Origin of the sequence: Amycolatopsis sacchari, assembly GCF_900114035.1 — a bacterium.
In the GTDB taxonomy this organism is placed as follows: Bacteria; Actinomycetota; Actinomycetes; order Mycobacteriales; family Pseudonocardiaceae; genus Amycolatopsis_E; species Amycolatopsis_E sacchari.
Map to the genome: position 1 here is coordinate 280,711 of NZ_FORP01000004.1, position 53,800 is coordinate 334,510.

Genomic DNA, 53,800 nt, shown 5'->3' on the forward strand with positions numbered 1-53,800 from the left:
GACCACGTGACGGTGGCACCCGGCCAGTCCACCGAGGTGCCGTTCACCGTCGCCGTACCGGAAAGCGCTTCCAGCGGGGACCACGCCGGCGGCATCGTGACGTCGCTGACGCAGGGCGGGGTGGAGCGGCGCGTCGGTATCCGCGTGCAACTGCGCGTCGGCGGCGGGCTGGCACCCGCGCTGGCGGTCGAGGACCTCGCCGTGCACTACTCCGGCAGCGCGTTCGGCGAGGGAGACGCGACCCTGACGTACACGATCCGCAACACCGGCAACGCGATCGTCGCCGCGCGGCAGACCGCGTCCGTTTCCGGCCCGTTCGGCGCGTGGCGCACCGACGCGGCCCCGATCGGGGATTCGCCGCAGCTGCTGCCGGGCGAGACGTGGCCGGTGTCGGTGCCGGTTTCCGGGGTGGTCCCCTCGGTGCTGGTCACCGGCTCGGTGACCCTCGTCCCGCTGCTCACCGACGCGGCGGGCTCGATCACGCCGCTGGAGTCCGTCGAGACGACGGCGGAGGGTTGGGCCGTACCGTGGCTGCTGCTCGTGCTCGTCGTCGTGATCGGAGCCGGGCTCATCCTCTGGCGGCTCGTCCCAGCAGCTGGAAAGCGGCGACAACGCGAGGCGCACGCGGCAGCATGACCGGGCATGGCGGGAATCGACCGCCACCTGCCCCGGCGCACCGCGCTGGGCCTCGCGGGGCTGGCCGCGTCCGCGCCGTTCTGGCCCCGCACGGCCCACGCGGCAGCACCGATCGTGAAACCGCGACCTGCGCGCCCTGCCGTCGGAAACGGTGACGGCGCGGATCGAGTGCGCGGGCAACGGCCGCAGCTTCTTCACCTCGCAGCAGGGGCAGTCGGTGACCGGCACGGCGTGGCGGCTCGGCGCGGTCGGCGTCGCGCGCTGGCGCGGGGTGCGGCTGGCGACCGTGCTGGCGCGGGCGGGCCTGACCGGTGCCGCCGTGGACCTGCTGCCCCAGGGCCTCGACCCGGACTACGTCACGGGCGGGGTGAACCTCGGCCCGGTCCGCCGTCCGCTGCCGGTGGCGAAGGCGCTCGAAGACGTCCTGCTCGCCTACGAGATGAACGGCGAGCCGCTGCCGCCCGACCACGGTTTCCCGGTCCGCCTGGTCGTTCCCGGCTGGATCGGGGTGGCGTCGATCAAGTGGCTCGGCCGGATCGAGGTCTCCGCGACCCCGCTCTCCTCACCGTGGAGCACGCAGTACTACCGGTTGTGGGGCCCCACGTACCCGCCGGAGGGCGAGCTGCTCACGCGGCAGAACACCAAGAGCGCCTTCGAACTCGCGTGGGGCGCGACGCTGCCCGGCGACCGCGAGCACGTCCTGACCGGCCGCTCGTGGTCGGGCCACGGCGGCGTCCGGCGCGTCGAGGTGAGCACCGACGGCGGGCACACCTGGCGCACCGCGACCCCGCACGGACCCGACCGCGGCTGGCGCCGCTGGTCCCTGCGCTGGCGTCCGCCGGCCCCGGGCACGTACACCCTGCGCGCCAGGGCCACCGACCGCACGGGCGCGCGGCAGCCGGACGTCGAGCCGTACAACACGCAGGGCTACCTGTTCGGCGCCGTCGTCGGCCACCCCGTCACCGTGGTCTGATCAGGCGCAGCGGTAGGACGAGGCGTTCGCCGGATCGCCGTGGCCGCTCCAGCGGGCCACCTGCGGGTAGCGGCACACCGGCCGCGTTTGCCCGGCACCGGCGGCGGGCAGCGTTTCCGGCGCCTTGCCCTGCTCCACCCACCGCACGAGGGCGGCGAACGGGTCGACCAGCTGCGGGCCCGCGCCGCCGGAGCAGTGCCCGACGCCGGGCGCGAGGAACAGGCGCGCGAACTGCTGCGTGCGGCCGGGGCCGAGCGTGCGCTGGACCCGTTCGTAGTAGTCGATCGTGCCCTGGAACGGCACGCCGAAGTCCGCTTCCCCGTGCCACAGCAGGAGTTTCCCGCCGGCCCGCCGGAACGCGGACAGGTCGGGGTCGGCCGCGCCGAGCACCCGGTCGTACTGCCGCACCGCCTGGTCGAAGTACGCCTCGAACCGCTCACGGGTCAGGCTCGTCCAGTCCCACGACCGGTCCTGCGCGAGGAACAGGCTGAACCACCACAGGTCGTAGGCGAACGGCTTGCCGACGAGCCGCCCGTCCACCTCCACGGTGTCGTTGAGCCCGGCGAAGGGGGCACCGGGAGCCAGGCCGTACCAGAGGAACCGGCCGTCCTGCCGCCGCGGGCCCTGCTGGATCTCCTTCATCACCGCGACGTCCGCGGCCGTGATGGTGCCGCACGGCGTGGGCGTGCCGACGAGCAGCGACAGGTCGAACCGGCACGCGAGCGGATCGCCGATGACGCCGTCCACCACCCCGTCGCCGAGGGTGTCGCACGCCCGCACGGTCGCCGTCACGGCGGCCTCGAACTTGCACGGCGCCACCGCGTTCCCGGATTCGAGCATGACCAGCTGGCCCCACAGCTGCCCGGTCTGCATCTGCGGGTAGTTGATCACCGGGGCACCGGCCAGGATCCCGTCGTACTCGCCGGGGTGGCGCTGCGCCTCCATCACGCCCTGGCGGCCACCCGTGGAGCAGCCGGTGAAGTACGAGTACGCGGGCCCGCGGCCGTAGTAGGCGCGGATCAGCGCCTTCGCGGTCGTGGTCATGTCCTGGACGCCCTCGTGCCCGAAGTCCTTGATGGCGGGCCAGTTCAGGCGGCCGTCAGCGTCGAGCGCGAAGTCGGCCGTGGCGCCGGGGTGGCCCGCGTCGGTGGCCGCGGTGGCGTACCCGTTCCGCAGCGGTTCGAGCAGGTTCGCGGGATCACCACCGGAGAACCCTCCGCCACCAGTGGCCTGGAAGCGCCCGTTCCACGTGTTTTCCGGCAGGTACACCCAGACCGTGACCACGCCACCGTCCACATCGGACACGCGGGCGGTGACGCGGCAGGACGGAGGCGTGGTGGCGTCACCGGCGTCTTGGACGGCGGAGACGACCGAGGGCAGCGCGGCCAGTCCCCCGCAGGACCGGTGTTGTCCGGCCTGCGCCACGGGAGCGGTCACGAGCGCGGTGGCCAGCCCGGCCACCAGGGCGAGTGAGCGTCGTCGCACGGCTCCGACCGTAGCGACCACGCCTGCGGGGCACATCGGACAATTGACTTAGGCGTCAGTTCAGCATGAGCTGGTGTAGGCAGATCATCGAGCAGGCGAGGCTGATGATGGCTTGGTGAATGTCGGCGCGGCGTTCGGTGCGGACGCGCAGGTGGCGGAAGCCCTTGAGCCAGGCGGAGGTGCGTTCGACCGGCCAGCGGATTGTGCCCAGACCTGAGCCGTGACCGGCACCGCGTCGGGCGATCGTCGGAATGATGCCGTGGTCGTGAACCAGGCGCCGGTCCTTGTCGTGGTCGTAACCGCGGTCGGCGTGGAGCCGCTGTAGTCGTCTCCTCGGTGTGCCGACTGTCCTGCACCACCAGCAAGGCCTACACACCAGCTCATTCTGAACTGATCACTTAGCCCAGTGCCGACAGCTTGCGCCGCAGCACCGTCCGCTCGCGTTCGTTCCCGCACAACCGCAGCGCGCGCTCCAGCTCCTCGCGGGCTTCGGCGGCACGGCCGAGGCGGGTGAGCAGCTCACCGCGCACGGTCGGCATGAGGTGCGAGCCCTTCAGCGCACCGCCCTCCAGTCCGTCCACGATGGACAGTGCCTCCCGCGGACCGCGGGCCATCGCCACCGCCACCGCGCGGTTGAGGGTCACCACCGGTGACGGCGCGAGCCTGCCGAGCGCCTCGTACAGCAGCACGATGCGCTCCCAGTCCGTCTCCTCGACCGAGGCGGCCACGTCGTGGCACTCGGCGATCGCCGCCTGCAGCCCGTACGCGCCCAGCCCCCGCCCCACCCCGGTGGCGTGGGCCAGCGCGGCGCGGCCACGGCGGATCGCCGCGCGGTCCCACCGGCGGCGGTCCTGGTCCTCCAGCAGCACCGGCTCGCCGTCCGGCCCGAGGCGGGCCGGGAACCGCGCCGCCGTCAGCTCCAGCAGCGCGAGCAACCCGTGTGCCTCCGGCTCGTCCGGCACGAGCCGCACCAGCACCCTGGCCAGCCGCAACGCCTCCTCGGCCAGCTCCACCCGGATCAGCTCGCTGCCCGAGGCCGCCGTGGATCCTTCGGTGAAGATCACGTACAGCACGTTGAGCACCGAACCGAGGCGCGCGGGACGCTCGGCGGCCGGCGGCACCTCGAAGGGCACCCGCGCGGCCGCGAGCGTCTTCTTCGCCCTGGTGATCCGCGCCTGCACGGTCGCGGTCGGCATCAGGAACGCGCGGGCGATCTCGTCGCTGGTGAGGCCGCCCACCACGCGCAGCGTCAGCGCGACCCTGGCCTCCCGCGACAGCGCCGGGTGGCAGGAGACGAACATCAGCGCGAGCACGTCGTCGTCGATGCGGTCCGGGTCCCACAGCACGTCGCCGGGCTCGACGGGCTCGCGGGCGAGCACGGAGTAGCGCTCCTCCAGTGCGGAGTTGCGCCGGAACACGTCGATCGCCCGGCGCTTGCCGACCGTCAGCAGCCACCCCGCCGGGTTTCGGGGCACGCCTTCCCGCGGCCACGTCACGAGCGCTTCCGCCAGCGCCTCCTGCGCGAGGTCCTCAGCCAGCGCGAAATCGCCGGTGTAGCGCGCGAGCGCCCCGACGATCCGCGCCGACTCGATCCGCCAGACGGCGGCGACCTCCTCCCGGCCCGTCATCTCAGAGCTGACCGGTCGCCTCGCGCCACGCCCGCTCCTTCTGGATCCACTCGTTGTCCTGCGGGAACTCGTCGATCGTGGTGACGCGGCGGATCTCGGTCTTGAAGCCGGGGCCGGTCATCGGGGACCGCTTGGCCCACTCGACGGCCTCCTCCTTCGAGGCGACGTTGAGGATGTAGAAGCCGCCGAACAGCTCCTTCGTCTCGCCGTACGGCCCGTCCGTCACCACGGGCGGCTCGGTGAAGTAGTCCACGACGACGCCTTCGGCCGCGTCGGCGAGCCCCTCGGCGGCCACCAGCACCCCGGCCCGGATCAGCTCGTCGTTGTAGCGGCCGACGGTCGCGAGCATCTCGTCGAAGTCGATGTCCCCCATCTTCGCGAAGGCCTCGTCGGTGGCGCGCATGATCAGCATGTACTTCACGGTCGTCTCTCCCTGTTCCGCGGGTTCCGTCGCGAACCCTCTCACCCCCCGGTCGAACGGGACAGCCGCCGATCGACAACCGCGCCGGAATTTTTCTCTCAGACCGCGTACGTGTGGTCCGGAACGTCGGTGACGAACATGTGCCCCGGTGCGTGCGTGATCGCGAACGGCGGGCGTGACGCGGTGATCGCCGCCTGCGGGGTGACGCCGCACGCCCAGAAGACCGGGACCTCGCCTGGCCGGATCTCGACCGGGTCGCCGAAGTCCGGGGTGGCCAGGTCTGCGATGCCGAGCGCGGCGGGCTCCCCCACGTGCACCGGCGCGCCGTGCACCGACGGGAACCGGCCGCTGATGCGCACCGCGTCGGCGACCCGGTCCGCGGGGACGGGCCGCATCGACACCACCATCGGCCCGCGCAAGCGCCCGGCGGGGCGGCACGGCCGGTTCGTGCGGTACATCGGGACGTTCGTGCCCGCGCTGATGTGCCGCACGTCGATGCCGGCGGCGAGCAGCGGGGCCTCGAACGTGAAGCTGCAGCCGATCAGGAACGCCACGAGGTCGTCCCGCCAGTACCCGGTGACCTCGTCCGGCTCGTCGGCGAGTTCGCCGTCCAGCCAGACCCGGTACGCGGGCAGGTCGGTGCGCAGGTCGGCGTCCCCGGCGAGGGCCGTGCGGGGGCTGCCGGGGTCGGTCACGTCGAGCACCGGGCACGGCTTCGGGTTGCGCTGCGCGAACAACAGCACGTCGTAGGCCCAGTCCCGGGGCACGGCGATCAGGTTGGCCTGCGCGTAGCCGGGTGCCCAGCCCGCGGTCGGCACGCGGTGGCCTGCGCGGAAGCGGGCACGCGCGTCCGCGGGATCGGCGGTCATGCCCGCTCCCTCCGGTCGTCGAGATCGTTCTCCCACGCTACGGGGCTATCGTGGCGCCGGTAAGCCACTTTCGGGAGGAAGATCTTGTCGCAGCCGAAGTCCACCGGGCGTCCCGCCCGGCAGAACGTCGAGTTCCCCAGCGCGGGCGGCACCGCCCACGGGTACCTGGCCCGCCCCGCCGGCGGCAGCGGCCCCGGGGTGCTGCTCATCCAGGAGTGGTGGGGCCTGGACGACCACATCGCCGACGTGGCCGACCGGCTCGCGGCCGAGGGGTTCGTCGTGCTCGCCCCCGACCTCTACGGCGGCAACGTCGCGCACGACGCCGACGAGGCGCTCCGGCTGATGCGGGAGCTGCCGGTCCCACGGGGCGTGGAGCTGCTCTCCGGGGCGGTGGACCACCTGCTGTCGCTGCCGGAGGTCACGTCGGACACCATCGGTGCCGTCGGGTTCTGCATGGGCGGCGGGTTCGTGCTGTACCTGGCCGCCGTCGAGCCGCGGGTCAGCGCCGCCGTGCCGTTCTACGGCGTGATCCGCGGCGAGCTGCCGGACTTCTCGCGGCTCGCGGCGACCGTGCAGGGCCACTACGGGAAGCACGACCAGTCGATCCCGCCCGAGCAGCTGGAAGCGCTTTCCGAGGCGCTCGAGAAGGCCACGGGCCGGGCGCCGGAGCTGCACCTCTACGACGCCGGCCACGCCTTCCTCAACGACCAGCGCCCGAGCCACCACCCTGAGTCGGCGCGGCTGGCGTGGCAGCGGACGGTGCGTTTCCTGCACGACCAGCTGGGCTGAACGGGCCGTCGCCGGCGAACGCGAAGCGGGCGAACCGCTCGCCCATCAGCCGGTGCGTCGCCGCGTCGGGGTGGAGCTCGTCCGGCAGCGGGTGCTCCGCGAAGTCGGCCTCGCCGTACAGCTCGCAGCCGTCGAGGTAGTGCAGGTTGGGGTCGGCGGCCGCACGCTGGGCCACGATCCTCGCCAGCTCGTCGCGGATCACCCGCAGCGTCAGCTTGCCCGCCGCGCGCTCCGCCGGGTCACCAGTCGCGCGGAAGCGGAGCTTCCCGGCCCTCATCGCCTCGAAGTCGAACGCGCCGGGCCCCGGGGTGTCCTCGTGGATCGGGCAGTGGATCGGCGAGACGACGAGCAGCGGCGTGTCCGGGTGGCCGTCGCGGATGGTGTCGAGGAACCCGTGCACGGCCGGGATGAACGCCCGCAGGCGCAGCGCGTCGCTGTTGACCAGGTTGATGCCGATCTTGACGCTGATCAGGTCGGCCGGCGTGTCCCGCATGGTGCGGGCGGTGAACGGGTCGAGCAGCGCGCTGCCGCCGAAGCCGAGGTTCACCAGCGACACGTCCCCGGCGGCGGCCGCGAGCGCGGGCCAGGTGGTGCTGGGGCTCGCGGCGTCGGAGCCGTGGCTGATCGAACTGCCGTGGTGCAGCCACACGCGCTGTCCCCGCGAGGGCACGGGTTCGACCGGTGCGTCCGTGCGCAGGGCGACGAGCTCGGTGGTTTCGTTGTGCGGCAGCCAGATCTCGACGTCCTTGACCCCCTCCGGCAGCTGTCCGAAGTGGAGCGTCCCGGCCGGGCCCTGCTCGCTCTCGACGGCGCCGGTGGCCAGGTCGACGCGCACGGTGTTCCCGCCGTGCACGCTGCCCTGCCGCGTGAGCCGGCCGTCGACGAGCAGGTCGTACACGCCTTCCGGGCGTGGTGGGGCCCCGAGGTAGACCCGCTTGGTGGGTACCGTGTCGAGTTCGACGGCGGTGGCCCGCGTGCGGAAGACCAGGCGGACACCCGAAGGCTGGGCCTCGGCCATCGCGAGCTGCCCGTCGGTGTACTGGGCCCGGGCCCAGGCGGGCAGCCGGTGCGGCAGCAGGCCGCGTTCGGTGCGCTCCAGTTCCAGCGCGCCGCGGACGAGGTCCCCGGTGATGGGCGTGGTGATCATCTTTCCCCCTGTGGCCAGTGGTCGAGCAGTGCGTCGAGGACTTCGAGGATGCGGTCCCACGACTTCTCCGGGTCCGGCTCGCTGTGGCTGAACCCGCCGCCGAGCTCGGTGCTGACGAAGCCGTGGAAAACGCTGCCGAGCAGGCGGACGGCGTGGGTCTCGTCCGCCTCCGGCACGTCGTAGCCGCGCAGGATCGCCCGCATCATGCGGGCGTGCCGGGGTCCGGCGCTCGCGGCGGCGGTCTCCGGGTCGAACCGCTGCCGTGCCGCCGCGTACCGCCCCGGGTGCTCGCGGGCGTAGTCGCGGTAGACGGCGGCGAAGGCGAAGAGGGCGTCCTTCCCGGCGCGTCCGGCCAGCGCCTCGGCGGCGCGGTCGGCGAGTTCGGCCAGCGCGAGCAGGGCGATGCCGGTCTTGAGGTCCCGCGAGCTCTTGACGTGGGAATACAGGCTCGCGACCTGCACGCCGAGCCGCTTCGCCAGCGCCGACGCGGTGACCTGCTCGAAGCCGACCTCGTCGGCCAGCTCCGCACCGGCCTGGATCACCCGGTCCCTGTTGAGGCCCGCCCTTGCCATGACTCCCCTGCCTTTTGCCTTCAGTGCTGTCGATATTACCTAATGACTTTAGGTAGGTGTCAGCCAGGTACGGCTTGTCCCTGGCTGAGCCCCTCCCCCGGAGCGACGCTGGCCCCATGGCGCAACGAGTTCTGGATGGCAAGACCGTCGTCGTGACGGGGGCTTCGCAGGGGATCGGCGAGGCGGTCGCACGGCGGTTCGCGGCGGAGGGGGCGCGGCTGGTGCTCAGCGAGCTGTCCGCCGGCGCACTGCAGGAGGTGGCCGACGACATCGCGGCGGCGTTCCCCGCCTCGCAGGCCGTCGCCACCGTGACCGACGTGACCGATCCGGCCGCCTGCGACGCGCTGATGACGCTCGCCGTGGAGCGGCACGGCGGTCTGGACGTCCTGGCGCACGCGACGGCCGTCGGGCAGCGGCCGGGGCCGACCGCCGACCTCGCGCCGGACGAGTGGGACCGGATCATGGCGGTCAACGCGAAGGGCGCGTTCCTGCTGGCGCGCAGCGCGATCCCCCACTTGCCGCGGCCTGGCGGCGCCATCGTCTTCACCGGTTCGTACACGGGGCTGGCAGGGAAGCCGGAAAGTGCGGCCTACAGCGCGTCGAAGGGGGCTTTGCGGCTGTTCACGCAGAGCCTCGCGCTCGAACTCGCGGGCGAGGGGGTCCGGGTCAACGCCGTCGCACCGTCCTTTGTGGAGTCGCGGTTGAACCGCGAGTACACGGAGGAAACCGCGCGGCGGGAAGGGATCTCGGTGGAAGAGGTCCTGGCCCAGCGCGACGCGGAAATCCCACTAGGCCGCCGCGCGACCGCGGCCGAGGTGGCGGAGGCGTTCCTCTACCTGGCGACCCCGGCGTCCTCGTTCGTCACCGGCACGTGGCTCGACGTCACCGGCGGTGTGGTGGTCCGCTAGCGCAGCCCGGCGAACAGGTCGTCCTCGGGGAGGGTGACCTCGACGCGGGACTGAGCCAGGTGGTAGTCCTCCGTGGGCCAGACCTGCCGTTCCACGTCGCGGTCGTGGAGCATGAAACCGGCGTTCGGGTCGATCTGCGTCGCGTGGGCCAGCAATGCCCGGTCGCGGACCTCGAAGTACTCCGCGCACGGCACACGCGTCGTGATCTCCAGCGCTGGGGTGTCCTCCGGGAACTCCGCCAGCACCGCCCCCATCGCGGAGTCGAGCCCGCGCTCCGTCATCGCGTCGTGCATCGTCTGGAACCACGCCCGCGACAGGGCGCCGTGGTAGTAGAGCTTGCGCGGCTCCTCCGTGGCGTCGAAGGCGGCGACCGTGATCTCGTGCGTCTTGATGTGGTCGGGGTGCGGGTAACCGCCGGTCGAGTCGTACGTGATCACCACGTGCGGGCGAAACTCGCGGATCAGCGCGGCGAGGCGGGCCGCCGCCTCCTCGACCGGCTGGAGCGCGAAACACCCCTCCGGCAGCGGCTCACCGGAAGCGGGCAGGCCCGAGTCGACGAAGCCCAGGAACCGTTGCCGCACACCGAGGATGTCCCGAGCGGCCGCCATCTCCTCGCGGCGGATCGCGGCGAGGTTCTCCCGCACGTCCGGCCGGTCCATCGCGGGGTTGAGCACGTCGCCCCGCTCCCCGCCGGTGCACGTGACGACGAGGACGTCCACCCCCTCGGCGGCGTACTTCGCGAGGGTCGCGGCCCCCTTGCTCGATTCGTCGTCGGGGTGGGCGTGCACGCTCATCAGGCGCAGGGTGTCGTCGTCCAGCACGCCCAGCACCCTACAAAGAAGCGGTCACACCCTGACCGCTTCCCCTGCCATCCTGGGACCGTGACCACCTTGGACGACCGCGCCCTCAACCGCGCCACCCTGGCCAGGCAACTGCTGCTCGACCGCGCCGGCCTGCCGGTGCTCGACGCCGTCAGGCACCTGTGCGGCCTCCAGGCGCAGGAGCCGCAGGAACCGTTCACCGGTCTCTGGTCACGGCTGCGGGCGTTCGCCCCCGCCGAGCTTTCGGACCTCCTGCTCGGCAAACGCGTCGTCCGCACGCACCTCATGCGCCGCACCGTGCACCTGCTCGCCGCGGAGGACGTCCTGGCGTGGCGCTCCCGGCACGACGCGATGCTGCGGCAGCGCGTGCTCGGCGTCTACCGCCGCGAACTGGACGGCGTGGACCTGGCGGAGCTGGCAGCCGCGGGCCGGGAGGTGATGGCCGACGGCGAACCCCGCACGATGCCCGAACTCACGCGGGCACTCGCGGATCGCTGGCCGGCGCACCGCGCCCTCGGCGAGGTGCTGGTCGCGGCCCTCGTCCCGATGGTGCAGGTGCCGCCCCGCGGGCTGTGGCGCACGAGCGGCGGCGCGCGGCACGCGCTGCTGTCGGCCTGGCTGGGCCGCGAGGTCGACCCGCCCGCGCCCAACGGGACGGACCCGGCGGGCGTCGCGATGGTCCGGCGATACCTCGCCGCGTTCGGTCCCGCGACCGTCGCCGATGTGCGGGCCTGGTCCGGTCTCGCGGGACTCCCCGCCGCGGTGGCCTCGATCCGCGACGAACTGGTGACCTTCAAGGACGAGCGCGGCCGCGAGCTGATCGACCTGCCCGACGCGCCACGGCCCGATCCCGGCACCCCGGCGCCCGTGCGGTTCCTGCCCGCGTTCGACAACGCCCTCCTCGGCTACCAGGACCGGACCCGCATCGTCGACGACGCCCACCGCGGGCTGTCGGTCGCGGGCGACCGCGCGGTGCTCGTGGACGGGCGGGTCGCCGCCACGTGGACCGTCGACGACGGGAAGGTCGTGGTCACGCCGCTGCGTGCGCTGACCCGGGCGCACCGCACGGCCGTCGGCGAGGAGGGCCGGGAGCTGTCGTCGTTCCTGTCGGACGGTCAGACCTGCGGTGTGCGGATCGACCGCTGAAGGTCACCGCACCGCGACTGTCCTTTCCGGACGGACGGGGGCGCGGTCGAGCAGGCCACGGCGGGCGAGCTCGGGCCGGACCCCCTCGCCGAACCAGTACGCCTCCTCCAGGTGCGGGTAGCCGGACAGCACGAACTCCTCGATGCCGAGCCCGTGGTACTCCTCGATGAGGTCCGCGACCTCGCGGTGGCTGCCGACGAGCGCCGTGCCCGCGCCACCGCGCACGAGGCCCACCCCGGCCCACAGACCGGGGTGGATTTCCAGTCCCCGCACACCTTTCGCGAGCGCACCACCGTGCAGCGCGACCATGCGCCGCTGCCCGACGGACTCGCTCGCCGCCAGCTGCCGCTGCGCACGCTCGACCTGCTCGGGGCTCAGCGCGTCGGCACGGCCGAGGGCAGCAGCACGTGCAGCAGCCGTTCGCGGCGCGTGTACCCGAGTGCCTTCGCCGCTTCGACGAGATCGGGGTCCACGTTTCTGAGTGCGGAGAAGATGTTGAGGTACAAGGGGAAGAGCACCCCGAGCGCGACGAGGAGGATCTTGGGTTCCTCGCCGATGCCGAACCACAGGATGAACAGCGGGATCAGCCCGAGGAACGGCAGCGTGCGCAGCATCTGCACGGGCGGGTCGATGAGCACACCGGCCCAGGTGGACAACCCGGCCGCGACACCCAGCACCAGCGCGACGCCCGCGCCGAGGGCGAACCCGGCGGCGACGCGGCCCAGCGACACGGCGAAGGCGTCGCCGAGCTCACCGGAGCGCGCGGTCTCGACCCCGGCCTGGAGCACGGTCCAGGGCGAGCTCAGCTTGTCCGGCGGCAGGACGCCGGTGCTGCTGGCGACCTGCCACACCACGAGCAACGCGAGCGGGCTCAGCCAGCGGCGCAGGTCGGGCAGCCGCCGTTTTCGCTGTGGCGGCGGGCTTTCGGCGGTTTCCTCCGGGCGCGTGAGCACACCGGTGGCGGACGTCGACACGGATTCTCTCCCCACTGGAGCCGGAACGCGTGCGAGTCATGGAACCGCCGCCCGAGCCGCAGCGTCAACGACTCCCGGGATGTGGAAGGGTGCCGGTCACCCCCGCGGATCGACCCGGCCCACGCCGCCCGCGAGGACGGCGCTCGCCTCGTCCTCGTCGTCGTGTTCGTGTGCCGGGTCCTCCGGGTGCCACTCCGTGGCGAGGACGAGCCCCGGCGGCACCAGGGTCGTGCCGGCGAACAGGCTTTCGATCTCCGCGAACGTGCGGGTGTAAGCGCTTTCGCTCACCTGGCGGTTGTACGTCTCGTTGGTCGCCGTCTGGTTGGCCAGTTCCCGCGCGCCCGCGGCGTACGTGCCGTGGCTGATCGCCAGATAGCTGCCGGGCGCGAGGTGGTCGACGTAGCGGCGCACGATGCGCGCGGCCTCGGCGGTGTCGGGCAGGAAGTGCAGGACGGCGATCATCAGCACGCCGACCGGTTCCGTGAAGTCGAGCAGCTCGCCGACCTCGGGGTGGTTCAGCACGCCCTCGGGATCACGCACATCTCCCAGAATGCTTGTCGCGTCAGGATTTCCGGCGAGGATCTCGCGGCCGACGTCCACTGTGCCCTGTTCGTGGTCGACGTACACCACCCGCGCGCCGGGCGCGAGCTCCTGCGCGATCTCGTGCACGTTGCCGGAACTCGGGTAGCCCGAACCGAGGTCGAGGAACTGCCGCCCCCCCTGCCCGACGAGGTACCGCACGACGCGCTGCAGGAACTGCCGGTTGTACAACACGGTGCGGGCCAGCACGGGGAACGCCCGCTGGCTGGCGATCGCCGCCTCGATGTCGGCCTCCCGCGCGTACCGGCCGCCGAGGAACCAGTCGTACACGCCGGCCGCCGTGGCCTTTTCACCGCTGGGGGACATCCGTTACCGCCTTCAGTCGAGCTCGTTCAGGACCGTGGTGAGGAACGCGCGGGTCTCGGCCGGGGTCAGCGCCGCCGCGGTCGCCTCGGTCCACAGCGTCTCGTAGTGCCGCACGTGATCGCTGAACGTGAGGTCCGCCCCGCTCTTCGTGAACGCGTAGTCGAGGTGCTCGGGCAGTTTGCCCGGCACCTCCGGCGTGGTCAGCCGCAGCAGCGCGAACCGTTCGAGCAGCCCCGTGCGGGCGATCGGCCGGACCGGGCCGCGCGGCCGGAACGGCACCAGCTGGATGGTGATGTGCGGGCGCCGCGACAGCGAGATCAGGTGCGCCACCTGTTCCCGCAGCACGGCGTCGTCGCCCTGGGTGCGGCGGACGCAGGATTCGCTGAGCACCGCGTAGAACTGGGCCGGGTCCGGCCGGAGCAGCACCGTCCGCTGCCGGGCCAGTTTCGCCTGCAGCTCGGGCGCGTCCGCGCGGGTGGCCGGGTGTTCGGCACGCAGGTACGAGGGGCTCTGCAGGATCTCCGGCACGACCTCCGCCGCCACCAGGCGGATGAGCGTGGCGTCCTCCTCCAGGTCGATGTAGCGGCGCGTGGCGTCGTCGTGCACCGCGCGGAACCCCGTCCAGCGGCCGCGCTGCGACAGCCCCGACTGCAGCTGCAGCGCGAGGTCGGTGACCGCCGCGTCCTGGACGCCGTACACCGCCAGCAGGCTGCGCAGGTCCTCCAGCTTGATCCCGGCGTCACCGCTCTCGAGCCGCGCGATCTTGTTCTGCACGCTGGCCGCGCTCGAAGACGGCCACACGGAGCGGCCCGCGTCGCCCTGCGTCAGCCGGGCCTGCTCCCGCAGGCGCCGCAGCAGCACGGCGAGCTGCATCCGGCGCCCGGTGGGGGTGCGTGCGGCCACCGTCATCACCACAGCACTCACCTCACCCTCTCACCCGCGCCGCCGCATCCTCCCCGATCCCGGGCAGGCAGGGCAAGGAAAGCCGGGATCAGCCCGGTGCCCGGGCGAGTACGGCCTGTGCCCGCAGCACCACGGGCCGGTCGATCATCTGCCCCTCGAACACCGCGACCGAACCGTCCTCCGCCGCGGCGAGGACGCCGCGTGCCCACGCGACTTCCTCCGGCGTCGGCGCGAGGCGGCGGTGCACGACCGGCACCTGGCGCGGGTGCACGCACAGCTTTGCGGTCAGCCCCAGCGTGAGGGCGTGTTCGAGGTCCGCGACGAGCGCGTCCTCGTCGTCGAGTGCGGTGGTCACGCCGTCGACCGGGGCGGCGCGCCCCGCGGCCGCCGCGGCGACCACCAGCGCCGACCGCGCGTACCGCAGCGCCTCGTGCGAGCGGTGGTCGACCCCCAGCTGCGCGGCGAGGTCGACGCTGCCGAACGCCGGGCGCACCACGCCCGGAGCGGCGCACACCTCGGCCGCCCGCGCGATGCCCGCCGCCGTCTCCACCAGCGGCACGACCCCGGCCGACACCCCGAGCGCCGCCAGCACCGCCGGGTCCTCGGCCTTCGGCAGCATCACGGGGCAGCCGTGCTCGACGGCCACCGCCAGGTCCTCCTCGTGCCACGGCGTACCGGGCGGGTTGATCCGCACCATCGCCGGGTGCCCGCCCGCGAGCCACGCGCGGACGTGCTCCCGCGCCGCGACCTTCTGGTCGGGCCCGACCGCGTCCTCCAGGTCGAGCACCACCACGTCCGCGTGCGCCTTGGGGAAGCGGTCCGGGCGGTGTCCGGGGACGAACAGGAAGGTCCTGGCGTGGGCGAGGAACTCAGTCATCGAGCCTCCGCAGCAGCCCGGTCGCCGTCTGCCGTCCGTGGATGTCCCGCACGGCGGTGGCGAACCCGCCGGCCTCTTCGCTCGCCCTGACCACGAGTCCCTGGAAGTCGAACAGCGGCGAGACCAGCCGGTACTCGAAACGCAGGTCTCCGCTCAGTCCCCGGGCGCGCGCGGCCTCTGCCATCGCCAGCGCCTGCAGCGGCCCGTGCGTGAGCAACCCGGGGTAGCCCTCGACGTCCCGAGCGTAGTCCCGGTCGTAGTGGATGCGGTGTGCGTTGTAGGTCAAGGCCGAGAAGCGGAACAACAGCGTCGGGGACACCTCGATCGACCACTCGCCGGGCTCGGGCGGCACCTCGGGGCCGCTGTCGGAGACGGACAACGTCGCCTGCCGGTAGACGAGGTCCTGCTCCTCCTCGACCACGACTCGTCCGCCCTGCTCGATCCGGTGCCCCACCACCACGAACGTCAGCGCGCCCGACCGGCCCTGCTTCTCCCGCACCGAAAGCACGCGCGTCTGCCTCGTGGCGACCTCGCCGCAGCGCAGCGTCCCGCGGCTGCGCACGCGGCCGCCCGCCCACATCCGCCGACGGCCCGGCCCCGGCGGTGCGGGGACGGTGTTGCGCACCGGGTGCCCGTCCGGCCCGAGATCCGCCTGCGCGGGCCGCTCCAGCAGGTACACCCAGTGCCACAGCAACGGCAGCCCGCCCTCGGGTTCCGGTACGCCCAGCAACGACGCCAGCGCGGCGGCCGGTTCCGGCGTCAGCAGTTCCGTGCGCGTCACGACCTCGCTCATCCCGCCTCCTCCCCCGGCGCGAACTCCGCCCGGATCGCCTCGTTGTGCTCGCCCAGCGCCGGCACCGCACCGAGCACCGGCTCCCAGTCATCCGACACGACCGGTGGCAACAGTGCCCGCACCGGTCCCGTGGGAGTGCCGACCTCGCGCCACCGGTCGCGGGCGGCCAGCTGCGGGTGCCGGGTGAACTCCTCCGGGGTGCGCAACCGCGCGTTGGCGATCCCCGCCCGGTCGAGCAGCTCGACGACCTGGTCGGCGGTGCGCTTCGAGAAAGCGCTTTCCAGCAATCCGGTAAGCGCTTCCAGGTTCGTCACCCTGTCCGTGTTGGTGACAAAGCGCGGGTCCCGCGCGAGATCGGCGTTCCCCAGCACGTCCGCGCACAGGACCGTCCACTCGCGATCGTTCTGCACACCGAGGAACACCTGCCCGTCCCGGGTCCGGTACGGGCCGTAGGGCGCGATGGACGGATGCCGCGCCCCGGTGCGGCGCGGCGGTTCGTTGCCGTAGCGGGAAAAGTAGGCGGGCTGGCTCATCCACTCCCCGAGCGCGTCGAGCATCGCGACCTCCAGGCTCGCGCCCTCGCCTGTGCGCTCGCGGTGGTAGAGCGCGGTGAGGATGCCGCTGTAGGCGTACATGCCGGTGGCGATGTCGGCGACGGAAAACCCGGCCTTCGCGGGGGCTTCCGGCGTCCCGGTGGACAGGACGAGCCCGGTTTCGCACTGCACCAGCAGGTCGTAGGCCTTCTTCGCCCGGTACGGCCCGTCCGGCCCGTAACCGGAGATCGAGCAGTGGATCAGCTCCGGCCGTCCGGCCCGCAGCGTCGCGGCGTCGAGGCCGAGGCGCTCCGCCGCGCCGGGCACGAGGTTCTGCACGAACACGTCGGCCCGCGCGAGCACCGCGTCCAGCAGCTCCTTGTCCCGCTTGACGTCCAGTTCGAGGCTTTCCTTGCCGCGGTTGAGCCAGACGAAGTAGCTCGACTGGCCGTGCACAGTCCGGTCGTAGCCGCGGGCGAAGTCGCCGACCTCGGGCCGCTCGATCTTCACCACACGCGCGCCGAGATCGGCGAGCTGGCGGGTGGCCAGGGGCGCGGCCACCGCCTGTTCCAGCGCGACGACCAGGATCCCGTCCAGTGGCGCGCTCACAGCGGGTTCCGCTGCACGAGCTGGCGGACGATGACGTTGCGCTGGATCTCGTTCGTGCCCTCGCCGACGATCATCAGCGGGGCGTCGCGGAAGTAGCGCTCGACGTCGAACTCGGTGGAGTAGCCGTACCCGCCGTGGATGCGCACCGCGTCGAGCGCGACCTGCATCGCGGTCTCCGACGCGAACAGCTTCGCCATCCCGGCTTCGAGGTCCGCCCGCTCGCCCGAGTCGTAGCGGCGGGCGGCGTGGTGCACGAGCTGGCGCGCGGCTTCGAGCTTGGTGGCCATGTCCGCCAGGTAGTTGCCGACCGACTGGTGCTGCCAGATCGGCTTGCCGAAGCTCTCGCGTTCCTGCGCGTACCGCAGCGCGTCCTCCAGCGCCGCCCGCCCGACGCCCAGCGCCCGGCACGCGACCTGGATCCGGCCTATCTCCAGTCCCCGCATCATCTGCGTGAACCCCCGGCCCTCCTCGCCGCCGAGCACGGCGGTGGCGGGCACCCGGTAGTCGTCGAACGCCAGCTCGCAGCTTTCGACACCCTTGTAGCCCAGCTTCGGCAGGTCCCGCGAAACGTGGAAACCCGGGCCCTTCTCGGCGAGCAGGATGCTCATCCCGCGGTGCGCGGGCTCGGCGGCCGGATCGGTCTTGCACAGCAACGCGACCAGCTGCGACCGGCGCGCGTTGGTGATCCACGTCTTGGCGCCGTTGACGACGTAGTGCTCGCCCTCGCGCCGCGCGGTGGTGCGCATCGCCTGGAGGTCTGAACCACCGCCGGGCTCGGTGAGCGCCATCGTCGCGCGGATCTCGCCGGTCGCCATGCGCGGCAGGTACGTGTCCTGCTGCTCGCGGGTGCCGTGCTGCACGAGCAGCTTCGCCACCACGGTGTGCCCGCCCATCGCGCCCGCGAGGCTCATCCAGCCCCGCGCGAGTTCCTCCGTCACGGCGGCGTAGCACTGCGCCGACACCGACGCCTCGCCCCACGGCTCGGGGATCGCCAGCCCGAAGATGCCCATCTCCTTCATCTGCTTGATGAGCTTCTCGGGGTAGGTGTTCGTGTGGTCCAGCTCCCGCGCCACCGGCCGCACCTCGCGGTCGACGAACTCGCGCACGAGCGACACGATCGCGGTTTCCTCTTCGCTGAGCCCGTCCACCTCGTGCCTCCTCTCCGTCCCAGTCATCATGGACTCTCATGAGAAGGCGTGTGAAATACTGATTCGTGATGGCGGCATGCCGGACGGGGATGGCGGGGATGGACCTCAAGCAGCTCAAGGCGCTGGTGACGGTGGCCGACGTCGGCAGCGTGACGAAGGCCGCCGAGCTGCTGCACGTCGTCCAGCCCGCCGTGACCAGACAGATCCGGGCGCTGGAGCACGAGGTCGGGGTGCCGCTGTTCGACCGCACGCGGCAGGGCATGCGGACCACGGAGGCCGGGCTCAAGCTCGTCGAACGCGCCCGCCGCGCCCTCACCGAGCTGGAGCGCGCCCGTGCGGAGCTGACGCCGGACCGCGGGGCGATCACCGGGATCGTGACCGTCGGCCTGCTCGACAGCACCGCCGAACTGCTCGCCGAGCCCCTCGTGTCGGCCGCGCGGCGGGCCCACCCCGGCATCGAGCTGCGCGTGCTCAGCGCCTACTCGGGGCACCTGCAGCAGTGGCTCGACGACGGGGACCTCGACCTGAGCCTGCTGTACAACCTCACCGGCACCCCGTCGCTGAACGTGACGCCGGTCGTGCGCGAGCGGCTGTGGGCCGTGGCGGGGCCCGGGGAGGGGCTGCGGCCGGACGTGGCCGTGCCCTTCGCCGAGGCCGCCGCCCGGCCGATGGTGATGCCCGCGCCGGGGCACGGGCTGCACACCCTGATCACGACCGCCGCGCGGGAGGCGGGCACTACCATCGACGCGGTGGTGCAGACCAACTCGATGGCGTTGCAGAAGCAGCTCGTGCGCGGCGGGCACGGCTGGACCGTGCTGCCGGCGGTCGGCATCGCCGCCGACCTCGCCGCGGGCACGCTGACCGCCGCGCCGCTGGCCCAGCCGGAGGTGTGGCGCTCGATCGTCCTCGGCGTCCCGCGGGCCGCACCCGCCACACCCGCCGTGCGGGTGGTCGCCGCCGAGCTCACCGCCCAGGTGCACACCGCCGTCCACAAGGGACAGTGGCCTTCGGCGCGGCTGCCGGGGGACTGACGCTCAGTGGACCAGCACGATCCGTCCCGGGGCGTGCTTGCCCTCGCTCAGCTCGTGCGCGGCCGCGACCTCCTCGAGCGGGAACGCGGCCGCGACCGGCACGCGCAGCTTCCCCTGGGCCGCCAACTCGACCGCGAGGTCCAGGCCGTGCACGGCCAGCGGGTCGGCGTTCCCGCCCGCCTCGGCCTCCGGCGTCCCGTGCGACAGGTGCACGCCGTGGCTCGCCGCGGTCATGTCGGCGATCGTCACCACGCGGTCCGGGCTCCCGGCGATCTTGACCAACTCGGGCAGCGCGCCCCCGGCGCAGTCGAACACCGCGTCCACGCCGTCCGGCGCGAGCACGCTCACGCGGTCCGCCAGCCCCGGCCCGTACGTCACCGGTTCCGCGCCGAGCGAGCGGAGGAACTCGTGGTTGCGCTCGCTGGCCGTGCCGATGACCCTGGCGCCCCGGGCGGCCGCGAGCTGCACGGCGAGCGTGCCCACCGCGCCCGCCGCGCCCTGGACCAGCACCGTCTGCCCGGGACGGACGGCGAGCCGGTCGAGCACCCGCGTGGCCGTCTCGACGTTGCCCGCGGCGGCACCGGCCTCTTCCCAGCTCCACGCGGACGGTTTCGGCGCCCACGAGACCAGGACGACGTGGTCGGCGTTCGCTCCCCGCGTCACCGACGAGGTCATGCCGAACACCTCGTCCCCGGGTGCGACGCCGGTGACCCCTTCCCCGACCTCGTCCACCACGCCCGCCGCGTCGAACCCGGTCCGCCACGGGAACCGCGCCGGCACGAGGTCGCGCATCGCTCCGGAGCGGATCGCGACCTCACCGGTCGACAGGCCCGAGACCCGCACCGCGATGCGGATCTCCCCCGGCCCGGCGTGGGGTTCCTCGACCTCGACCACCCGCACGACGGCGGGCGGGCCGTATTCGGAAAATTGAACAGCTCTCATGTCCGCCGACGCTAACGAAACGCGCCGTTCGCCTGGCTAAAGTGAGAACGGTGAGCACGGAAGTGAGTCGTCCGCTGCGGTCGGACGCCACGGACAACCGGCAGCGCATCCTCGCGGCGGCACGCGTGGCCTTCGGCAGCAGGGGCTTCGACGTGCCGATGCGGGAGATCGCCCGCCGCGCGGCCGTCGGCCTCGCGACGGTGTACCGGCGGTTCCCCACCAAGGAGGCGCTGTTCGCCGAGGCGTTCGCCGAGCAGCTGGCGCTGTGCTCCGCCATCGTCGAGGAAGGCCTCGCCGAGCCCGACCCGTGGCGCGGGTTCAGCCTCGTGCTCGAAAGGCTCATGGAGGCGCACGCCCGCGACCGGGGCTTCCGCGCGCTGCTCGCGCAGCTGCCGCACACCGCCGACGTCGCCACCGACCGCGACCGCACCCTGCGCATGCTGCTCGACCTCCTCCACCGCGCGAAGGAATCCGGGCAGCTGCGCGAGGACATCGTGCTGGAGGACGTCATCCTCGCCATGATGGCGAACGAGGGCATCCAGGCCCGCTCCCCGGAACTGCGCGTGGCGGCCTCCCGGCGGTTCGCCGCCCTGATGCTCCAGTCCTTCCGGGCGCGACCGGAGCCGACGCCCCTGCCGCCCGCGGTCCGGCTGCCACTGCCGCTCCCGTGACGGGGAGCGGAAACACACCTCCGGTGCGGGCTCCAGGCGGGCCAGCGCACGCGTTCTCACCGCAGGCGCCGGGCCCGGAGGACGGTGTCCCGCGTGTGGGGCGAGCCCTCCGGGGTCCGGCGCGGCCGGACTTCGTCGACCAGGATCGTCCAGTCACCGCCGAGGAGCGCGGTGACGTCGGCGGAGCGGTAGTAGTCGCCGGAATCCAGGCCGGCGAGGTCGTGGCTGACGAACAGCAGCGTGCCGCCCGGCGCGACCGCCGCCAGCAGGCCGAGGAGCGGCCCGTCGCCCGGCACGCGCGGGAGCGGCACGTAGTGGACCGACACCAGGTCGAAGGTCCCGGCCGGCCAGCGCGCCGTCGCCAGATCGGCCCTCGTCCACGCGACGCGGCCGGTGTCGTCCGCGGCGGCCGCGCGTTCGAGCGCCGTGCGGGAGATGTCGACCGCCGTGACCAGCCAGCCACGGCGCGCCAGCCACAGCGCGTCGGCGCCTTCCCCGCAGCCGACGTCGAGCGCCTGGCCCGGCGCCAGGCCGGCGACCTCGGCGACCAGCGCGCCGTTCGGTTCACCGCTGAAGAGCCGGTCGCTGCTGCGGTACCGCTGTTCCCAGAACCCCACCGTCATCGGTGACCACCTCCGCCCGTCAACCTGCCCCAAGAGGCGCGATCCGGCGAAGATCTTTGCGAAAACCGCAAAACCCCGGCGACACTGGAGTGATGAACGACGACGCCGTGCTGGTGGCGGTCGGCCCGCGGCTGCGGGACCTCCGCCGCCGCGCCGGGCTCACCCTGACCACGCTGTCGCAGCGGACCGGCATCCCGGTCAGCACCCTGTCGCGGCTGGAGTCCGGCCAGCGCAGGCCCGGGCTGGAACTGCTGCTGCCGCTGGCGCGGGCGTACCGGATGACGCTCGACGACCTGGTCGGCGCCCCCGCCAGCGCCGATCCGCGGGTGTTCCCGCGCCCGGTCCGGCGCGAGGGGCTGACGATCATCCCGCTCGCCCGCAAACCCGGTGGCCTGCAGGCGTTCAAGCAGATCCTCCCCGCGGGCCCCGACGTCGAGCCCGAACCGCGCACGCACCCGGGGTACCACTGGCTGTACGTCCTCAATGGACGGTTGCGGGTCGTGCTCGGCGACAAGGACCTCGTGCTCGGCCCCGGCGAGGTCGCCGAGTTCGACACGCACCTGCCGCACTGGTTCGGCAACGCCGGGGACCACGCCGCGGAGTTCCTCAGCATCGTCGGCCCGCAGGGCGAGCGCTTCCGGCTCCGGGCGCGCTACCTGCCGGCGTCGTTGCCGTAGATCCAGCTGAGCGACTCCACGTTCATCCCCTCACCCGCGGCCAGGGCCGCGTCGCGACGCCGCTGTGCCGGGCCGTCGGGCAGGTGGTAGTCGACGTTGTTGTCCCACGAGCGCCGCTGGATGCGCGCGGTGTGCGGCCGCCGCCGCGCCTCGTAACGCGCGAGCGCGGGCGCGAGGTCCCCGTCCAGCGCGGCGGCCAGCGCCGCCCCGTCCTCGATCGCCTGCGCGGCGCCCTGCGCCAGGAACGGCAGCATCGGATGACAGGCGTCGCCGACGAGCGCGGTCGTCGCCGTGGACCAGCGCGGCAACGGTTCCCGGTCGTAGAGGCCCCACCGGTACACCGGCTCGCGGACGTGGCCGAGCAGGTCGTTCAGCTCGCGGGACCAGCCCCGGAACGCGGCCCGCAGCTCGGCGAGGCTGCCCGGCGCCGTCCACGACTCCTCCGGCCAGTCGGTCGCCGGCACCACGCACACGAGGTTCACGAAGCGGCCCACGGGATAGGCCACCAGGTGGCGGTTCGGCCCGAGCCACACGCGGACGGCCGGCTCGGCGGAAAGCGCGTCGGCGGGCACGAGCGCGCGGTAGGCGCACATGCCGGAGAACCGCGCCGCCGTCTCCGCCACGGTCGCCCCGCGCACCGCCGAGTGGATACCGTCCGCGCCGACGACGACGTCCGCCGTCTCCGCCGTGCCGTCGGCGAACCGGACCAGCGGCCGCGGGTGCCACGACTCGACGGCGGTCACCGCCTTGCCGAAGCACACGACACCGGCGGGCAGCGCCGCGGCGAGGACCGTGATCAGGTCCGGCCGGTAGACCGTGTAGTACGGCGCACCGAAGCGCGCCTCCATGTGCCCCGCCAGCGGCCACTCGGTGAGCACGGTGTCGTCCTCCCACCGCAGGAACCGGGTCGCCACCGGCGAAAACGCGGTCCGCCGGAGCGCGGCGTCCAGCCCGAGGCCGTGCAGCACCCGCGTCGCGTTCGGTCCTAATTGGACACCCGCGCCGATCTCCCCGAACCCCGCGGCGCGTTCGTCCACCCGGACCTCGTGCCCGGCCCGCAGCAGCGCGAGGGCGGCCGTCAAACCCCCGATCCCGCCTCCGACGACGATGACGCGCACGAGGCGAACCGTAGCCCTCCCCCGGCCTGCCGCGTGAGGGCCATCCGCGCGAATTCCTCACGGCCGCCCGGGGAACGGCGGCACGTCCGGCGGGTAGTCGGTGCTCACCCTGCCGGGGAAGTCCGCCGGGCGCTTCTGCAGGAAGGCCAGCACGCCCTCCATCGCGTCCGGCCCGGCGCCGAGCCGCAGCAGCGCCCGCGAGTCCTCGCGGTGGGCGTCCCACGGCGTGGGCGAACCCAGCATGCCCCACAGCAGCTGCCGCGACACCGCGACCGACACCGCCGACGTGTTGTCCGCGATCTCCCGCGCGATCGACCGCGCCACCGGGATCAGCTCGTCCGGCGGGACCACCCGCGACACCAGTCCCCCGGCCAGCGCCTCGGCCGCGTCGAAGACCCGCCCGGTCGCGACCCACTCGACGGCCCGGGAGATGCCCACGATCCGCGGCAGGAACCACGTCGAGGCCGCCTCGGGCACGATGCCGCGGCGCGCGAAGACGAAGCCGAACTTCGCGGTCTCGGCGGCGATGCGGATGTCCATCGGCAGGGTCATGGTCACGCCGACACCGACCGCCGGGCCGTTGAACGCGCCGATGACGATCTTGCGGCTGGCCGCGATCCGCAGCGAGACCGCGCCACCGGCGTCCCGCGGCACGCCGTCGACCTCGCCGAACCCCTCGACGTCGCCGTGCGCGTCCTTGTCGAAGGTGCTCGCGCCGCGTTCGAGGTCCGCGCCCGCGCAGAACCCGCGCCCGGCGCCGGTGACGATCACCACGCGCACGGAGTCGTCGGCGTCGGCCTCGTCGAACGCGGCGATCAGCTGGTGCGCCATCTCGAGCGTGAACGCGTTCAGCCGCTCCGGCCGGTTCAGCGTGATGGTGGCGATCGCGTCCGCGACCTCGTAGCCGATCTCGTCGTAGATCACCGCACCGAGAGTGCGGCAGCGCGGGGGAACCGTCAACAACCGGGCCGCCGAGAAGCGTTACCGGGAAACGATGTTGCCATGCCCACACCCCGCGTCGCTACAAAACGTCGAGATCGAGGTTTACTTTGGGTCACGGTGGGCAGGGGTGCCCGCCGCGTTCTTGTTCGTTCTTCTCTTCTCTCAAGGAGTTCCCGTTGCGGCGAACTGTGCCGCCGATGCTCCGTGCGCTCGGAAACCACAACTACCGGCTGTGGGCTCTGGCCGACGTCGTGTCGGTGACCGGCGGCTGGATGCAGGTACTCGGCCTGAACTGGGTGGTACTCGCCCGCACCGGCTCGGCGACCGCCGTCGGGTTCTCGGTGCTGATCAGCACGCTGCCCGCGTTGCTGCTGGGCCCGTGGGCCGGGGCGCTCGCCGACCGGTTCCCGCCCCGCCGGCTCATCGTCGCGGGTGAGGTTGCGCACCTGGTCATCGCGCTGCTGCTGGCTTTCCTGGTCTGGCGGGAGCTGCCGCTGACCCCGATCTACGCCCTCACCGCCGCGGGCGGGCTCGTCAGCACGCTGGAAGGGCCCGCGCTGGGCCGGTTCGCCGGACAGGTCGTGCCCCGCGACGACCTGGGCAACGCGCTCGCCCTCGGCTCGCTCAGCAACGCCATCGGCCGGGTGCTGGGCATGAGCCTGGCGGGCGCGCTCGCCGCGACCGTCGGGGACGCGCCGCTGTTCCTGATCAACGCCGCGAGTTTCCTGTTCGTGCTGGGCACACTGGCCGTGATGCGGCCGGGCGAGTTCCACCCGCTCGCGGTGAGCCCGCCGGAGGAGGCGGGGGTGCGCGCGGGACTGGTGTACCTGCGGGGGCACCGGGTGCTGCTGGTGTTGTTCGCGCTGGGTTTCGTGCTGTCCGCGCTGGGCCGCAACTACCAGGTGACGATGGCCGCGATGACCGAGGGCCCGCTGCACGCCGGTGCCGGCGGGTACGGCGCGCTGTCGACGGTGTTCGCGGTGGGGACGGTGCTCGGCGGGGTGCTCGCGGCGCGGGTGCGGGAGCTGACGGTGCCGTTGCTGCTGGCGGCGGGTGCGGTCACGAGCGTGCTGCAGGCGGTGAGCGGGTACGCGCCGGGGCTGCTCGGGTTCGCGGTGGTGATCCTGCCGATCGCGGCGGGTGCCGTGGTGATCGACACCGCGAAGAGCACGCGGCTGCAGCTGGACGCGGCGGAGGGCATGCGCGGCCGGGTACTGGCGGTGCACGGGACGATCGCCGCCGGGGCGGGCGCCGTGGGCGCGCCGCTGCTGGGGTGGCTGTGCGAAAGCCTGGGTCCGCGGGAGGCGCTGCTGGTGGCGGGCTTGGTGACGCTGGCGGTCACCGCCGTGGCGGCGGCGGCCCTGCGCAAGCCGCGCGTCGCGGAGATCCCGGTGCCGGAACCCGCGCTGGCGACGGTCTGACGGGCGGAGCAGGGGCCTGGGCGGCGAGGCCGCCAGCGCGGGCGGGTTTCCGCCGCGCGGCTGGCGGGGAGACGCCCGGGCGGCGACGCGGCCAGCGCGGGGGGCCACCCCGCGACAGGCGGCAAGAAGCCTCGGGCGGCAACGCGGCCAGCGAACGCGGCCACCTCCGCCGCGCGGCTGGCGGGGAGAAGCCCAGGCGGCGGCGCGGCCAGCGCGGGCGAGTTTCCGCCGCGCGACAGGAGACACAAGGCCCGGGCGGCAACGCGGCCACCTCCACCCCGCGGCAGACGGTGAGAAGCCCGGGCGGCAAGGCCGCCAGCGCGGGCGGGTTTCCGCCGCGCGACAGGCGAAACAAGCCCCAAGCGGCAAACGCCGCCATCACACTCGGCCACCCCCAGCGCGGCCTCAACCGCCGCTGCGCGACAACCGGTACAACCCCCCGGACTGCACAGCGAGCACGGTGAGATCCGCCGCACCCGGGGCCGCCACCGCGCGCCAGCCCGGTTGTGGCGTGTCCGCGCGGGACAGGTGCGAAACCCCGCCCCCGACCACCGCCCCCGTACCGTCCACGACCAGGACGCACTCCGGGGCCTGCCCACCGACGACCGCCCACCCCGACAACACGGCGTCCCCCGTCACGGCCGGGCTGTCGATCACGCCCTTGCTCGGCCCCGCGTCCGCCGGGCCCGGCAACGCCGTCACCCGCGACAGGTCCACTCGCGACCCCAGCTCGTACGGTGCGCAGCCCAGCGTGAAAGCGTCGTTGAACGGGAACGCTCCCAGCGCCCGCGCCGCCGGCACCACCGACGGCTCGATGCTCAGCGCCGCCATCGCCTGGGGCGCCTCCACCCGCAACGCCACCGCCGCCACCTCCAGCGGCGCGTACGCCGCCCGCGCCTGGTCCTGCTTCCCGCCACCGATCGCGTGCGTCACCAGGCCCAGCGTCACCACCCCGGTCAGACCACCCGCGACGACAACCCCGGCCGCACATACACCACCAGCACCAGCAACGCACTCGTCGCCAGCGCCGCCGCCAGCCCGTACCGGCCCAGCAACCCCACATTCCCGACCGCCGTCGTGGTCCGGCCCAGCGCCAGCAAACCCGCCACCAGCACCGCATACCCGGCCAGCCCGACCCAGCCCGCCACGGCCGCGTCCCGCCCCACCCGGGACACCAGCACCACCAGCGCCGCCACCGTCACCCCGCCCGCGATCACCGCCACCACCGGCACATCCGCCGACCACAACCCGCCCAGCGCCGCCGCGAACACCGACAACCGCCGGTCCGGATCCACCGCCGTCGTCGCCAGCGACTGCGGCCCCGCCGGCTTCGTCACCCACCACACCGCGACCACCACGACCCCGGCCACCACCGGCGTCAGCCACCGCCACCGCCGCTCACCCCGCGCCGCGCTCGTCAACGCCACGGCGAACCACACCGGCAACCCCGCCCCGAAACACAGGCACGCCACCACCGCCGCACCCCACGACCACCACACCCGGCCCCGGTGCGCACACCACACCGCCACCACCGCACACGTCACCGCCGGCACCCAGCTGATCCCGTTCGTGGCCTGCAACCACAACTCCGCCAGGTGCGACGAACACACCAGGAACGCGAACCCCGCCGTCAGCGCCGCCTTCACCAGCGGTGAGAACGTCCCCGGCAGCATCGCCCGCAACACGACCACCACGACCGCCAGCAACAGCACCGCCAGCACGGTCAGCACCCGGTTGTCCCCGCCCAGCCACGCCGCGTCCGCCCAGAACAGCAACGACGGCACCACGAACGGCTGGTCCAGGTGGTAGGTCAGCACCTGACCCCACTGCAACGACCCGTCATCGGCCGTCACCTTCGCCAGCACGTGCCAGTAATCCAGCAGCACGTGCGCCCGCGAAGTCCGCGCCGCCGTCCACAACGCCAGGACCACCGGCACGACCGCCAACGCGGTCAGCACCACCACACCGACGCGAGGACGAGACCCGCCCCGCGGCTCGACCCGTTCCCCCACCGCCAACGACGCCGTCATCCCAGCCCCTCGTCCACAGCCGCCGGCGCGGCGACAACGAGCGGATGCTACGGCTGCCAGGGCAGTCAGACCTCGGCGGCCTTCGGTGCCGTGGCCGGCTTCAGCGTGGCCTGCCGCGTGCGCGGGCCGAAGATCGCCAGCACCACGGCGCCGACCGTCCACGTGCCCGCGATGAAGAAGAACACGCTCTGGTACCCGCTGCCGTTGTACAGCGCGGCGACGATCAGCGGCCCGGCCGCGTTCGACAAGCGGCCGAGGCCGTAGGACACGCCGGTGCCCAGCGACCGGCCACGGGTGTCGAACAGCTCGGGCGAGTAGGCGTAGCCGAGCGCCGTGTACCCGCGCTCGAACAGGTTCACCAGGAAGCCGAACACCACGATCAGGATCGGGTCGAACGTCAGGCCGTAGAACAACCCGCACACCGCGATCACCACGCCGAACGCGACAAGGCACCACTTGCGCTCGAAGCGGTCGGTGACCAGCGCCGCCAGGTACGACCCCAGTGGCGCGCCGACCGTGGTGAGCGCGACGTAGAACACGGACTTCTCGACGCTGAAGCCCTCCTTGGCGAGCAGCGTCGGCGCCCACGTCGAGTACCCGAAGAACCCGATCGTCTGCGTCACCCACACGACGGTGAGCAGCAGCGTGGGGAACAGGTACTTCTTCTGCAGCAGCATCCGCAGCGGGGCCTTGCCCGCCGGCGCCTCCTGGACCGGCGGCGCGGGCTCGGGCAGCGGTCCCTTCTCGGCGGCGACCTGCGCCTCGATCTCCCGCAGCACCGCGTCGGCCTTGTCGTGCTCGCCCCGGCTTTCGTACCAGCGCGGCGATTCCTTCAGCTGCCGCGTGAACAGCACCAGCAGCACGCCCAGCGCGCCCCACAGGTAGACCAGCCGCCACGTCCAGTCGTTGATGCCGACGACCGCGCTCGCGATGAGGTTCGTGACGGGCGTGCCGCAGATGCCGATCACGATCGCGTAGGCCTGGTACTTGCCGCGGCTGGCGGCCGGGTACAGCTCGTTGACGTAGATCACCGCCACGACGGTCATCGCCGACAGCCCGGCCGAGGTCAGGACGCGGAACACGCCCAGCGACACGATGTCCCACGAGAACACCGCCGCGAACGAGAAGAACCCGAACCACACCGTCGTCAGCAGCAGCGCGCGTTTGCGCCCCCACCGGTCGGCGATCGTGCTCGCGACGATCGAGCCGAGGAACATCCCGACGAACGACAGCGAGGTCACGTACGCGACCTGGTTGACGGTCACGCCCCACAGCTTGATCAGCTTGGGCGAGGTGGTGGCGAAGCTGTTGATGTCCGCGAACTCGAAGAAGTAGGCGAACGCCACGGCCAGCAGGGTGAGCTTGTGGAACCGCGCGATCGGCAGCCGGTTGAGCCGGTTGAGCGCGTTGGCGTGCTGCATTGCATGCCCTTCGGGGGAGGGAGGAGGGGCCTCAGGCGGTTTCGCCGGGCCAGTACAGGCGCATCGGGTTGCCGACGAGCAGCTTGTGCCGCTCCTCGGCCGTGGTCGCGATCGTCGGCACGTAGTCGACGAGGAGCCCGTCGTCGGGCATGTGGTTCTTCAGGTTCGGGTGCGGCCAGTCGGTGCCCCACAGGACGCGGTCTCCGAACTCGGCCACGACGCGCCGCGCGAACGGCACGACGTCGGTGTAGGCGTGGCGCTGCCCGTCGAGCGCGGCGGGCCCGGTGACGGTGAGCCGTTCGGGGCAGCTCACCTTCACCCACACGTCGTTGCTGCCGACGAACCGCAGGAAGCCGCTGAACTCCGGTCCGCCAACGGGTTTCGTGACGTCCGGCCGTCCCATGTGGTCGATCACCAGCGGGGTGGGCAGGCTGCTGAAGAAGCCTTCCAGCTCGGGCAGGTCGGCGGCCTCGAAGTAGAGCACGATGTGCCAGCCCAGCGGCGCGACCTTCGCCGCGATCGTGGTCAGGTCCTCCTTCGGCGAGGCCTCCACGAGTCGCTTCACGAAGTTGAACCGCACCCCGCGCACGCCCGCCGCGTCGAGCCTGCGCAGCTCGGCCTCGCTGACGTCGGGGCGGACCGTGGCGATCCCGCGGGCGCGGTTCCCCGCGGCCCGCACGGCGTCGAGCATCGCGGAGTTGTCCGCGCCGTGGCAGGTGGCCTGCACGATCACGGTCCGGCTGATGCCGAGGTGGTCGCGCAGCGCGAACAGCTGGTCCTTGCTCGCGTCGCAGGGCGTGTACTTGCGTTCCGGCGCGAACGGGAACTCCGCCTGGGGACCGAAAACGTGGCAGTGCGCGTCGACGGTCCCCGGCGGCAGCGCGAACGACGGCTTGGACGGGTTGGCGTACCAGTCCAGCCAGCCGGGAGTCTTGGGTGCGGTCACCGGCCTTGTTCCTTCAGCAGGGCGTCCAGACGCGGGTACACGGTGCGGGCGTTGGTTTCCCGGATCGCGGCCCAGTCATCCGCGGTCAGTTTCGGCGAGGCCTCGGCGTAGCGGCGGGTGTCGTCGAAGTAGTGCCCGGTCCGGGGGTCGACGCTGCGGACCGCGCCGATCATCTCGGAGGCGAACAGGATGTTGCGGGCCGGGATGACGTCGAACAGCAGGTCCGAACCGGGCTGGTGGTAGACGCAGGTGTCGAAGAAGACGTTGTTCAGCACGTGCTCCTCCAGCTCGGGCTTGCCCAGCGCCATCGCCAGCCCGCGGAAGCGGCCCCAGTGGTAGGGCACCGCGCCGCCGCCGTGCGGGATGATCAGCTTCAGCGTCGGGAAGTCCGCGAACAGGTCGCCCTGCACGAGCTGCATGAACGCGGTGGTGTCGGCGTTGAGGTAGTGCGCGCCCGTGGTGTGGAAGGCGGGGTTGACGCTCGTGCTGACGTGCACCATCGCGGGCACGTCGTACTCGACCATCTTCTCGTAGATGGGGTACCAGTGGCGGTCGGTCAGCGGCGGTGAAGTCCAGTGCCCGCCGGACGGGTCGGGGTTGAGGTTGAGCGCGACGGCGCCGTACTCCTCCACGCAGCGGGTCAGTTCGGGGATGCACGTGGCGGGGTCGACGCCGGGTGACTGCGGGAGCATCGCGGCGGGCACGAAGCGCTCGGGGTACAGCTTGCTGATGCGGTAGCACAGCTCGTTGCAGATCGAGGCCCACTCGGCGGAGGTCTCGAAGCCGCCGATGTGGTGCGCCATGAACGAGGCCCGCGGCGAGAAGATCGTGACGTCGATGCCCCGCTCGTCCATCAGCCGCAGCTGGTTGGCTTCGATGGTCTCGCGCAGCTCGTCGTCGCTGATCCGCAGGTCCGCGCGCACGGGCGCGGCGGTGCCGGGGTCGGACAGCGCGGCGACCTGCTGCTTGCGCCACGCCTCGAGCGCGGGCGGGGCGGTCGTGTAGTGGCCGTGACAGTCGATGATCAAGGCTTTTCCTCTTCGCGTGCGGACGGGTGGCAGCTCCGGTGCTCCTTCAGCCGCTCGGTCAGCACCCTAATCGTCAATGAAATTGTTGACAATATGTACGACGAAAGTAGCAGGCTGGCGGACGATGCGAGCAGCTCGTGGAGCTGGGCTGCAGGCGGGATGGAGGCCCGCACCGGGCCCCTCGTGCAGTTGCAGGCGTTCGCCGCGTGCGGCGGCCCCGAGGTGCGCGACGGTGGACGTTCCTCGCCTAGGCATGCTGCTCAACCCGGATCCACAGTGGACTGGTCGACCTCACCGAGGAGAACAACCGGTGAGCCGTGGCGCGGGGCTGGTGGCGGCGCTGCCGCACCGTCGTGCCGGGGCCGTTCGCGGTGCTGCTCGCCGTCGTCGCCACCGCGGTGGCCTTGCGGGTTAAAGTGGCGCAAACGAGCGACGCGGGGGAACGGGCATGACCTTCTGGATCTGCGGCACCTGCGCGGTGGAGCACGCCGAGCGGATCGACGTGTGCGCCATCTGCGCCGACGAGCGCCAGTGGGTGCCCGCCGACGGACAACACTGGACCACGCTCGAGGAACTGGCCGGGAGCGGCTACCGCACCGAGGTCGTCGAGCTGGAGCCGGACCTGTTCGGGGTGTCGAGCACACCGAAGGCGGGCATCGGGCAGCAGAGCAAGCTGGTGCGCACCCCGGCGGGCTCACTGCTGTGGGACCCGCTGGGCTACCTCGACGACGACGCCGTGCGGCGCGTGCGTGAACTGGGCGAGGTCGTGGCCATCGCGGCGAGCCACCCGCACATGTTCGGCGTGCAGGTCGAGTGGAGCAGGCGCCTGGGAGGCGTGCCGGTGCTCGTGACCGAGGCGGACGCGGAGTGGATCGCGAGGCCCGATCCGGTGATCCGGCTGTGGAAGGGCACGGAGGAGGTCGTGCCGGGCGTGACGCTGAGCCAGGTCGGCGGGCACTTCCCCGGCAGCGCGGTCGCGCACTGGGCGGCCGGGGCCGGTGGCCGGGGCGTGCTGCTGAGCGGGGACACCTTGTTCCCGAACCCCGACCGCAGCTCGGTCAGCTTCATGCGCAGCTACCCGAACCGGATCCCGTTATCCCCGGGAGTGGTCGAACGCGTGACCCGGCACGTCGAGCAGTTCGCGTTCGACCGCGTCTACGGCAACTTCGAGAACCGCATCGACGCGGACGCGCGTGCCGTCGTCCGGCGCTCCGCGGACCGCCACATAGCCTGGACCCGCGGGGACTTCGATCACCTGACCTGAGGGCGGTTCCGGTACGGGCGGAAGAACTCCCGCAGCTCCTCGACGTACAGCTCCGGTTCCTCGAACGGGGCGAAATGGCCGCCGCGCGGGAGTTCCCTGAAGTGCACGACGTTCGCGACGCGCTCGAGCCACGCTCGTGGCGGGTGGGCGAGATCGCCGGGGAACAGGGAGAAGCCGGACGGGACCTCGACGCGCCGGGCGTGCTGCTCGAGCGGGATCGCGGCGTTCGCGTGGTACATGCGCATCGACGAGCCGATCGTGCCCGTGAGCCAGTAGAGCATCACGTTCGTGAGGATCTCGTCCTTGGTGTAGCTGCGTTCCACGTCGCCACCGCAGTCGCTCCACGACCGCAGTTTCTCCACGATCCACGCGGCCAGCCCGGCCGGGGAATCGGTGAGGCCCACAGCCGCGGTCTGCGGCTTCGTCCGGTGCATCGCCGCATACGCGCCCTCCGCAGCGCCCCACGCCGCGGCGGCCCCCAGGAACGCGCGCTCCTCCGGCGCCAGATCCGCCGGATCTCCCTGGTACACCGGCATTCCCGCGTCGATGCGGTGCACCGCCACGACGCGGTCCGGGTGGTCGAGCGCCAGGAAACGGCTGACCCCGCTGCCGATGTCCCCGCCCGCCGCGCCGAACCGCTCGTACCCCAGCACGGTCATGAGGTCGGCCCACAACCCGGCGACGGCGATCGAATCCAGCGGGCGTGGCGGGTGGTCGGAGTAGCCGAAGCCGGGCATGTCCGGCACCACCACGTCGAACGCGTCGGCCGGGTCGCCGCCGTGCGCACCGGGATCGGTCAGCAGCGGGATCACCTTGGTGTAGCGCCAGAACGAGTCCGGCCAGCCGTGGGCCAGCACCAGCGGCAGCGCGGGCCCGGCCGGCGCGACCGCCCTGGCGTGCACGAAGTGGATACCTAATCCGCCCAGCCGGACGCGGAACCGCGGCAGCGCGGCGAGTTCCGCCTCCCGCGCCGGCCAGTCGAACCCGTCGGCCCAGTACCCGGCCAGCTCACGCAGGTAGGCGACGTCCGCGCCCAGCGTCCACCCGGCGTCCTCGGGCGCGTCGGGCCAGCGAGTCGCGCGGAGGCGGGCACGCAGGTCCGACAGCTCCTCTTCCGAGGTGCGGCGGGTGAACGGCTGCGGGGTCATTCGTCGCGCCACCGGTTGTTGAGGAAGTCGTCGTCGTCATCCTCGTCGAGTTCGCTCGCCCTGGCGCGGGTGCTGCGGCGTGGAACCGGGGCGGGCGGCGGCGGGGGCGGTGCCACCTCCTGCGGGGCGGGCGGGGCGGGCGGGGGCGGCGGCGGGACAGTTTCCTCGTCGGCCTCGGACTCCGCGAAGCCCTCGGGCTCGAAGTCCAGCTCCTGCACCGAATCCGGGCGCTCCTCCTCGGCCTCGCGCCGCCCCAGCTCCCGCCGGTGCTGGAGGTAGCGCTCGGCGGCCTGGGCCTGCTTCGTCATGTACTCGTGTGCCTCGGCCTTGATCTCCACGGCCTGCCGCTGGTGCAGCGCGTGCCGGTCGGCCTGCTCGCGGACCAGGCCGGCCATCGCCGCCTTCAGCCGCTGGACGTCGTCGGTGACCATCTGCTCCTCCTCGATCCGCTCAGCCGCGCCGGCGCTTGGCGGGCTTTTCCTCGTCCTCGTCCAGCGAACCGATGATGCGGGGCCCCGGTTTCTCGCCGCCGTCGAAGATACCGCCGTCGATCCGGTACGCCCGCGAGCTGCGCTCGGTGTTCTCGCCACCGCCGCCGCCGGCGCCCATGGCCCCCATGCCGCCCATCGGCATGCCGCTCATGCCCGTGGCGGGCTGGCCTGCCACGCCGGCGGGAGTGGCCCCGGCCTGGACGCCGAGCCCCGCGGGGTCCCCGGGGTGCGCGCCGACGGCGATGCCGGTCTGGGCACCCGCCGCCAGCGACACGGTCTCGCCGGTCGCCGGCGTGACGCCGCCGAGGTCGGCGGCGGGCAGGTCGGGCACGGCGCCCCCGCCACCCCCGCCACCGCCGGAAAAGTCCGTGTCGGGCAGGTCGGGCACCGCGCCGCCACCGCCGCCACCGGAGAAGTCGGTGTCGGGCAGGTCGGGCACGGCGCCGTCGCCGGCCGGGAGGTCGGGCAGCTCGGGAGCGTGGAAGCCGGGCACGGACGCGTGGCTTTCGTCGGGCAGCTCCGCACCCGGGGCCAGCTGCGAGGCCACGTCGTGCAGCGGCGACCGGCCGCTGTGCTCCTCACCCAGGGTGTAGGTCGTCGGCTCGCCCTTCCCGTCGTCGACGGTGACGACGGTCGGGCCGTCGGGACCGTCGGGGCGCTCCGCGGTGATCTTGAGGTCACCGTCCTGGATGTGGATCTTGCCGTCGGGTCCGGGGCGGTAGACCCCGTCGGCACCCTTGCCGTCAGCGTCGCCGCCGCTGTCGGCGCCGTCCGTGCCGCCGGTGCCGTCCTCGGGCCAGTCGAGCTTGAAGTCCTTGGGGGTGCCGGAGCCGTCGTCGACGGTGATCTCCATCTTCCCCTCGGAGTCGGGCTCGGTCATCTCGAAGGTCTTGCCGCCCTGCTCGACCTTGAGGTGGTCGAGGTCCTCGTCGCCGGAGTCGCCGTCGCCGCCCTTGAAACCGTTCTCGCCGTCGAGGCTGTCGGTACCGCCGAGGGTGTCGCCGGGGTCGGTCTTGATCGGGTCGCCGTCCTGGAACCCGCTGCCCGTGTCCAGCGACGGGATGTCCGGGATGGAGGCGCCGCCGCCGGAACCCGAACCGCCACCCGCGCCGGAGTCCGTCTTGATCGGGTCACCGTCCTGGAACCCGCTGCCCGTGTCCAGGGGCGGGATGTTCGGCATCGAGGCGCCGCCGCCCGAACCGCCACCGGTCGACGACGGGATGTCGGGCAGGGAGACACCCGAACCCCCCGTGCCCGGATCGGTCTTGATCGGCTCGCCGTCCTGGAAACCACCGCCGGTGTCCAGCGGGGGGATGTTCGGCACCGAAGCGCCACCGCCCGAGCCGCCACCCGTCTTGCCCGGGCTGCCGCTCTGGAAGCCGCTGGTGTCCAGGGGCGGGATGTTCGGCACCGAAACGCCACCACCCGAACCCGAGCCACCGCCCGAGGTGGAACCGGGAGGCGGGATGTTCGGGACGGAGGCTCCTCCGCCCGAACCGCCTGAGTCGCCCGAGCCGCCGGCGTCGCTCGGGTCGGTCTGGATGGGGGCACCTTGGTAGGAGCTGCCGCCCGTATCGAGCGGCGGGATGTTCGGCACGGGAGCGCCGCCACCGGAGCCGGACCCGCTGCCCGAACCGGAGCCGGACCCGCCTCCGTAGCCGCCGCCCGAACCACCGCCGTAGCCGGAGCCGCCGCCGGAGCCACTGCCCTCGCCCGAGCCGCCCGGGCCGCCGTAGCCCTCACCCGCGCCGTAACCCGAGCCGCTGCCGTCGCCCGAGCCGCCGCCGTAACCCGAACCCGAGCCGCCGTAACCCGAGCCGGAGCCGCCCCCGTAACCCGAGCCCGAACCGCCGCCGTAGCCGCCGTTCCCGGGGCCGGTGTACGAACTCCCGCTGCCGCCCGGGCCACCGGCACCACCGCCGGTCCCGGCGCCACCGGAACCCGTGCTCCCGGGCGTCTCGCCCGTGCCGAACTCGTTCTGCACCTTGCCCATGAACTCATCGAGCGTGGTGTAGGCCTGGTTGACCAGCTCCAGCGTGTTCTTGCACGTCTTGTCGAAGCCCGCGTAGATGACGTCCCACATCTCGGGGTTGAACTGCTTCTGGATCCACTGCTTGGCCAGGTCCTTGCCGTGGGCCTCGATGTCGTCGTCGTCGCAGCAGCCGTCGTCGTTGAGGGTCTCGACGAGGTTCGTGCCGAAGTTCAGGTCCATCCACCCGGCGATCTGCGCCAGGTCGTCCTTGCTGCCGTGCTCCCCGTTGGCGACCGCGATGACCTTCTGGGCCAGCTGGTAGTCGGCCTTGCCCACCTGGTTGGTGTACAGCTCGACGACGGCGTTGGCCTTGCCCTTGCACAGCTGGAAGACCGTGTTGGCCGCGGTCATCGTCGCCTCGCTCGCGGCCTCCAGCGTCTGCGCCAGCTTGACGGCCTTGGGCTGGATCTTCTCGTTGTAGTGGTCGGAGGCGGCGTCGGCACCGGCACCGCTCCACGTCTGGAACAGCGTGCTCAGCGCGGTGCCCGTGTCCTTGGCCGTCTGGTCGACCGACTGCGACCCGGTCTTGAAGTGCTCGGCGTCGGCGACGAAACCCTGGAAGTTGATGCCGCGCTGCTCGTCGAAGCGGCTCCTGATGTCCTTGTCCAGGTCCAGTGGCCGCGTGTTGCCCCGGCAGTCGTCCGGGATCTTCGCCAGCAGCGACCCGAACGTCTCGAACACCTTCAGCGCGGGCGCCGCCGCGTCGAAGATCTCGTCGGAGGTCTTGGTGCCGCCTCCCCCGGTGGCGGGTTCGTGCTTGTCCTCGAGCTGGGTCTTCCCGTCGTTGACGGCCTTCTGTTCCTGGTTGCTGTTGTAGCCCGCCTGGTCACCCTGCTTCTTCGCCTCGTCGAAGGTGTCGTCGAGGGGCTGGGCGAAGAACGGGAACCCGTTGTAGGCGTTGAGGTACTTCCGGACCTCGTCCTCCGACGGGTCGGTGCCGTGCTCGGCGAACCAGCTGCTGATCAGCGAGGTCTTGTTGCCCGGCGGCACGGCCGGGTCGTCCAGCAGCGCCTTGACCTCTTCCCACGTGTGCGCCATCAGAGGGTCCCCGCGTTCCCGATCGCCCCGGACTGGGTGTACTCGTTCTGCCCGTAGGCCTGCCCGCTGGAGCCGATGTTGGCGCCGAAGCTGCCGAGCGTCGTGCCGTAGCCGGTCAGCGACTCCCACAGCTTCTGCACGCCGGCGGTGTACTTGGTGGCGTGATCGCCGTGCGCCCTGCCGAACCCGGCGGCGTTCAGCACCGTGGTCTGCATGTCCGAGTTGTTCTCCGGCAGGTCCTCCGCCAGCCGGCTGATGGTCTTCGACGCCGTCGCCATCGCGTCGGTGCTCGCGGTGTACCCGCCGCTCATGTACGCCAGCTCCCCTGGTCAAGTGGTCCAGACGATGGTGGGACGGAACGCGGCCCCCGTCGGTTCGGTTGCACACGCAACGGATTCGATCATCGTCACCGCCGACCCTAACGCGCCTGTCCGAACAGGCGGGGCAGACTTCCCGTGACGGCCAGGTGAACTGCCTGTCCGGTCACCCCGCCTGCGACAGAACCGCGACCTGGCGCGGGCGGCGCGGGGACACCCGCCCGGCACGCTCGCCGGCATGGATCCGGCTGATCGACTCGCCTCCCCGCCGCGGACGGCCGCCCGGAAGGCGCACCTGCCCGCGCTGGACGGGCTGCGCGGGGTCGCCATCCTCGGGGTGCTGCTGTTCCACACCGGTCACCTGCCCGGCGGGTTCCTCGGCGTGGACCTGTTCTTCGCCCTCTCCGGCTACCTGATCACGGACCTCCTGCTGCGGGAGGCCGGCGCGACCGGGACCGTGTCGCTCGCCGCCTTCTGGGGCCGCCGGGTCCGCCGCCTGCTGCCCGCGCTCGCGCTCGTGCTCGCCGTGGTCACGGTCGTCGTCCGGCTGGCGGGCGAGCCCGATCTCGTGCGGACCACGCTCGCGGACGGGCCGTGGGTGCAGGCGAACCTCGTCAACTGGCACCTGCTCGCCGAATCCGCGAGCTACTGGGACCGCTTCGGGCCCGGCCGGGTGTTCGAGCACCTGTGGAGCATCGCCGTCGAGGAGCAGTTCTACCTCGTGTGGCCGGTGCTCGTGCTGCTCATCGCCCGGTCCGGCCGCCGCGTGCACGCCCGCGTCGCACTCGCGGCGGTGGTGATCTCCGTGGCGTCGGTGGTGCTGATGGCCGTGCTCGCCGACCCCGCCGATCCGACGCGGGTCTACACCGGCACCGACACCCGCGCGTTCTCGCTGCTGCTGGGCGCGCTGGCCGCGACCGCACCCGTGCGGAAAGCGCTTTCACGGCTGCCGGGCGCGGTGCAGCTGCTCCCGGCGGCGGCCGTCGCGGTGGTGTGGGCGCTCGCCGACGGGATGCACTCGCAGTGGCTGTTCACCGGCGGGCTGTTCGCCTACTCGCTCACCGCGTCCGCCCTCATCGGGCTCTGCGCGGCGGCCCCGCACGGCCGGGTCGCGACGGTACTGGCCTGGAAACCGTTGCGGTGGCTGGGCTCGGTGTCCTACAGCCTGTACCTGTGGCACTGGCCGGTGATCGTGCTGCTCTCCCCCGAGCGGACGCTCCTGGTGTTCGCGGTGTCGATCACGCTCGCCGCGTTGTCGAAGTACCTGGTCGAAGACCCGGTCCGCTTCCGGGCGCGGTGGGCGAGGGGACGCCGCGGGGTGTACGCCTTCACCGGTCTCATGCTCTCGCTCGCGATCCTGTGGCTGGCCGTGCCGGCGCCCCCTCCCCCGGTCGTCGACCTCACCGGCCTCACCTGATCAGCGGGCAGTGCCGCGGTGCCTCCGAGCCCGGGGCGGGGTGGACGAAGCCGAGCTGCACCGCCGTCTGCCTGGACCCCCCGCTTTGGACGTGCACGCCGAGCGCCGTGCAGACGATCTGGTCCGCTCCCCGCGGGGTCACGTCCTGCGGGTCCAGCGGCAGGATGATCCGCAGCGCCTCCGGCACGGTCGTCACGATGACCCGCGTCATCCCATGGGCCTGGATCTCCGTGTGCAGCCGGTCCCCGCCGGAACCGGGCCCGGTCAGCAGCAGGGACACCGCCTCGGTCACCGAGCCGAGGTGCCCGCTGCCGCGCAGCTGCGGCCGGAGCGCGCCGGTGCCGTCGACGAAGTACAGCGTGACCCCGGGCGCGAGGCCGGTCGGCGCGTCACCGGCATCGGTCACGCCGGAGGGCCGCACCCCGCACCCGGCGAGGAGCAGCAGCACCACCAGCAGGATCCCCCTCATCGCGCCTCCTCGCGGGGCAGGCGCAGCACGAACCGCGCCCCGCCGCCTTCGTCGTTGCCCGCCGTGAGCTCACCGCCGTGCAGCTGGGCGTTCTCCCGCGCGATCGCCAGCCCCAGCCCGCTGCCCGGGGTGCGGGTGCGTGCCGCGTCGGCCTTGTAGAAGCGGTCGAACACGTGCGGCAGCACCTCCCGCGGCAACCCCGGCCCGTGGTCGGTGACGACCACCGACAAGTCCTCTTCGGACACCCGGACGCGCACGCGCACCGGTGGCGCGCCGTGCCGCAGGGCGTTGCCGACGAGGTTGGCGACGATGACGTCCAGGCGCCGCCGGTCCAGCCGCAGCACGGCCGCCGCCGGGGCGTCGAGTTCGACCCGCCCGAGCCAGCCCCTGGCACGCAGGCAGTCCCGTACCGCGGTGGGCACGTCCACGTCCTCCAAGTGCAGTTGTGCGGTACCGGCGTCGAAGCGCGAGACCTCCATGAGGTCCTCGACGAGGCGCACCAGCCGCGCGGTCTCGGTGATCGCCAGCCGCGCGGACTCCCTGGCGTCCGGCTCCATGCCGTCCGCCGCGGCCGACAGCACCTCCATCACCGCGGTCAGCGTGCTCAGCGGGGTGCGCAGCTCGTGGGACACGTCGGCGGCGAACCGCCGGGCGTCGGCCTGCATCTGCCGCATCGCGGCCATCGACGTCTGCACCGACTCCGCCATCTCGTTGATCGTCACGGTCAGCTCGGCCAGCTCGTCGGCTCCCCTGGGTTCCGAGCGGGCGCCGAGGTCGCCCGCCGCGAGCCGGCGCGCGGTGTCGCGGAGCCTGCGGACCGGGCGCAGCACGCCGCGGGCCGCCAGCAGGGCCAGCAGCGCCGTGACCGGCAGCGTCAGCGCCGTGGTGATCCCCGCGGTCCGGGTGAGGTCGCCGACCTGCTGTTCGACGGCGGAGAGGTCGCGCACGGCGTACACCTCGACGCCGGAGGGCGTGCGCTTGCCGTCCGGCGCGGTGATCACGACGGGCATGCCCACGAGGAGCCACGGTCTGCCCTCGGCGGTGATGCGCTGCGTGACGAGCCGCGCCCGCGACCGCACGGCGGCACGCAGCTCGGGGGTGAGGAGGGGGACTTCGGACCCCGAGGCGGAAGCCGCCGTTCCGTAGGTGACCAGGGCGTCGTCGCCGACGGCGCCGCGGAGCCGGTCGAGCGCCTCCTGGTCGGGCGGGTAGGTCAGCTCGGGCGCGATGGCGGTGATCTGCCCGGCGATGGTCTCGGTGAGGCGCCGCTGGGTGGACTCGACCAGCGACGAGCTCGCCGAGCCCGCGCTCGACCAGGCCGCCGCGGCGGCGCCGAGCACGGTGACCAGCGTGAACGCGACCAGCAGCCGGGCACGCAGCCCGCGTGGCCACAGCCGTCTCATACCGGCCCGAAGCGGTAGCCGAAACCCCGCACGGTCTGGACGTAGACGGGAGCGGCCGGGTCGGTCTCGATCTTCGCGCGCAGCCGCTGCACGCAGTTGTCGACGAGCCGTGAGTCGCCGAGGTAGTCGTGCTCCCAGACCTCCTCCAGCAGCTGCTGACGCGTGAAGACCCGGCCGGGGGCGCGGGAAAGCGTCAGCAGCAACCGCAGTTCCGTTGGTGTCAGCGGCACCGGCTCACCGCTCAGCGACACGGTGAGCGCGGTGGTGTCGACGCGCAGCGCGCCGAAGGTCCGCACGCCGTCGGAGGCGCCCGCGCTGCGGCGCAGCACGGCCCGGATCCGGGCGTCCAGCACGGTCGGCTGCGCGGGCTTGACCACGTAGTCGTCCGCCCCCGCCGCGAGACCGCCGACGACGTCGTAGTCGTCGCCGCGGGCGGTCAGCATGATCACCGGCACCTCGCCGTCGGCCCGGATGCGGCGGCACACCTCGATCCCGTCGATGCCGGGCAGCATCAGGTCCAGCACCACCAGGTCCGCCGGGGTCTCGCGGAGTGCGCGAAGCCCGTCCTCGCCGGTCTCGGCGGTGTGCACGTCGTGGCCGTGCCGGGACAACGCGAGCTGGAGCCCCCGCCGGACCAGTGGGTCGTCTTCGATGAGCAGGATCGCCGCCACGGGGCCAGTATCGACGACCCCCGCGCGCCGTGCGGCAGGCGCCGGGTTCCTGCGACACAACCGGGACACGACGGCGGAACCCGTGGGACGCCACGACGGCACCGTGGCGGCCATGAGCAGAAAACTCCTCCTCACGCTCGGCCTTGCCGGGTTGCTCCTGCTGGGCACCGCCTGTGCGGCGGGCGAGTCCACGACGACCGGTGCCCACGCCGCCGGACTGTCCAAAGTGCTCTGGCTCGGCGACTCGATCGCGGAGGGCGAGGCGCTGCCGCTGGGTGCGGCGCTGAAGGCCAGCGGCACCGGGTTCACGTCCATCGCGGCCGACGGTGGCGGCAACGTCGTCGGCCCGTTCTCCGACAAGAACTGGGCCGAGCTGCCGGGGCAGATCACGGGGGCGAAACCGGACGTCGTGGTCTACCAGATCACCACCTACGACTGGGGCAGCGCGCAGGAACAGCAGGCGGCGTACGAAAAGCTGCTGACGACCGTCACGGGCGTGGGGGCGAAGCTCGTGTTCGTCACCATGCCGCCGATCCAGCCGGGCGAGTTTTACGAGCCGCACATGGCGGATCTGACGCGGACGACGTCCGTCGCGCAGGCGGTCGCGGCCGGGGGCAAGGCCACGGTGCTCGACGCGAGCGCCGTGTGGGGCGGCGAGTACCAGCAGCAGCGGGACGGCAAGGCCGACCGCAGCTCGGACGGGATCCACACGTGCCCACAGGGTGCGGCGCGCTTCACCAGCTGGCTGCTGGGCGAGCTGGCAAAGCTGTTCCCCGGCTTCACGCCGGCGAGCGCGCCGACGTGGGCCAACACCGGCTGGTCGGCAGACAAGCGCTTCCACGGCTGCTGAACCCGCAGCCGTCGGTGCAGACGGCGCGGCCACACCGACGGCTCACCCCCGGCTCGCCCAGGATCTCGGGACAGGCCCTGGGGCGAGCTGGTGACCTGGCCCCAGGCCCAACTCCGCGCCCGCGGCCGCACGCGCCGGATCCTAGGCAAGCCATCAGCGCCGAGCCGATAGCCGATCGCGGCCGCACTACGCGCCGGATCCTGGGCCAGCCACCAGTGGCCCAGACCCTCCAGCCTCGCCGCCCGGGCGGCCGCACGCCGGGCCGCGCGCGGCCGCTGGGCCGCCCCCACCCCCGGGCCACGCTGGCCGCACTCAGGCCGGGTCCTGGGCCATACCGCCTGCAGTCACCCCAAACCCGCCCAGAACTCCGCGATCGCGGCGGCACTACGTGCCGGATCCTGGGCCAGCCACCAGTGCCCCAGACCATCCAGCGTCGCCACGCGGGCGCCCGCCCGCCGGGCCGCTCGTCGCCGCTGCTCCTCCGTCCCCACGACCTGGTCCTCGGTCGCCAGCACCACCAGACCCGGGCGTTGCGCCGCCCGTTCCAGGTCTCGGCCCAGCTCGGCCATCACCGGCTGCACCGCGGAGCGGTACAGCGCCAGCACCGCGCGGCCCATCTCCTCGTTCATCCCCTCCGCGAGCCGCTTCGCCACGGCCTCGCTCATCCCGCGCCCGACCAGCAGCTCGACCCGCTCCGCGAACGGGGCACCGAACCGCTTCGCCACATCCGCCTCGCCCACCCCCGGTGTCTGCCAGCGCCGCGCCAGCTCGTGCCACTCGTAGTCCGGTTCGAGCCCGCCCGCCGTGTCGCTGACCCAGCTGCGCACGAGATCGGGACGGCTCATCACCGTGAGCAACACGTGTTTGCCACCCCAGTCGTGCCCCACCAGGTCCACCGGCTCCGGGAACCGGGACAGCTCCGCGATCAGCCAGTCCCGGTAGTCCCCGACGGTCGCGCCGAAGCCCTCGGGCAGCGGCGCGCCGAACCCCGGCGGGGACAGGCACACGACGTCGTCGCGCCCGAGCTCGGCCAGCAGCGGCTCCCACACCGCCACGGTTTCCGGGTTGCCGTGCACGAACACCGCGGGCATCAGACCACCACCTCGCCGCGCGGCACTGTCGGCTGCAGCACCGACTCGACCAGCGCCTCCGACCGGAAGTGAGCCACCGCCTGGTACTCCGGGTCGCGGAGCATCGCGGCGAACGCCTGCCTGCTCGGGTACCGCACCAGCAGCACCATGTCCCACGCCTGCCCGTCCTCGGCGACGAGCGGCCGCCCGCCGTCGCCGAGGTAGGCGACCTCGACGCCGTAGCGCGCGTTGATCTCCGGGCCGAGCGACTCGGCGTACCGCCGGTAGCTTTCGCGCCCGCCGGGCCGGAAGCGCAGCAGGTTGAGCATCACGACCGGGCCGCCGGGGTCCTCCGCCAGCAGCGTGTCCAGTGCGTGTTCTTCGACTTCGATCATGGAAAGCCTCCGATTCGGGATCCCTTCCACCGTTGCACACTTGTTGGTCAGCTGGCAAGTATGTTGTAGACTCACGGCCATGACCACCTCCCGCCGAACGCAGCAGGAACGCCGCGAGCAGGCCGAGAACGCCCTGCTCCGCGCCGCCGCCGAACTGGTCGTCGAACAGGGGGTGCGCTCGCTGACGCTGGCCCGCGTGAGCGAACGCGCCGGCTACAGCCGCGGCCTCGTGACGCACCACTTCGGCGCCAAGCAGGTGCTGGTCGAGCGCCTGGCGCGCGCCGCTCAGGCCGGGTTCGTGCCCGGTCTCGCCGACCTGTCCCCAGGGCTAGAGCGGCTGCTGAAGCTGATCGACGGCTACATCGGCGCGCTCGGCAGGCTCGACTCGTTCAACCGGGCGTTCCTCCTGCTGTGGACGGAAGCGGCCACGACACCGGAACTCGCGCCGATCTTCCGCGAGCGGGACGAGGCGTTCCGCACCGACCTGCGTGAGGAGGTCGCCGCCGGGCTCGCCGAGGGCACCATCCGCGCCGACGCCGAACCGGACGACGTGGCGATCGCCGTCGTCGGGCAGCTGCGCGGAATCGCGCTGCAGCGGTTCCTCTCCCCCGAGTCCGTGGACACGGAACGGCTGCGGCGGTCCGTCACGCGGTACTGGCGCGAAGCTCTGGCGCGTCGGTGAAAGCGGCCATGAACGAGCCGACGCAGAAGTCCGGTGTGGACAGTGAGACGACGAGGTGACCGTCGATCTCCAGCGGCGGTTCGAGCGGCACGGCCCGCACGCGGCGTGACGCGAGTGCGGCCAGTTGCTCGGCGGGCAGCAGCGTCCAGGCCCCGGCGCGGGCGCCGACGTCGACCAGCACGCTGAGCACGCTCCCGGCGGCGACCCTGCCCGCCGGATTCACGCCCGCCTGCCGCAGGGCGGACATGACCGCGTCGTACAGCGGGGGGTCCTGCGCTCGCGCGGGCAGCCGCAGCGCCGCGGGGTCGAGGTCCGCGAGGGTCACCGCGCTCCGGTCCGCGAGCGGGTGGTCCTCCGCGACCGCGACCCGCAGTGGTTCGGACCACGCGCGCACCACCTGGAACCCGTCGGGGACGACGGCACCGTGCACCAGCGCGAGGTCCAGTTCGCCGTTGCGCACGGCGTTGAGCCGCGCGGGCACCGGCAGGTCCACCAGCACGACCTCACCGGTGGGCGACTCGCCGCGCAGCGCGGCGACGCCCCGCTCCAGGCGTGCGGTCAGCCCGGAGGTGACCCCGATCCGCACCCTGGCCGCCGATTCCGCGGCCACCACGCGGACCCGCGCCGCGGCCGCGAGGGTTTCCCGCGCCGCCGCCAGCACGCGCTCCCCGGCGGGGGTGAGCCGTACCCGGCGGGCGGAGCGGTCGAACAGCCGCACGCCCAGCTCGCGTTCGAGCCGCGCGATCTGCTGGCTCACCGCCGCCTGCACGATCCGCAGCCGCTCGGCGGCACGGCCGAAGTGCAGTTCCTCCGCGACCACGACGAAGTACCGCAGCGTGCGCAGCTCCACGACCCCTCCACGATCACAAAAAGTGATTGCTGCCGACTCTAGTCGAGGCTGGTTCGCGGCGGTCCCGCGTACTGGGATGGAGCCATGCGAATCGGTACGAGCACGATCAACTCCGCCACGCCGGGCGACTACGCGGCCGGCGCCGCCGACGCCGCGCGGCGCGGCTTCGACAGCTTCTGGACCAACCAGCTCCCGGGCGGGTGGGACCCGTTCGTCACGCTGGCGGGGTTCCGCGAGCGCCCGCGGGAGATCGGCACCGCGGTCGCGCTCACCTACCCCCGCCACCCGGCGACGCTGGCGGCCGAAGCGCTGACCTTGCAGGCCGCCACGGGCGGGGGCCTGGTGCTGGGCGTCGGCGCCGGGCACGAGTGGTACGTGCAGGGCCAGCTGGGCCTGTCCTACGCCTCCCCGCTGCGGCACACGCGCGAGTACCTCACCGTCCTGCGCCCGCTACTGCGAGGTGAACAGGTCGACCACGAGGGCGAGTACTTCACCGTCCACACGCGACTGAACGTCGAGGCCTCCGCTCCCCCGGTGCTGATGGCCGCACTGGGCCCGCGCATGCTCGCGCTCGCGGGCGAGCTGACCGACGGCGTGGTCTCGACCTGGGTGACCCCGGAGGTCGTCGCCGACCAGGTGGCGCCCAGCCTGCCGGCCGGCGCGCGCATCGTCGTCGGGGTGGTGGTCTCGGTGACCGACGAACCGGACCGGGTGCGGGAGCGCCTCGCCGCGGACTTCGGCGGTGTCGGGGAACTGCCCGCCTACCGCGCTTCCCTCGCCCGCGCCGGCCTGTCCAGCCCCGCGGACGCCACGGTGCTGGGAGACGAAGCCGCGGTCGGGGAAGCGATCGCCCGCTTCCGCGACGCGGGGACCACCGACCTCGTCGTGATCCCGCTCGGTTCGGCCGAGGAGCAGGCGCGCACGCTCGACGTGGTGGCCGAGTTCAAGGACTGATTCACAACGGCGGCACGACCTTCCCGGTGGCGCGGCCCTCGGCGTCGAGGAGCCAGCCCATCCGTTTCGGGGTGCGCAGGTTGATCCCGCTGTCCCGGATGGACAGCCACGGCAGGCGTTCCCCGACCAGCTGCTCCAGCCGGGTCAGGTCGGCCAGCGAACGGGTCCACACCGTGAAGGCGAGGGTGGCGTCCCCGGTGATGGAGGCGCACATCCGCAGTTCCGGCAGCGTCACGAGCGCGGCGACCGTGCGCTCCTGGTCCGCCGGGGACACCGCCACCGTCCAGGTGCTGCTGACCGGGTGACCGGACACCGACTGCGCCACCTCGCACCGGAACGTCAGGACCCCCGAGGCGAGCAGGCGGCCGAGCTGCCGCCGCACCGTCGCCGGGTTGCGCCCCGTCGCGCGGGCGCAGTCGGCGGCGGTGGCGCGCCCATCGGCGGCGAGCACCTCGATCAGCGGTCCGGCGTCGGCGGGCGGCGTCACCCCGGGCACCGGCCGCATCGCCCTGGCCGCCGCTTCGAACGCCGCCACCTGCCCGGGGCCGAGCGCGCCCAGCCGCCAGTCGCCGCCGTCGCGGTGCATCGTGGTGATCACGGAGGTGCGCTGCCGCTCGACCCCGGGGACCGAACCCAGGTCGTCGAGCACGAACTCGGTCAGCCCGGCGAGGTCGCGGGTGATGGTGGTGAGCAGCAGGTCCCGGCCCCTGGTCGACTCCTCGACCGTCGCCGCCCTCGGGTCGGCGCAGACCGCCTCGACGACGTCGGCCCGGGCGCCGGGCAGGCAGTCGACCTCGACCAGCGCCAGTACCACGCGCCGGTAGTCGCCGCCCCGGTGCGCGGTGACCCACGCCAGCCCCTCGCGCCGCAGCCGCGCCCACCGGGCGGCGAGCGTCGCGGGTGTCGAACCCAGGATGCGCGCGGCCTCGGCCCAGCTGACGCGGGGCGCGATCTGCAGCCCGTGCAGCAGTTCGAGGTCGAGTTCCGTCAACACCTCCGGATGCACGAATCCTCCTCAGAACCGGGCTTCGGTGCGCGAATCGAAAGTTTTCCGCCCGGGCGACTCTAACGACACCCACACTCTGCCGAAAGTTCGAGCGAGTGAGGAGGACCGGGATGTCGGTGGTGGCGGACGCGCGGGAGCTGGCGGGCGAGCTCGTCGGGCTCCGGCGGGCCCTGCACCGGGAACCGGAGGTCGGGCTGCACCTGCCGCGCACGCAGGAGCGGGTGCTGCGGGCACTCGACGGGCTGCCGCTGGAGATCACGACCGGCCGCGACTGCACGTCGGTCACCGCGGTGCTGCGGGGCCGCGGGGACGGCGTGGTGCTGCTGCGGGGCGACATGGACGCGCTGCCGGTACAGGAGGAGACCGGGCTGGCGTTCGCGTCCGAAGTGGACGGTGCGATGCACGGGTGCGGGCACGACCTGCACACCGCGATGCTCGTGGGCGCCGCCCACCTCCTCTCCGCCCGGCGGGACCGGCTCGGCGGCGACGTCGTGTTCATGTTCCAGCCCGGCGAGGAGGGCTGGGAAGGCGCGCGCACGATGATCCGCGAAGGCGTCCTCGACGCCGCGGGACGACGCGCCGACGCCGCGTACGGGCTGCACGTGTTCTCCAACCTCGGCCCCGCGGGGCGGTTTTCCACCCGTCCCGGGGTGATGCTCGCGGCGTCCGCGACGCTGACCGTCACCGTGCACGGCGAAGGCGGCCACGGTTCGGCGCCACACCAGGCGAAGGACCCGGTGCCCGTCCTCGCGGAGATGGTCACCGCGCTGCAGACCGCCGTGACGCGCCGGTTCGACGTGTTCGACCCGGTGGTGCTGACGGTCGGGGTGCTGCGGGCGGGCACGCGCAGCAACGTCATCCCCGACACCGCGGCCTTCGAGGCCACCATCCGCACCTTCTCCGAGGAGTCGGGGCGGCGGATGCGGGAGACGGCGCTGCGCGTGGTGTCCGGTATCGCGGAGGCGCACGGCGTGACCGCCGAGGCGGACTACACCGAGGGCCGCCCGCCCACGATCAACGACGACGAGGAGGCCGCGTTCGCCCGTGAGGTGGTGGCCGAGACGTTCGGCGACGAGCGCTACGCCCCCTTGGCCGACCCGTTCACCGGCGCCGAGGACTTCTCCCGCGTCCTGCGGGAGGTGCCCGGCTGCTTCCTCGCGCTGGGCGCGCTGCCGCCGGGAGCCGACCCGGACAAGGCGCCGTACAACCACAGCCCGCGTGCCGTCTTCGACGACTCCGTCGTCGGAGACGGCGCCGCCCTGCTGACCGAGCTGGCCCGGCGCCGGCTCCTCACCCCTTCCGGAGGCCAACGATGACCGACACCGCCCAACAGCAGCAGGCACCCGCGACGCGGCGCACGTCCCAGCTCGTCGGGACCGCGCTCGGGCACGCGCTGGAGTGGTACGACTGGGGGATCTACGCGATCTTCGTGCCGTTTTTCGCGACGCAGTTCTTCTCGCAGGGCGACCAGTTTTCCGCCGTGCTGTCGAGCCTCGCGGTGTTCGCGGTCGGCTTCATCGCCCGCCCGGTCGGCGGTTTCCTGTTCGGCTGGCTCGCGGACCGGATCGGACGGCGCGTCACCATGTCGGCGACGGTCGCGACGATCGCCGCGGCGAGCTTCGTCATCGGGATCGCCCCGACCTACGCCAGTGTCGGCGCGTGGGCGTCGCTGATCCTGCTCCTCGCCCGCGTGGTGCAGGGCCTCGCGTGTGGCGGCGAGCTGCCGTCGGCGCAGACCTACCTGTCGGAGATCGCGCCCGCCGCCCGGCGCGGGAAGTGGTCCAGCCTCATCTACATCGCCAGCGTGTTCGGCAACACCGTCGGCGTGCTACTGGGGCTGGTGCTCACACTGACGCTGACGTCCGGGCAGATGCACTCGTTCGGCTGGCGCATCCCGTTCCTGCTCGGCGGTGTGTTCGGCCTGGTGGCCGTCTACATGCGACGGAAGATGGCCGAGACGGAGGCCTTCACGCAGGCGGGCGCCGAGCGGCCCAGGCTGTGGCCGCAGCTCGTCGCGCACCGCAAGGAGGCGGTGCGGGTCATCGGCCTGTCGGTCGGCTTCACCGTCGTCTACTACTCGTGGGTGGTCGCCGCGCCCGCGTACGCCATCAGCACGCTCCACGTGTCCTCCACCGGCGCGCTGTGGGCCGGGGTGGCGTCGGCCGTGCTGCTGATCGCCGTGATGCCGTTCTGGGGCGCGCTTTCCGACCGCATCGGCCGCAAACCCGTGCTGCTGATCTCGACCGTCGGCGGCGCGGTCACGCTCTACCCGGTGCAGCTGCTCGCGCAGGACAGCGCGTGGCGGCTGTTCGCGGGGATGGCGCTGGCGGCGGTGTTCATCTCGGCCGGGGTGTCGATCCTGCCCGCGGTCTACGCGGAGATGTTCCCGACCCGCATCCGCGCCGTCGGGCTGGCGGTACCGTACTCGGTGGCCGTGGCGCTGTTCGGTGGCACGGCGCCGTACCTGCAGACGTGGATCGGCGCGAACCTCGGGCGCTCGTCGTACACCGGGTACCTGGTCCTGCTGCTGCTCGTGTCGGCCGTGGTGATCGCGACGATGCCCGAAACCCGCGGAAAGGACCTCAGGTGAGCCCCTCCCTGCTCGACGCGCTCGCCGCCGCCCGGCCTCGGGTCGTGGACCTGGCCCAGCCCCTTCGCGACGGCATGCCGTGTTCGCCCACCCACCCCGGTTTCCACCTGGCACTGGCCCGCCGCCACGGTGACGTGGCGAGGCCGGACGGGATGACGGGTGCGCACGAGCTGCTCGTGCTGGGCGGTCACGTCGGCACGCACATGGACGCGTTGTCGCACGTGGCGGTGGACGGCCGGTTCCACGGCGGGGCCCCGGCCGTCGTGGAGAACGGGCGGTACCGCAGCCACGGGATCGACGAGGTCGCGCCGCTGGTGTGCCGCGGCGTGCTCGTCGACGTCCCGGCCCGGCGCGGGGTCGCGCGGCTCGCGCCCGGGGAACCCGTCACGGCCGAAGACCTGGCGGACAGCGACATCCGCGAGGGCGACGTCGTGCTGATCCGGACGGGCTGGGCCCAGCTGTGGGAGGACGCGAACGCCTACGTCGGCGGCGAGAGCGGGGTGCCCGGGCTCACCGCCGACGGCGCGGAGCAGCTGGCCGCCGCCGGGGTCGCGGCCGTCGGCGCCGACACGATCGCGCTGGAGCACATCCCCGCCGGCGCCGGGCTCGCGCGGCTGCCGGTGCACCGGATCCTCCTGCACGAGCACGGGATCAACCTCATCGAGGTGCTCAACCTCGAGCCGCTGGCGGAGACGGGCGCGCGGGAGTTCGTGTTCGTCGGCGCTCCGCTGCCCGTCGTCGGGGCCACGGGAGCGCCGATCCGCCCGCTCGCGCTCGTCGAGCAGCGCTGAGGTCAGGGCCGCCCGGCGTGCGGGCTGTCCACGCGGACCGCGCGCAGGGTGCCCTCCCGTTCCCGGGTGCGGGCGTCCTCGTGGAAGTCGGGCGCGGCGCACACGAACAACGTGCGCCCGTCCTCCCCACCGAGCATGCACGCGAAAGCCCCGGTGCCGGGCGAGATCTCCTCGCTGACCTCGCCGCCCTCCCGCACCCGCAGCACGCGGTTGCCGGTGGCGTCGGCGACCCACAGCGCGCCTTCGGCGTCGAGGCAGCAGCCGTCCGGCGCGACGACCACCTGGGCGAACAGCGGCTCCAGGTTCCGGTCGGTCGGCAGCTCGCCGAACTTCGCCCACGTGCGGCGGTTCACGAGGTCGCCGTCGCCGGTGACGTCGAAGGCGCTGACGCGGTTGCCGAAGGTCTCGCAGACCAGGAGCACCCCGTCGTCGGTCAGCACGCTGCCGTTGGGGAACCACACGTCCTCGGCGACCGTGGTGACGGTGCCGTCCGGATCGGCCCGCAGCAGCGCCGCGGTCTCCAGCGGGGCGCCGCCCATCAGGTCGAACCCGAACTCGCCCACGAACGCCCGCCCGTGCGCGTCGACGACCATGTCGTTGGGATAGCCCTTGACGTGGCTGGACAGGTCGGCGTGGGTGACGAGGCTGCCGTCGGGTTCGCGGCGGAGCAGGCGCGCGTCCCGCATCGAGACGACCAGGAGCCGCCCGTCCGGCAGCCAGCCCAGCCCGGACGGCTGCCCCTCGACCTCGGCCTCGACGCGGAGGTCACCGCCGTCCTCCCTGGCGGAGTACACGCGGTGGGTGTAGAAGTCGGCGAACCAGATCCGCCCCTCGTGCCAGCGGGGGCACTCCAGGAACGAAAGCCCGTCCACGACCGTGTTGATCTCCCGGCTCATCACGCACCTCCGGCAAGTACTGGGTCTGCGGCTTCGAGGAAGTTTTCCAGCTCCGCGCGCACTTCGGAACCACACGGCTGGAAGACGATCTCGGTGACGCCGAGCGCCTGGAACTCGTCCAGTTTGCGGCGGATCTCGGCGCGGGTGCCGCTGAGCGTGACGTCCCGCAGCGTCACGCTCCCGCCGGCCCGCCACGCCGCGGTGTCGGCCGCGTTGAGCTCGACGCAGTGTCCACTGTGGATGGAAAGATGGCGCTGCTCCGGCGGCTCCGCCTCCAGTGCGTCCAGCCACTCCTGGCCGCCGGGCAGTGCCCGCACAGCGTCCGGGCCGCCGAACTCGTAGGCACCGTGCAGCGACAGGGCCCAGCCGGGGCCGGCCGTCTGCCTCGCGTGGTCGGAGTCGGGCGCCTCGTCCTCGTCGAGCACGGTCCCCCACGCGAGATAGGCCACCCAGGGGTGTTCGCTCATGAACTCCGGGGTGCTCAACGTCGCGTAGAGCCCGTCGCCGAGTTCCCGCGCGACCTTGGCGCCCTTCGGTCCGAGCGCGCCGACGAGCACCGGGACCTCGACGGGCCGCGACGGCGCGTGCCCTTCCGGATGCAGCATCCGCATCCGCGCGCCCTCCCACTCGATGGTCTCGCCCCGCAGCAGCCCGCGGTAGGCGCGGATGTAGGACTCCATGTACGACCAGGGAACCGCGCCGTAGCCCATCGCGCGGCGGCCGCTGAACCCGGTGCCGAACGCGACCGCGACCCGGCCGGGGGCGAGCGCGGTGAGCGCGGCCGTCGCCGCGGCGTTGACCATCGGGTGCCGCAGGCTCGGCACGAGCACGCCCGGCCCCAGCCCGATGCGCTCGGTGCGCTCGGCGGCCAGTGCGAGCATCATCCACACGTCCGGGCTCTGCTGGGGCGTGTCGTAGAGCCACGCGCGGTGGTAGCCGAGCTCCTCCGCGAGCGCGATGTTGTCCGGTGAGTCCAGTGCGGTGGGAAACGCGCAGGACACGTCCATCGGGTCCTCCTCCCGTCAGTGCCGGGCCTTGAGTGCGCCGGCCAGTATCGCGGCCACGTGCCGCATTCCTTCGGCGTTCGGGTGGTAGGGGTACGCGGGCGACGACGGTGTCGCCCCCTCCAGCCAACGCCGCTCCGGTGGTTCACACAGGCCGTGCCAGGCACTGGGCAGCCGGATGTCCACATAGGACGCCCGGTGCGTCACGGCCTGCCACGCCAGCATCCCCGCGACCATGTCCAATCTGGACTGGATGTAGTTCGCGTCCGCGGGCGTGTACGGGTCGGCGGGGAAACAGCCGCCGGGGCGCCAGTACGTCAGGTACCCGGTCACGACGACCTTCGCGTGCGGGGACCGGCGGTGGATCTCGTTCAGCGCCGCACCGACTTTCGGGGCGGTGTCCCGGATCCTCGCGGCGAACGTGTCCACGCCGCCGGCGTCGTACCGCTCCCGGCACGAGGGCTGGGCCGGGACGCCACCGGGGCTCGCGCACGCGACGAACGCCGAGGACAGCACGATGTCGTTGGCGCCGATCGCGACCGTGACCAGGTCCGTGTCCGGTCGCAGCGCGTCGAACTGGGGCGGCACGATCCCGGCCTGGCGGCCGGTGAAGTCGGCCGTCGTGGCGCCCGAGCACGACACGTCGGTGAGCGCCGCGTGCAGCGTCGCGGCCAGCACGTGCGGCCAGTTCCGGTCCGAGCGCAGGCACGTCGTGTCGATCTGGTCGGGGATCAGCGGGCCCGCCGCCGACGAGTCGCCCAGCGCCACGTACCGCAGCGGACCGCCCGCCACCGCCTGCCCGCCCGTCACGCACCACAGCAGGACCGCCAGCGCGAGGGCGGCCACACGCCGGGCGGTCACGCCGCCCCGCTCCGGTCGACGGCGACCGGCGCGGCGGTGTCGTCCTGGCGGTGCCGGAGGGTGCGCGCCAGCACCGGCACCAGCGCGACGGCGACGACGGACGCGACGAGCAGCGTGTAGTACGGCGACAGCAGGTTGCCGGTCGCCTCCTCGATGAGCCCGTAGGCGTAGGGCCCGACGAACCCGCCCGTGATGCCCACGGTGTTGATGAACGCCAGCCCCGCCGCGGCCATCAGCCCGGACATGCGGGACATCGCGACCGACCAGAACAACGGCAGCGTGCCGAGCGCGAAGAAGCTGGACAGGAAGATCAGCACGATGCGCACCGGCGCGTACGGCAACAGCAGGAACAGCATCAGGATGACCAGCGTGCCCCCGGCGCCGACGCCGATGAGGGTCACCTCGTGGCCGATGCGCCGCTTGAGCCACGGGAAGAACAGCACGCCGGCCAGCCCCGCGAGGCCGCCGCTGCCCGCGACGAGCCCGACCAGGAACGTGTTCTTGATGCCGATCGACTGCAGCAGCGACGGGTAGTTGAAGCCCACGCCGGAGCTGATCGCCTGGTTGATGAAGTAGATCGCGGCGAGCGCGAGCACCGGCGGGCGCCCGAAGG

General features: G+C 72.9%; 56 protein-coding genes and 2 pseudogenes (2 of these 58 running past the window's edge). 18 read left to right on the forward strand and 40 right to left on the reverse strand.

From position 1 onward, the window contains the following. Positions 1–636, forward strand: partial view of a WxL protein peptidoglycan domain-containing protein gene (locus BMZ92_RS09895; protein WP_091505463.1) — the 3' portion only. The gene continues 324 nt to the left of window position 1, outside the view; only the last 636 of its 960 coding nucleotides appear in the window; its start codon lies off the left edge, out of view; the stop codon is at positions 634–636. Positions 637–763: 127 nt separating this feature from the next. Next, positions 764–1,609, forward strand: a complete 846-nt coding sequence (locus tag BMZ92_RS09900) for a molybdopterin-dependent oxidoreductase (protein ID WP_091505465.1) — start codon at positions 764–766, stop codon at positions 1,607–1,609. Here the strand turns inward: BMZ92_RS09900 and BMZ92_RS09905 are convergent, their stop codons facing one another. The 5 genes from BMZ92_RS09905 to BMZ92_RS09925 all read right to left on the reverse strand — a co-directional run bounded on the left by BMZ92_RS09905 (position 1,610) and on the right by BMZ92_RS09925 (position 6,012). Beyond that, positions 1,610–3,094, reverse strand: a complete 1,485-nt coding sequence (locus BMZ92_RS09905; RefSeq protein ID WP_177228628.1) for a tannase/feruloyl esterase family alpha/beta hydrolase — start codon at positions 3,092–3,094, stop codon at positions 1,610–1,612. Between the two features lie 55 nt (positions 3,095–3,149). Then, positions 3,150–3,470, reverse strand: a complete 321-nt coding sequence (locus tag BMZ92_RS09910; RefSeq protein WP_177228629.1) for a transposase — start codon at positions 3,468–3,470, stop codon at positions 3,150–3,152. 22 nt (positions 3,471–3,492) lie between these two features. Continuing rightward, complete coding sequence (locus BMZ92_RS09915) at positions 3,493–4,722, reverse strand: RNA polymerase sigma factor (RefSeq protein WP_091505470.1); 1,230 nt, start codon at positions 4,720–4,722, stop codon at positions 3,493–3,495. A 1-nt stretch (position 4,723) separates the two neighbouring features. Further along, positions 4,724–5,143 (reverse strand): YciI family protein, encoded by a 420-nt coding sequence (locus tag BMZ92_RS09920; protein ID WP_091505472.1) that lies wholly within the window; start codon positions 5,141–5,143, stop codon positions 4,724–4,726. A 98-nt stretch (positions 5,144–5,241) separates the two neighbouring features. Next, on the reverse strand, positions 5,242–6,012 hold the full coding sequence (locus tag BMZ92_RS09925) for a putative hydro-lyase (RefSeq protein ID WP_091505473.1): 771 nt from the start codon (positions 6,010–6,012) through the stop codon (positions 5,242–5,244). A gap of 84 nt (positions 6,013–6,096) precedes the next feature. Here BMZ92_RS09925 and BMZ92_RS09930 point away from each other — a divergent pair, with 84 nt between their 5' ends. After that, positions 6,097–6,801, forward strand: coding sequence for a dienelactone hydrolase family protein (locus BMZ92_RS09930; RefSeq protein ID WP_218153430.1), 705 nt, complete (start codon positions 6,097–6,099; stop codon positions 6,799–6,801). Here the strand turns inward: BMZ92_RS09930 and BMZ92_RS09935 are convergent. After that, positions 6,713–7,948 (reverse strand): GDSL-type esterase/lipase family protein, encoded by a 1,236-nt coding sequence (locus tag BMZ92_RS09935; RefSeq protein ID WP_091505476.1) that lies wholly within the window; start codon positions 7,946–7,948, stop codon positions 6,713–6,715. The genes BMZ92_RS09930 and BMZ92_RS09935 overlap by 89 nt on opposite strands. After that, a complete protein-coding gene (locus BMZ92_RS09940; protein WP_091505478.1) occupies positions 7,945–8,520 on the reverse strand; it encodes a TetR/AcrR family transcriptional regulator in 576 nt (191 codons plus the stop codon). Before BMZ92_RS09940 ends, BMZ92_RS09935 begins: the two co-directional genes overlap by 4 nt. 116 nt (positions 8,521–8,636) lie before the next feature. Between BMZ92_RS09940 and BMZ92_RS09945 the strand changes: the two genes are divergently transcribed. Beyond that, on the forward strand, positions 8,637–9,428 hold the full coding sequence (locus BMZ92_RS09945; protein WP_091505479.1) for an SDR family NAD(P)-dependent oxidoreductase: 792 nt from the start codon (positions 8,637–8,639) through the stop codon (positions 9,426–9,428). Here the strand turns inward: BMZ92_RS09945 and mca are convergent. After that, complete coding sequence (mca, locus tag BMZ92_RS09950) at positions 9,425–10,222, reverse strand: mycothiol conjugate amidase Mca (protein ID WP_091505648.1); 798 nt, start codon at positions 10,220–10,222, stop codon at positions 9,425–9,427. The two genes, BMZ92_RS09945 and mca, sit on opposite strands and share 4 nt — an antisense overlap. 87 nt (positions 10,223–10,309) lie before the next feature. Here mca and BMZ92_RS09955 point away from each other — a divergent pair, with 87 nt between their 5' ends. Beyond that, a complete protein-coding gene (locus BMZ92_RS09955) occupies positions 10,310–11,395 on the forward strand; it encodes a winged helix DNA-binding domain-containing protein (protein WP_091505481.1) in 1,086 nt (361 codons plus the stop codon). A 3-nt stretch (positions 11,396–11,398) separates the two neighbouring features. Here BMZ92_RS09955 and BMZ92_RS09960 read toward each other — a convergent pair. From BMZ92_RS09960 to BMZ92_RS09995, 8 genes and pseudogenes are all read right to left on the reverse strand, one after another. Continuing rightward, a pseudogene (locus tag BMZ92_RS09960) lies at positions 11,399–11,785 on the reverse strand (alkanesulfonate monooxygenase); the annotation flags it as partial. Then, positions 11,779–12,369, reverse strand: a pseudogene (locus tag BMZ92_RS09965) (ABC transporter permease); the annotation flags it as partial. The pseudogenes BMZ92_RS09965 and BMZ92_RS09960, both read right to left, overlap by 7 nt. 96 nt (positions 12,370–12,465) lie before the next feature. After that, a complete protein-coding gene (locus BMZ92_RS09970; RefSeq protein WP_091505483.1) occupies positions 12,466–13,275 on the reverse strand; it encodes an SAM-dependent methyltransferase in 810 nt (269 codons plus the stop codon). Between the two features lie 12 nt (positions 13,276–13,287). Then, positions 13,288–14,199 carry a helix-turn-helix domain-containing protein gene (locus BMZ92_RS09975; RefSeq protein WP_143249836.1) on the reverse strand — a complete coding sequence of 304 codons (912 nt, stop codon included), beginning with the start codon at positions 14,197–14,199 and terminating at the stop codon, positions 13,288–13,290. Between the two features lie 67 nt (positions 14,200–14,266). Beyond that, positions 14,267–15,055, reverse strand: a complete 789-nt coding sequence (locus BMZ92_RS09980; RefSeq protein ID WP_091505486.1) for an HpcH/HpaI aldolase/citrate lyase family protein — start codon at positions 15,053–15,055, stop codon at positions 14,267–14,269. Beyond that, positions 15,048–15,848, reverse strand: a complete 801-nt coding sequence (locus BMZ92_RS09985) for an HTD2 family dehydratase (RefSeq protein ID WP_091505487.1) — start codon at positions 15,846–15,848, stop codon at positions 15,048–15,050. The genes BMZ92_RS09980 and BMZ92_RS09985 overlap by 8 nt, the downstream gene beginning before the upstream one ends. Continuing rightward, positions 15,845–16,990, reverse strand: a complete 1,146-nt coding sequence (locus BMZ92_RS09990; protein WP_091505489.1) for a CaiB/BaiF CoA transferase family protein — start codon at positions 16,988–16,990, stop codon at positions 15,845–15,847. Before BMZ92_RS09990 ends, BMZ92_RS09985 begins: the two co-directional genes overlap by 4 nt. Then, on the reverse strand, positions 16,987–18,138 hold the full coding sequence (locus BMZ92_RS09995) for an acyl-CoA dehydrogenase family protein (protein ID WP_091505490.1): 1,152 nt from the start codon (positions 18,136–18,138) through the stop codon (positions 16,987–16,989). Before BMZ92_RS09995 ends, BMZ92_RS09990 begins: the two co-directional genes overlap by 4 nt. Before the next feature lie 68 nt (positions 18,139–18,206). Between BMZ92_RS09995 and BMZ92_RS10000 the strand changes: the two genes are divergently transcribed. Beyond that, on the forward strand, positions 18,207–19,169 hold the full coding sequence (locus BMZ92_RS10000) for a LysR family transcriptional regulator (protein ID WP_245782980.1): 963 nt from the start codon (positions 18,207–18,209) through the stop codon (positions 19,167–19,169). Positions 19,170–19,172: 3 nt separating this feature from the next. Here BMZ92_RS10000 and BMZ92_RS10005 read toward each other — a convergent pair whose 3' ends face one another. Continuing rightward, positions 19,173–20,111: an NADP-dependent oxidoreductase gene (locus BMZ92_RS10005; protein ID WP_091505493.1), complete on the reverse strand. Its 939-nt coding sequence runs from the start codon at positions 20,109–20,111 to the stop codon at positions 19,173–19,175. A gap of 50 nt (positions 20,112–20,161) precedes the next feature. Here BMZ92_RS10005 and BMZ92_RS10010 point away from each other — a divergent pair, with 50 nt between their 5' ends. After that, positions 20,162–20,782, forward strand: coding sequence for a TetR/AcrR family transcriptional regulator (locus BMZ92_RS10010; protein WP_091505495.1), 621 nt, complete (start codon positions 20,162–20,164; stop codon positions 20,780–20,782). A 56-nt stretch (positions 20,783–20,838) separates the two neighbouring features. Here BMZ92_RS10010 and BMZ92_RS10015 read toward each other — a convergent pair whose 3' ends face one another. Further along, positions 20,839–21,405 (reverse strand): class I SAM-dependent methyltransferase, encoded by a 567-nt coding sequence (locus BMZ92_RS10015; RefSeq protein WP_091505497.1) that lies wholly within the window; start codon positions 21,403–21,405, stop codon positions 20,839–20,841. Positions 21,406–21,497: 92 nt separating this feature from the next. Between BMZ92_RS10015 and BMZ92_RS10020 the strand changes: the two genes are divergently transcribed. Next, positions 21,498–22,082, forward strand: coding sequence for a helix-turn-helix domain-containing protein (locus BMZ92_RS10020; RefSeq protein ID WP_091505498.1), 585 nt, complete (start codon positions 21,498–21,500; stop codon positions 22,080–22,082). Here BMZ92_RS10020 and BMZ92_RS10025 read toward each other — a convergent pair. Continuing rightward, positions 22,058–23,200 (reverse strand): FAD-dependent monooxygenase, encoded by a 1,143-nt coding sequence (locus BMZ92_RS10025; protein WP_091505500.1) that lies wholly within the window; start codon positions 23,198–23,200, stop codon positions 22,058–22,060. The two genes, BMZ92_RS10020 and BMZ92_RS10025, sit on opposite strands and share 25 nt — an antisense overlap. Positions 23,201–23,257: 57 nt before the next feature. Then, positions 23,258–24,124 (reverse strand): enoyl-CoA hydratase-related protein, encoded by an 867-nt coding sequence (locus BMZ92_RS10030; RefSeq protein WP_091505502.1) that lies wholly within the window; start codon positions 24,122–24,124, stop codon positions 23,258–23,260. Positions 24,125–24,339: 215 nt separating this feature from the next. Here BMZ92_RS10030 and BMZ92_RS10035 point away from each other — a divergent pair, with 215 nt between their 5' ends. Beyond that, on the forward strand, positions 24,340–25,563 hold the full coding sequence (locus BMZ92_RS10035; protein WP_091505504.1) for an MFS transporter: 1,224 nt from the start codon (positions 24,340–24,342) through the stop codon (positions 25,561–25,563). Between the two features lie 405 nt (positions 25,564–25,968). Here the strand turns inward: BMZ92_RS10035 and BMZ92_RS38090 are convergent, their stop codons facing one another. From BMZ92_RS38090 to BMZ92_RS10060, 5 genes are all read right to left on the reverse strand, one after another. After that, a complete protein-coding gene (locus BMZ92_RS38090; RefSeq protein WP_245782981.1) occupies positions 25,969–26,496 on the reverse strand; it encodes a hypothetical protein in 528 nt (175 codons plus the stop codon). Positions 26,497–26,519: 23 nt separating this feature from the next. Next, positions 26,520–27,593 carry a hypothetical protein gene (locus BMZ92_RS38095; RefSeq protein WP_143249837.1) on the reverse strand — a complete coding sequence of 358 codons (1,074 nt, stop codon included), beginning with the start codon at positions 27,591–27,593 and terminating at the stop codon, positions 26,520–26,522. Between the two features lie 65 nt (positions 27,594–27,658). Further along, complete coding sequence (locus BMZ92_RS10050; RefSeq protein WP_091505507.1) at positions 27,659–29,014, reverse strand: MFS transporter; 1,356 nt, start codon at positions 29,012–29,014, stop codon at positions 27,659–27,661. Positions 29,015–29,045: 31 nt separating this feature from the next. Continuing rightward, positions 29,046–29,960: an amidohydrolase family protein gene (locus BMZ92_RS10055; RefSeq protein WP_091505509.1), complete on the reverse strand. Its 915-nt coding sequence runs from the start codon at positions 29,958–29,960 to the stop codon at positions 29,046–29,048. Continuing rightward, positions 29,957–30,988: an amidohydrolase family protein gene (locus BMZ92_RS10060; protein ID WP_091505510.1), complete on the reverse strand. Its 1,032-nt coding sequence runs from the start codon at positions 30,986–30,988 to the stop codon at positions 29,957–29,959. Before BMZ92_RS10060 ends, BMZ92_RS10055 begins: the two co-directional genes overlap by 4 nt. 317 nt (positions 30,989–31,305) lie before the next feature. On the opposite strand from BMZ92_RS10060, the gene BMZ92_RS38565 reads away from it, so the two are divergent. Both BMZ92_RS38565 and BMZ92_RS10065 read left to right on the forward strand, forming a co-directional pair. Beyond that, positions 31,306–31,440, forward strand: a complete 135-nt coding sequence (locus BMZ92_RS38565) for a hypothetical protein (protein WP_281245160.1) — start codon at positions 31,306–31,308, stop codon at positions 31,438–31,440. Beyond that, positions 31,437–32,252, forward strand: a complete 816-nt coding sequence (locus tag BMZ92_RS10065; RefSeq protein ID WP_091505512.1) for an MBL fold metallo-hydrolase — start codon at positions 31,437–31,439, stop codon at positions 32,250–32,252. The genes BMZ92_RS38565 and BMZ92_RS10065 overlap by 4 nt, the downstream gene beginning before the upstream one ends. Here BMZ92_RS10065 and BMZ92_RS10070 read toward each other — a convergent pair. The 4 genes from BMZ92_RS10070 to BMZ92_RS10085 are packed head-to-tail and all read right to left on the reverse strand — an operon-like array spanning position 32,240 to position 37,272. Next, positions 32,240–33,400, reverse strand: a complete 1,161-nt coding sequence (locus tag BMZ92_RS10070; protein ID WP_091505513.1) for an epoxide hydrolase family protein — start codon at positions 33,398–33,400, stop codon at positions 32,240–32,242. The genes BMZ92_RS10065 and BMZ92_RS10070 overlap by 13 nt on opposite strands. Next, positions 33,397–33,831 (reverse strand): hypothetical protein, encoded by a 435-nt coding sequence (locus BMZ92_RS10075; RefSeq protein WP_091505516.1) that lies wholly within the window; start codon positions 33,829–33,831, stop codon positions 33,397–33,399. Before BMZ92_RS10075 ends, BMZ92_RS10070 begins: the two co-directional genes overlap by 4 nt. Before the next feature lie 19 nt (positions 33,832–33,850). Further along, on the reverse strand, positions 33,851–36,961 hold the full coding sequence (locus tag BMZ92_RS38570; RefSeq protein WP_091505525.1) for a WXG100 family type VII secretion target: 3,111 nt from the start codon (positions 36,959–36,961) through the stop codon (positions 33,851–33,853). Next, the gene (locus BMZ92_RS10085) at positions 36,961–37,272 is read right to left on the reverse strand and encodes a hypothetical protein (protein WP_091505527.1); all 312 of its coding nucleotides are present in this window, start codon (positions 37,270–37,272) and stop codon (positions 36,961–36,963) included. The genes BMZ92_RS38570 and BMZ92_RS10085 overlap by 1 nt, the downstream gene beginning before the upstream one ends. Before the next feature lie 244 nt (positions 37,273–37,516). On the opposite strand from BMZ92_RS10085, the gene BMZ92_RS10090 reads away from it, so the two are divergent. Next, complete coding sequence (locus tag BMZ92_RS10090; RefSeq protein WP_091505528.1) at positions 37,517–38,695, forward strand: acyltransferase family protein; 1,179 nt, start codon at positions 37,517–37,519, stop codon at positions 38,693–38,695. Here the strand turns inward: BMZ92_RS10090 and BMZ92_RS10095 are convergent. From BMZ92_RS10095 to BMZ92_RS10105, 3 genes are read right to left on the reverse strand one after another with little or no spacing between them, the layout of a single operon-like run. Then, positions 38,688–39,164 (reverse strand): hypothetical protein, encoded by a 477-nt coding sequence (locus tag BMZ92_RS10095; RefSeq protein ID WP_091505530.1) that lies wholly within the window; start codon positions 39,162–39,164, stop codon positions 38,688–38,690. The genes BMZ92_RS10090 and BMZ92_RS10095 overlap by 8 nt on opposite strands. Further along, positions 39,161–40,567, reverse strand: coding sequence for a sensor histidine kinase (locus BMZ92_RS10100; protein WP_091505531.1), 1,407 nt, complete (start codon positions 40,565–40,567; stop codon positions 39,161–39,163). The genes BMZ92_RS10095 and BMZ92_RS10100 overlap by 4 nt, the downstream gene beginning before the upstream one ends. Beyond that, the gene (locus tag BMZ92_RS10105; protein WP_091505533.1) at positions 40,564–41,238 is read right to left on the reverse strand and encodes a response regulator transcription factor; all 675 of its coding nucleotides are present in this window, start codon (positions 41,236–41,238) and stop codon (positions 40,564–40,566) included. Before BMZ92_RS10105 ends, BMZ92_RS10100 begins: the two co-directional genes overlap by 4 nt. Before the next feature lie 112 nt (positions 41,239–41,350). On the opposite strand from BMZ92_RS10105, the gene BMZ92_RS10110 reads away from it, so the two are divergent. Further along, on the forward strand, positions 41,351–42,088 hold the full coding sequence (locus BMZ92_RS10110; RefSeq protein ID WP_177228630.1) for an SGNH/GDSL hydrolase family protein: 738 nt from the start codon (positions 41,351–41,353) through the stop codon (positions 42,086–42,088). A 344-nt stretch (positions 42,089–42,432) separates the two neighbouring features. On the opposite strand, the gene BMZ92_RS10115 is transcribed toward BMZ92_RS10110, so the two are convergent. Further along, positions 42,433–43,179, reverse strand: a complete 747-nt coding sequence (locus BMZ92_RS10115; RefSeq protein WP_091505535.1) for an alpha/beta fold hydrolase — start codon at positions 43,177–43,179, stop codon at positions 42,433–42,435. Further along, a complete protein-coding gene (locus BMZ92_RS10120; RefSeq protein ID WP_091505536.1) occupies positions 43,179–43,553 on the reverse strand; it encodes a DUF1330 domain-containing protein in 375 nt (124 codons plus the stop codon). Before BMZ92_RS10120 ends, BMZ92_RS10115 begins: the two co-directional genes overlap by 1 nt. A 79-nt stretch (positions 43,554–43,632) precedes the next feature. On the opposite strand from BMZ92_RS10120, the gene BMZ92_RS10125 reads away from it, so the two are divergent. Then, a complete protein-coding gene (locus tag BMZ92_RS10125) occupies positions 43,633–44,235 on the forward strand; it encodes a TetR/AcrR family transcriptional regulator (RefSeq protein WP_091505538.1) in 603 nt (200 codons plus the stop codon). Here BMZ92_RS10125 and BMZ92_RS10130 read toward each other — a convergent pair. Beyond that, the gene (locus tag BMZ92_RS10130; protein WP_091505539.1) at positions 44,198–45,085 is read right to left on the reverse strand and encodes a LysR family transcriptional regulator; all 888 of its coding nucleotides are present in this window, start codon (positions 45,083–45,085) and stop codon (positions 44,198–44,200) included. The genes BMZ92_RS10125 and BMZ92_RS10130 overlap by 38 nt on opposite strands. A gap of 84 nt (positions 45,086–45,169) precedes the next feature. Here BMZ92_RS10130 and BMZ92_RS10135 point away from each other — a divergent pair, with 84 nt between their 5' ends. Next, the gene (locus tag BMZ92_RS10135; RefSeq protein ID WP_091505541.1) at positions 45,170–46,039 is read left to right on the forward strand and encodes an LLM class flavin-dependent oxidoreductase; all 870 of its coding nucleotides are present in this window, start codon (positions 45,170–45,172) and stop codon (positions 46,037–46,039) included. Position 46,040: 1 nt separating this feature from the next. On the opposite strand, the gene BMZ92_RS10140 is transcribed toward BMZ92_RS10135, so the two are convergent. After that, positions 46,041–47,045, reverse strand: coding sequence for an Lrp/AsnC family transcriptional regulator (locus BMZ92_RS10140; protein ID WP_091505543.1), 1,005 nt, complete (start codon positions 47,043–47,045; stop codon positions 46,041–46,043). Positions 47,046–47,155: 110 nt separating this feature from the next. Between BMZ92_RS10140 and BMZ92_RS10145 the strand changes: the two genes are divergently transcribed. The 3 genes from BMZ92_RS10145 to BMZ92_RS10155 are packed head-to-tail and all read left to right on the forward strand — an operon-like array spanning position 47,156 to position 50,426. Next, on the forward strand, positions 47,156–48,361 hold the full coding sequence (locus BMZ92_RS10145) for a M20 metallopeptidase family protein (protein ID WP_091505545.1): 1,206 nt from the start codon (positions 47,156–47,158) through the stop codon (positions 48,359–48,361). Then, positions 48,358–49,635, forward strand: coding sequence for an MFS transporter (locus BMZ92_RS10150; RefSeq protein ID WP_091505547.1), 1,278 nt, complete (start codon positions 48,358–48,360; stop codon positions 49,633–49,635). Before BMZ92_RS10145 ends, BMZ92_RS10150 begins: the two co-directional genes overlap by 4 nt. Further along, positions 49,632–50,426 carry a cyclase family protein gene (locus BMZ92_RS10155; protein WP_091505548.1) on the forward strand — a complete coding sequence of 265 codons (795 nt, stop codon included), beginning with the start codon at positions 49,632–49,634 and terminating at the stop codon, positions 50,424–50,426. Before BMZ92_RS10150 ends, BMZ92_RS10155 begins: the two co-directional genes overlap by 4 nt. Positions 50,427–50,428: 2 nt before the next feature. On the opposite strand, the gene BMZ92_RS10160 is transcribed toward BMZ92_RS10155, so the two are convergent. The 4 genes in view from BMZ92_RS10160 to BMZ92_RS10175 are tightly spaced (at most 15 nt apart) and all read right to left on the reverse strand, a layout consistent with a single transcriptional unit that may run on beyond the window. Continuing rightward, positions 50,429–51,322: an SMP-30/gluconolactonase/LRE family protein gene (locus BMZ92_RS10160; RefSeq protein ID WP_091505550.1), complete on the reverse strand. Its 894-nt coding sequence runs from the start codon at positions 51,320–51,322 to the stop codon at positions 50,429–50,431. Next, entirely contained in the window at positions 51,322–52,329 is a 1,008-nt protein-coding gene (locus BMZ92_RS10165) for an LLM class flavin-dependent oxidoreductase (protein WP_091505552.1), read from the reverse strand. Before BMZ92_RS10165 ends, BMZ92_RS10160 begins: the two co-directional genes overlap by 1 nt. 15 nt (positions 52,330–52,344) lie before the next feature. After that, a complete protein-coding gene (locus tag BMZ92_RS10170; protein WP_245782982.1) occupies positions 52,345–53,187 on the reverse strand; it encodes an SGNH/GDSL hydrolase family protein in 843 nt (280 codons plus the stop codon). After that, positions 53,184–53,800, reverse strand: partial view of an MFS transporter gene (locus BMZ92_RS10175; RefSeq protein ID WP_218153431.1) — the end only. It continues 718 nt past the right edge of the window; the window shows 617 of its 1,335 coding nt (coding positions 719–1,335); its start codon lies beyond the right edge, outside the window; it ends in the stop codon at positions 53,184–53,186. Before BMZ92_RS10175 ends, BMZ92_RS10170 begins: the two co-directional genes overlap by 4 nt.

Excerpts from the sequence above, each read along its gene's own strand:
- BMZ92_RS09915 (WP_091505470.1), bottom strand. The coding sequence starts at position 4,722 with ATGACGGGCCGGGAGGAGGTCGCCGCCGTCTGGCGGATCGAGTCGGCG.
- BMZ92_RS09925 (WP_091505473.1), bottom strand. The coding sequence starts at position 6,012 with ATGACCGCCGATCCCGCGGACGCGCGTGCCCGCTTCCGCGCAGGCCAC.
- BMZ92_RS09935 (WP_091505476.1), bottom strand. The coding sequence starts at position 7,948 with ATGATCACCACGCCCATCACCGGGGACCTCGTCCGCGGCGCGCTGGAA.
- BMZ92_RS09940 (WP_091505478.1), bottom strand. The coding sequence starts at position 8,520 with ATGGCAAGGGCGGGCCTCAACAGGGACCGGGTGATCCAGGCCGGTGCG.
- BMZ92_RS09945 (WP_091505479.1), top strand. The coding sequence starts at position 8,637 with ATGGCGCAACGAGTTCTGGATGGCAAGACCGTCGTCGTGACGGGGGCT.
- mca (WP_091505648.1), bottom strand. The coding sequence starts at position 10,222 with ATGAGCGTGCACGCCCACCCCGACGACGAATCGAGCAAGGGGGCCGCG.
- BMZ92_RS09970 (WP_091505483.1), bottom strand. The coding sequence starts at position 13,275 with ATGTCCCCCAGCGGTGAAAAGGCCACGGCGGCCGGCGTGTACGACTGG.
- BMZ92_RS09980 (WP_091505486.1), bottom strand. The coding sequence starts at position 15,055 with ATGACTGAGTTCCTCGCCCACGCCAGGACCTTCCTGTTCGTCCCCGGA.
- BMZ92_RS09985 (WP_091505487.1), bottom strand. The coding sequence starts at position 15,848 with ATGAGCGAGGTCGTGACGCGCACGGAACTGCTGACGCCGGAACCGGCC.
- BMZ92_RS10000 (WP_245782980.1), top strand. The coding sequence starts at position 18,207 with ATGGCGGCATGCCGGACGGGGATGGCGGGGATGGACCTCAAGCAGCTC.
- BMZ92_RS10005 (WP_091505493.1), bottom strand. The coding sequence starts at position 20,111 with ATGAGAGCTGTTCAATTTTCCGAATACGGCCCGCCCGCCGTCGTGCGG.
- BMZ92_RS10015 (WP_091505497.1), bottom strand. The coding sequence starts at position 21,405 with ATGACGGTGGGGTTCTGGGAACAGCGGTACCGCAGCAGCGACCGGCTC.
- BMZ92_RS10020 (WP_091505498.1), top strand. The coding sequence starts at position 21,498 with ATGAACGACGACGCCGTGCTGGTGGCGGTCGGCCCGCGGCTGCGGGAC.
- BMZ92_RS10035 (WP_091505504.1), top strand. The coding sequence starts at position 24,340 with ATGCTCCGTGCGCTCGGAAACCACAACTACCGGCTGTGGGCTCTGGCC.
- BMZ92_RS38095 (WP_143249837.1), bottom strand. The coding sequence starts at position 27,593 with ATGACGGCGTCGTTGGCGGTGGGGGAACGGGTCGAGCCGCGGGGCGGG.
- BMZ92_RS10050 (WP_091505507.1), bottom strand. The coding sequence starts at position 29,014 with ATGCAGCACGCCAACGCGCTCAACCGGCTCAACCGGCTGCCGATCGCG.
- BMZ92_RS10065 (WP_091505512.1), top strand. The coding sequence starts at position 31,437 with ATGACCTTCTGGATCTGCGGCACCTGCGCGGTGGAGCACGCCGAGCGG.
- BMZ92_RS10070 (WP_091505513.1), bottom strand. The coding sequence starts at position 33,400 with ATGACCCCGCAGCCGTTCACCCGCCGCACCTCGGAAGAGGAGCTGTCG.
- BMZ92_RS10075 (WP_091505516.1), bottom strand. The coding sequence starts at position 33,831 with ATGGTCACCGACGACGTCCAGCGGCTGAAGGCGGCGATGGCCGGCCTG.
- BMZ92_RS38570 (WP_091505525.1), bottom strand. The coding sequence starts at position 36,961 with ATGGCGCACACGTGGGAAGAGGTCAAGGCGCTGCTGGACGACCCGGCC.
- BMZ92_RS10085 (WP_091505527.1), bottom strand. The coding sequence starts at position 37,272 with ATGAGCGGCGGGTACACCGCGAGCACCGACGCGATGGCGACGGCGTCG.
- BMZ92_RS10090 (WP_091505528.1), top strand. The coding sequence starts at position 37,517 with ATGGATCCGGCTGATCGACTCGCCTCCCCGCCGCGGACGGCCGCCCGG.
- BMZ92_RS10095 (WP_091505530.1), bottom strand. The coding sequence starts at position 39,164 with ATGAGGGGGATCCTGCTGGTGGTGCTGCTGCTCCTCGCCGGGTGCGGG.
- BMZ92_RS10100 (WP_091505531.1), bottom strand. The coding sequence starts at position 40,567 with ATGAGACGGCTGTGGCCACGCGGGCTGCGTGCCCGGCTGCTGGTCGCG.
- BMZ92_RS10110 (WP_177228630.1), top strand. The coding sequence starts at position 41,351 with ATGAGCAGAAAACTCCTCCTCACGCTCGGCCTTGCCGGGTTGCTCCTG.
- BMZ92_RS10115 (WP_091505535.1), bottom strand. The coding sequence starts at position 43,179 with ATGCCCGCGGTGTTCGTGCACGGCAACCCGGAAACCGTGGCGGTGTGG.
- BMZ92_RS10120 (WP_091505536.1), bottom strand. The coding sequence starts at position 43,553 with ATGATCGAAGTCGAAGAACACGCACTGGACACGCTGCTGGCGGAGGAC.
- BMZ92_RS10125 (WP_091505538.1), top strand. The coding sequence starts at position 43,633 with ATGACCACCTCCCGCCGAACGCAGCAGGAACGCCGCGAGCAGGCCGAG.
- BMZ92_RS10135 (WP_091505541.1), top strand. The coding sequence starts at position 45,170 with ATGCGAATCGGTACGAGCACGATCAACTCCGCCACGCCGGGCGACTAC.
- BMZ92_RS10145 (WP_091505545.1), top strand. The coding sequence starts at position 47,156 with ATGTCGGTGGTGGCGGACGCGCGGGAGCTGGCGGGCGAGCTCGTCGGG.
- BMZ92_RS10150 (WP_091505547.1), top strand. The coding sequence starts at position 48,358 with ATGACCGACACCGCCCAACAGCAGCAGGCACCCGCGACGCGGCGCACG.
- BMZ92_RS10160 (WP_091505550.1), bottom strand. The coding sequence starts at position 51,322 with ATGAGCCGGGAGATCAACACGGTCGTGGACGGGCTTTCGTTCCTGGAG.
- BMZ92_RS10165 (WP_091505552.1), bottom strand. The coding sequence starts at position 52,329 with ATGGACGTGTCCTGCGCGTTTCCCACCGCACTGGACTCACCGGACAAC.